54 protein-coding genes and 3 pseudogenes (2 of these 57 only partly in view) are annotated in these 56,642 nt (G+C 60.1%); 33 read left to right on the top strand and 24 right to left on the bottom strand.

What is annotated here, in order from left to right:
• From B3I26_RS00770 to B3I26_RS00735, 8 genes are all read right to left on the bottom strand, one after another.
• A protein-coding gene (locus B3I26_RS00770; protein ID WP_296254265.1) for an IclR family transcriptional regulator crosses the window boundary here: on the bottom strand, positions 1-789 show its 5' portion. 33 nt of this gene lie to the left of the window's left edge; the window shows 789 of its 822 coding nt (coding positions 1-789); its start codon is at positions 787-789; the stop codon falls past the left edge of the window.
• The gene (locus B3I26_RS00765) at positions 786-1,661 is read right to left on the bottom strand and encodes an alpha/beta fold hydrolase (RefSeq protein WP_296254264.1); all 876 of its coding nucleotides are present in this window, start codon (positions 1,659-1,661) and stop codon (positions 786-788) included. The genes B3I26_RS00770 and B3I26_RS00765 overlap by 4 nt, the downstream gene beginning before the upstream one ends.
• A gap of 4 nt (positions 1,662-1,665) precedes the next feature.
• Positions 1,666-2,202 (bottom strand): cupin domain-containing protein, encoded by a 537-nt coding sequence (locus B3I26_RS00760; protein WP_296254263.1) that lies wholly within the window; start codon positions 2,200-2,202, stop codon positions 1,666-1,668.
• Between the two features lie 31 nt (positions 2,203-2,233).
• Positions 2,234-2,998, bottom strand: a complete 765-nt coding sequence (locus tag B3I26_RS00755) for an SDR family oxidoreductase (RefSeq protein WP_296254262.1) — start codon at positions 2,996-2,998, stop codon at positions 2,234-2,236.
• Positions 2,998-3,774 carry an ABC transporter permease gene (locus tag B3I26_RS00750; protein WP_296254261.1) on the bottom strand — a complete coding sequence of 259 codons (777 nt, stop codon included), beginning with the start codon at positions 3,772-3,774 and terminating at the stop codon, positions 2,998-3,000. The genes B3I26_RS00755 and B3I26_RS00750 overlap by 1 nt, the downstream gene beginning before the upstream one ends.
• 56 nt (positions 3,775-3,830) lie before the next feature.
• Positions 3,831-4,820 carry an ABC transporter substrate-binding protein gene (locus B3I26_RS00745; protein ID WP_409522008.1) on the bottom strand — a complete coding sequence of 330 codons (990 nt, stop codon included), beginning with the start codon at positions 4,818-4,820 and terminating at the stop codon, positions 3,831-3,833.
• A 40-nt stretch (positions 4,821-4,860) separates the two neighbouring features.
• Positions 4,861-5,709, bottom strand: coding sequence for an ABC transporter ATP-binding protein (locus B3I26_RS00740; RefSeq protein ID WP_296254260.1), 849 nt, complete (start codon positions 5,707-5,709; stop codon positions 4,861-4,863).
• 379 nt (positions 5,710-6,088) lie between these two features.
• Positions 6,089-7,228, bottom strand: a complete 1,140-nt coding sequence (locus B3I26_RS00735) for an FAD-dependent monooxygenase (RefSeq protein WP_296254259.1) — start codon at positions 7,226-7,228, stop codon at positions 6,089-6,091.
• 220 nt (positions 7,229-7,448) lie between these two features.
• Between B3I26_RS00735 and B3I26_RS00730 the strand changes: the two genes are divergently transcribed.
• The 17 genes from B3I26_RS00730 to B3I26_RS00655 all read left to right on the top strand — a co-directional run bounded on the left by B3I26_RS00730 (position 7,449) and on the right by B3I26_RS00655 (position 22,117).
• Positions 7,449-8,135 carry a TetR/AcrR family transcriptional regulator gene (locus B3I26_RS00730; protein ID WP_296254258.1) on the top strand — a complete coding sequence of 229 codons (687 nt, stop codon included), beginning with the start codon at positions 7,449-7,451 and terminating at the stop codon, positions 8,133-8,135.
• A 449-nt stretch (positions 8,136-8,584) separates the two neighbouring features.
• A complete protein-coding gene (locus B3I26_RS00725; RefSeq protein WP_296254257.1) occupies positions 8,585-9,313 on the top strand; it encodes a GntR family transcriptional regulator in 729 nt (242 codons plus the stop codon).
• Positions 9,310-10,071, top strand: coding sequence for an ABC transporter ATP-binding protein (locus B3I26_RS00720; protein ID WP_296254256.1), 762 nt, complete (start codon positions 9,310-9,312; stop codon positions 10,069-10,071). The genes B3I26_RS00725 and B3I26_RS00720 overlap by 4 nt, the downstream gene beginning before the upstream one ends.
• A gap of 1 nt (position 10,072) precedes the next feature.
• Positions 10,073-10,843, top strand: a complete 771-nt coding sequence (locus tag B3I26_RS00715; protein ID WP_296254255.1) for an ABC transporter permease — start codon at positions 10,073-10,075, stop codon at positions 10,841-10,843.
• Between the two features lie 19 nt (positions 10,844-10,862).
• Positions 10,863-11,846, top strand: coding sequence for an ABC transporter substrate-binding protein (locus B3I26_RS00710; protein WP_296254254.1), 984 nt, complete (start codon positions 10,863-10,865; stop codon positions 11,844-11,846).
• A gap of 17 nt (positions 11,847-11,863) precedes the next feature.
• Positions 11,864-12,880 carry a zinc-binding dehydrogenase gene (locus B3I26_RS29075; protein WP_296254253.1) on the top strand — a complete coding sequence of 339 codons (1,017 nt, stop codon included), beginning with the start codon at positions 11,864-11,866 and terminating at the stop codon, positions 12,878-12,880.
• Between the two features lie 86 nt (positions 12,881-12,966).
• Positions 12,967-13,389 carry a PaaI family thioesterase gene (locus tag B3I26_RS00700; RefSeq protein ID WP_296254252.1) on the top strand — a complete coding sequence of 141 codons (423 nt, stop codon included), beginning with the start codon at positions 12,967-12,969 and terminating at the stop codon, positions 13,387-13,389.
• 2 nt (positions 13,390-13,391) lie between these two features.
• Positions 13,392-14,180: a VOC family protein gene (locus tag B3I26_RS00695; RefSeq protein WP_296254251.1), complete on the top strand. Its 789-nt coding sequence runs from the start codon at positions 13,392-13,394 to the stop codon at positions 14,178-14,180.
• Positions 14,177-15,694, top strand: a complete 1,518-nt coding sequence (locus B3I26_RS00690) for a class I adenylate-forming enzyme family protein (RefSeq protein ID WP_296254250.1) — start codon at positions 14,177-14,179, stop codon at positions 15,692-15,694. Before B3I26_RS00695 ends, B3I26_RS00690 begins: the two co-directional genes overlap by 4 nt.
• Positions 15,695-15,740: 46 nt before the next feature.
• Complete coding sequence (locus B3I26_RS00685) at positions 15,741-16,802, top strand: ABC transporter substrate-binding protein (RefSeq protein WP_296254249.1); 1,062 nt, start codon at positions 15,741-15,743, stop codon at positions 16,800-16,802.
• Positions 16,799-18,106, top strand: a complete 1,308-nt coding sequence (locus B3I26_RS00680; protein WP_296254248.1) for an acyl-CoA thioester hydrolase/BAAT C-terminal domain-containing protein — start codon at positions 16,799-16,801, stop codon at positions 18,104-18,106. Before B3I26_RS00685 ends, B3I26_RS00680 begins: the two co-directional genes overlap by 4 nt.
• Positions 18,103-18,861: an ABC transporter ATP-binding protein gene (locus B3I26_RS00675; RefSeq protein ID WP_296254247.1), complete on the top strand. Its 759-nt coding sequence runs from the start codon at positions 18,103-18,105 to the stop codon at positions 18,859-18,861. Before B3I26_RS00680 ends, B3I26_RS00675 begins: the two co-directional genes overlap by 4 nt.
• Complete coding sequence (locus B3I26_RS00670; RefSeq protein ID WP_296254246.1) at positions 18,854-19,630, top strand: ABC transporter permease; 777 nt, start codon at positions 18,854-18,856, stop codon at positions 19,628-19,630. The genes B3I26_RS00675 and B3I26_RS00670 overlap by 8 nt, the downstream gene beginning before the upstream one ends.
• Before the next feature lie 69 nt (positions 19,631-19,699).
• Positions 19,700-20,056: a gamma-glutamyltransferase gene (locus tag B3I26_RS28715; protein WP_409522014.1), complete on the top strand. Its 357-nt coding sequence runs from the start codon at positions 19,700-19,702 to the stop codon at positions 20,054-20,056.
• 427 nt (positions 20,057-20,483) lie between these two features.
• Entirely contained in the window at positions 20,484-20,726 is a 243-nt protein-coding gene (locus B3I26_RS00665; protein WP_296254245.1) for a colicin E3/pyocin S6 family cytotoxin, read from the top strand.
• Positions 20,723-20,965 (top strand): pyocin S6 family toxin immunity protein, encoded by a 243-nt coding sequence (locus B3I26_RS00660; RefSeq protein ID WP_409522013.1) that lies wholly within the window; start codon positions 20,723-20,725, stop codon positions 20,963-20,965. Before B3I26_RS00665 ends, B3I26_RS00660 begins: the two co-directional genes overlap by 4 nt.
• Before the next feature lie 510 nt (positions 20,966-21,475).
• Positions 21,476-22,117 (top strand): gamma-glutamyltransferase, encoded by a 642-nt coding sequence (locus B3I26_RS00655; RefSeq protein WP_409522012.1) that lies wholly within the window; start codon positions 21,476-21,478, stop codon positions 22,115-22,117.
• A gap of 92 nt (positions 22,118-22,209) precedes the next feature.
• Here B3I26_RS00655 and B3I26_RS00650 read toward each other — a convergent pair whose 3' ends face one another.
• Positions 22,210-23,616 carry a PLP-dependent aminotransferase family protein gene (locus tag B3I26_RS00650; RefSeq protein ID WP_296254243.1) on the bottom strand — a complete coding sequence of 469 codons (1,407 nt, stop codon included), beginning with the start codon at positions 23,614-23,616 and terminating at the stop codon, positions 22,210-22,212.
• A gap of 132 nt (positions 23,617-23,748) precedes the next feature.
• Here B3I26_RS00650 and B3I26_RS00645 point away from each other — a divergent pair, with 132 nt between their 5' ends.
• Positions 23,749-24,180, top strand: a complete 432-nt coding sequence (locus B3I26_RS00645) for a carboxymuconolactone decarboxylase family protein (protein ID WP_296254242.1) — start codon at positions 23,749-23,751, stop codon at positions 24,178-24,180.
• A 37-nt stretch (positions 24,181-24,217) separates the two neighbouring features.
• Here B3I26_RS00645 and B3I26_RS00640 read toward each other — a convergent pair whose 3' ends face one another.
• The 4 genes from B3I26_RS00640 to B3I26_RS00625 form a co-directional block, all read right to left on the bottom strand.
• On the bottom strand, positions 24,218-24,472 hold the full coding sequence (locus B3I26_RS00640; protein WP_296254241.1) for a hypothetical protein: 255 nt from the start codon (positions 24,470-24,472) through the stop codon (positions 24,218-24,220).
• 29 nt (positions 24,473-24,501) lie between these two features.
• Positions 24,502-26,958, bottom strand: a complete 2,457-nt coding sequence (locus B3I26_RS00635; RefSeq protein WP_296254240.1) for a response regulator — start codon at positions 26,956-26,958, stop codon at positions 24,502-24,504.
• A gap of 319 nt (positions 26,959-27,277) precedes the next feature.
• The gene (locus B3I26_RS00630) at positions 27,278-27,814 is read right to left on the bottom strand and encodes a hypothetical protein (RefSeq protein WP_296254239.1); all 537 of its coding nucleotides are present in this window, start codon (positions 27,812-27,814) and stop codon (positions 27,278-27,280) included.
• A gap of 37 nt (positions 27,815-27,851) precedes the next feature.
• Positions 27,852-28,508 carry a TetR/AcrR family transcriptional regulator gene (locus B3I26_RS00625; RefSeq protein ID WP_296254238.1) on the bottom strand — a complete coding sequence of 219 codons (657 nt, stop codon included), beginning with the start codon at positions 28,506-28,508 and terminating at the stop codon, positions 27,852-27,854.
• Positions 28,509-28,752: 244 nt separating this feature from the next.
• On the opposite strand from B3I26_RS00625, the gene B3I26_RS00620 reads away from it, so the two are divergent.
• The 7 genes from B3I26_RS00620 (at position 28,753) to B3I26_RS00590 (ending at position 39,258) form a co-directional block, all read left to right on the top strand.
• Entirely contained in the window at positions 28,753-30,372 is a 1,620-nt protein-coding gene (locus tag B3I26_RS00620) for a GMC family oxidoreductase (protein WP_296254237.1), read from the top strand.
• The gene (locus tag B3I26_RS00615) at positions 30,369-31,856 is read left to right on the top strand and encodes an aldehyde dehydrogenase family protein (RefSeq protein ID WP_296254236.1); all 1,488 of its coding nucleotides are present in this window, start codon (positions 30,369-30,371) and stop codon (positions 31,854-31,856) included. The genes B3I26_RS00620 and B3I26_RS00615 overlap by 4 nt, the downstream gene beginning before the upstream one ends.
• Before the next feature lie 49 nt (positions 31,857-31,905).
• A complete protein-coding gene (locus B3I26_RS00610; RefSeq protein ID WP_296254235.1) occupies positions 31,906-33,561 on the top strand; it encodes a DUF1302 domain-containing protein in 1,656 nt (551 codons plus the stop codon).
• 106 nt (positions 33,562-33,667) lie between these two features.
• Positions 33,668-34,987: a DUF1329 domain-containing protein gene (locus B3I26_RS00605; RefSeq protein WP_409522011.1), complete on the top strand. Its 1,320-nt coding sequence runs from the start codon at positions 33,668-33,670 to the stop codon at positions 34,985-34,987.
• A gap of 301 nt (positions 34,988-35,288) precedes the next feature.
• The gene (locus B3I26_RS00600; protein WP_296254234.1) at positions 35,289-35,816 is read left to right on the top strand and encodes a sigma-70 family RNA polymerase sigma factor; all 528 of its coding nucleotides are present in this window, start codon (positions 35,289-35,291) and stop codon (positions 35,814-35,816) included.
• Positions 35,813-36,754, top strand: coding sequence for a DUF4880 domain-containing protein (locus B3I26_RS00595; protein ID WP_296254233.1), 942 nt, complete (start codon positions 35,813-35,815; stop codon positions 36,752-36,754). The genes B3I26_RS00600 and B3I26_RS00595 overlap by 4 nt, the downstream gene beginning before the upstream one ends.
• A gap of 116 nt (positions 36,755-36,870) precedes the next feature.
• Complete coding sequence (locus B3I26_RS00590; RefSeq protein ID WP_296254232.1) at positions 36,871-39,258, top strand: TonB-dependent siderophore receptor; 2,388 nt, start codon at positions 36,871-36,873, stop codon at positions 39,256-39,258.
• A gap of 292 nt (positions 39,259-39,550) precedes the next feature.
• Here the strand turns inward: B3I26_RS00590 and B3I26_RS00585 are convergent, their stop codons facing one another.
• Complete coding sequence (locus B3I26_RS00585) at positions 39,551-40,717, bottom strand: MFS transporter (protein ID WP_296254231.1); 1,167 nt, start codon at positions 40,715-40,717, stop codon at positions 39,551-39,553.
• A 344-nt stretch (positions 40,718-41,061) separates the two neighbouring features.
• Here B3I26_RS00585 and B3I26_RS00575 point away from each other — a divergent pair, with 344 nt between their 5' ends.
• The 3 genes and pseudogenes from B3I26_RS00575 to B3I26_RS00565 form a co-directional block, all read left to right on the top strand.
• Positions 41,062-41,973, top strand: a complete 912-nt coding sequence (locus tag B3I26_RS00575; RefSeq protein WP_296254230.1) for a LysR family transcriptional regulator — start codon at positions 41,062-41,064, stop codon at positions 41,971-41,973.
• Positions 41,974-42,068: 95 nt separating this feature from the next.
• Positions 42,069-42,809, top strand: coding sequence for an NAD-dependent epimerase/dehydratase family protein (locus B3I26_RS00570; RefSeq protein ID WP_296254229.1), 741 nt, complete (start codon positions 42,069-42,071; stop codon positions 42,807-42,809).
• Between the two features lie 114 nt (positions 42,810-42,923).
• Positions 42,924-43,139: pseudogene (locus B3I26_RS00565) on the top strand (MFS transporter); the annotation flags it as partial.
• A 340-nt stretch (positions 43,140-43,479) separates the two neighbouring features.
• Here the strand turns inward: B3I26_RS00565 and B3I26_RS00560 are convergent.
• A pseudogene (locus tag B3I26_RS00560) lies at positions 43,480-44,401 on the bottom strand (DMT family transporter); the annotation flags it as partial.
• A 74-nt stretch (positions 44,402-44,475) separates the two neighbouring features.
• Between B3I26_RS00560 and B3I26_RS00555 the strand changes: the two are divergent.
• Both B3I26_RS00555 and B3I26_RS00550 read left to right on the top strand, forming a co-directional pair.
• Positions 44,476-44,731, top strand: a pseudogene (locus B3I26_RS00555) (LysR family transcriptional regulator); the annotation flags it as partial.
• 404 nt (positions 44,732-45,135) lie between these two features.
• Positions 45,136-45,372 carry a hypothetical protein gene (locus B3I26_RS00550; protein WP_296254228.1) on the top strand — a complete coding sequence of 79 codons (237 nt, stop codon included), beginning with the start codon at positions 45,136-45,138 and terminating at the stop codon, positions 45,370-45,372.
• Here the strand turns inward: B3I26_RS00550 and B3I26_RS00545 are convergent.
• The 5 genes from B3I26_RS00545 to B3I26_RS00525 form a co-directional block, all read right to left on the bottom strand.
• Positions 45,356-46,429 carry a polyamine ABC transporter substrate-binding protein gene (locus B3I26_RS00545; RefSeq protein ID WP_296254227.1) on the bottom strand — a complete coding sequence of 358 codons (1,074 nt, stop codon included), beginning with the start codon at positions 46,427-46,429 and terminating at the stop codon, positions 45,356-45,358. The genes B3I26_RS00550 and B3I26_RS00545 overlap by 17 nt on opposite strands.
• A 58-nt stretch (positions 46,430-46,487) precedes the next feature.
• Positions 46,488-46,829: a cupin domain-containing protein gene (locus tag B3I26_RS00540; RefSeq protein ID WP_296254226.1), complete on the bottom strand. Its 342-nt coding sequence runs from the start codon at positions 46,827-46,829 to the stop codon at positions 46,488-46,490.
• Positions 46,826-48,250, bottom strand: a complete 1,425-nt coding sequence (locus tag B3I26_RS00535) for an NAD(P)/FAD-dependent oxidoreductase (RefSeq protein WP_296254225.1) — start codon at positions 48,248-48,250, stop codon at positions 46,826-46,828. Before B3I26_RS00535 ends, B3I26_RS00540 begins: the two co-directional genes overlap by 4 nt.
• Before the next feature lie 57 nt (positions 48,251-48,307).
• Positions 48,308-49,108, bottom strand: a complete 801-nt coding sequence (locus B3I26_RS00530) for a helix-turn-helix domain-containing protein (protein ID WP_296254224.1) — start codon at positions 49,106-49,108, stop codon at positions 48,308-48,310.
• A 145-nt stretch (positions 49,109-49,253) separates the two neighbouring features.
• Positions 49,254-49,691 carry a GNAT family N-acetyltransferase gene (locus B3I26_RS00525; protein ID WP_296254223.1) on the bottom strand — a complete coding sequence of 146 codons (438 nt, stop codon included), beginning with the start codon at positions 49,689-49,691 and terminating at the stop codon, positions 49,254-49,256.
• Positions 49,692-50,012: 321 nt separating this feature from the next.
• Here B3I26_RS00525 and B3I26_RS00520 point away from each other — a divergent pair, with 321 nt between their 5' ends.
• Complete coding sequence (locus B3I26_RS00520; RefSeq protein WP_296254222.1) at positions 50,013-50,693, top strand: lipopolysaccharide kinase InaA family protein; 681 nt, start codon at positions 50,013-50,015, stop codon at positions 50,691-50,693.
• Between the two features lie 124 nt (positions 50,694-50,817).
• Here B3I26_RS00520 and B3I26_RS00515 read toward each other — a convergent pair whose 3' ends face one another.
• The 3 genes from B3I26_RS00515 to B3I26_RS00505 form a co-directional block, all read right to left on the bottom strand.
• Positions 50,818-51,588, bottom strand: coding sequence for an OBAP family protein (locus B3I26_RS00515; RefSeq protein WP_296254221.1), 771 nt, complete (start codon positions 51,586-51,588; stop codon positions 50,818-50,820).
• Positions 51,589-51,680: 92 nt separating this feature from the next.
• Positions 51,681-52,514: a sugar phosphate isomerase/epimerase family protein gene (locus B3I26_RS00510; protein WP_296254220.1), complete on the bottom strand. Its 834-nt coding sequence runs from the start codon at positions 52,512-52,514 to the stop codon at positions 51,681-51,683.
• 227 nt (positions 52,515-52,741) lie between these two features.
• On the bottom strand, positions 52,742-53,875 hold the full coding sequence (locus tag B3I26_RS00505; protein WP_296254349.1) for a sensor histidine kinase: 1,134 nt from the start codon (positions 53,873-53,875) through the stop codon (positions 52,742-52,744).
• A gap of 626 nt (positions 53,876-54,501) precedes the next feature.
• Between B3I26_RS00505 and B3I26_RS00500 the strand changes: the two genes are divergently transcribed.
• Entirely contained in the window at positions 54,502-54,948 is a 447-nt protein-coding gene (locus B3I26_RS00500; protein WP_296254219.1) for a hypothetical protein, read from the top strand.
• Here B3I26_RS00500 and B3I26_RS00495 read toward each other — a convergent pair whose 3' ends face one another.
• Positions 54,949-55,854 (bottom strand): polyprenyl synthetase family protein, encoded by a 906-nt coding sequence (locus B3I26_RS00495; RefSeq protein ID WP_296254218.1) that lies wholly within the window; start codon positions 55,852-55,854, stop codon positions 54,949-54,951.
• A gap of 209 nt (positions 55,855-56,063) precedes the next feature.
• Here B3I26_RS00495 and fni point away from each other — a divergent pair, with 209 nt between their 5' ends.
• Positions 56,064-56,642, top strand: the 5' portion of a protein-coding gene (gene fni, locus B3I26_RS00490; protein ID WP_296254217.1) for a type 2 isopentenyl-diphosphate Delta-isomerase. It continues 477 nt past the right edge of the window; only the first 579 of its 1,056 coding nucleotides appear in the window; its start codon is at positions 56,064-56,066; its stop codon lies beyond the right edge, outside the window.

Genomic DNA, 56,642 nt, shown 5'->3' with positions numbered 1-56,642 from the left:
ATGGTTGGGGGTGTAGTTGAGTAGCCGAGATAGCTCGTCAGCGCTGCGCCGAACCTGGCCAAGCAGCTCCTGGAAATTGACGTGAGCGATTTGCGTAGTCGGGATGGTGACACCCAGTGCCGCAGCGACACGGCCGCTGTGATCGCGGACCGGGGCCGCGACGGTCGAAATCGCTGACTCGAAAAAGCCTTCGCTACTGACGAAGCCGCGTTCGCGGTCGTGCTGTACCAGGTCGAACAGCTCCAGCACCGTCTTTGGCGTGCAGTGCGAATGCTGTTTCAGGTGATCCTCCGGATACAGCTCGCGCAGCTCACTCAATGACAGGTCTTCAAGCAGAATGCGGCCCAACACTGTTGCATGGGCCGGCAAGCGCGTGCCGACGTTGACCGCGCTTGAAAACACCGATGGCGGCGATACCTTGGCGACGTAAACAATCGAGCGACCGTCCCGCACCACCAGGTTGCTTGGGTAGTTGAGTTTGTCGCACAGGCGTGCCAGCAGCGGCTGGCCGAGTTCAGTCAGTTCCAGCGATGCCAGGTACTCGAAGCCCAAGCGCAGCACCGACATGCCCAGGCGGTATTCGTTGCCGGTGCGAGTCACGAAGCCCATCGTTTCCAGAGTGGTCAGCAGGCGAAAGATAGTGGAGCGTGGCAGTTCTAACCGACGCGCCAGTTCCGGGGCCGTCAGGGTGCGGTTCTGGCGACTGAACTCGCACAGCAGCAAAAGACCGCGCTCCAGTCCCGGCACGATGTACTTGTCCTGCGAATCTCTGGTTTCAGAGTCATTCATTCAACAGCACCTGTCAGTGATTGCTTGAGGGCGAAGGCCAGGCGGCCCGCTACCAGATGGGGGTGTTCTATGGGGCTTGCGTGCCCGGCGTCAGGGATCAAGGTAAAGCTTGCGCCCAGCGCCTTGGCCAAGGTCCGGCAGGCTTCGGGGGCGGTAATGCCATCGGCCTCGCCGCAGTGCACTTCGCAGGGCACCGTGAACGGTGAATGGCGCAGCACGTCATCGCCACATAACAGCTCGATGGCCTGTCGATAGCCATGGGGGATCAATCGCGACATGTTCCAGCGCACCCACTCCAGTGCCTTGACTGAAGGACGCGGTGAGAGCATGGCGCTGCTGCGCTGGGCAGCCATTTGCGCAATGCCCAGTTGTTCCAGGCTGCGCAGGCGTTTGTTGCGCACCTGCTGGCGCTGGACCTCGCGCGCCGGGTCGCCGTAGCCGCGTGCCGGGCTGATGAGTACCAGGCGGCTTACACGCTGCGGATGCAGGCGGGCAAACGCGCAGGCGGTGATAGCCCCCAGGGAATGGCCGACCAATAAGCATTTTTCAATGCCTAGCGCGTCGAGGGTCAGCAGCAGGCGCGCCGCGTAATCTTCAGCCTTGGGTGCCTGCGGCGACAGCGGCGTCGAGTCGCCATAACCGGGGGCATCCCAAGCCACTACACGGGCGTGCTGACTCAGCTGCATTGCCACTTCCAGCCACGATCCGGCACCCGAGCCGATGCCATGCAACAACACGATGGCTGGACCGCTGCCGACTTGGCGAATCGCCTGTCGGGTCTGGTTGAAGATCAGTGAGCGTTGTCCGAAGCGCTGTTCGAGCAAAGCTTCAAGTTCAGCTGTCGCGGCGATGGTGTGAGTGGCTGGGAACATGAACTTATCCGCGCTTGATCGAAGCCAGGGGATGCTCTGGCGGGTAGGTCGGGGTGACTGGTTTTTTCGCCCCGAGCATCACGCACATCAAGGCGTCTTCGTCACCGACGTTGATCTCTTCGCGGTACACACCGGGTGGCACCGAAATCACGTCACGGTCAGTGAGGAGGGTTTCGTAGCGCTCGCCGTCCTTCTCGATGACGACCTTGAGCGTGCCGCGCAATACGAAGAACACTTCTTCGACGTCGGTATGCAGGTGCGGTGGGCCCTCGTGACCGGCCGGAATCACCATGGTGCTGAAGGTGAAGTTCTCCGACGGAATGGTGTTCATGTCAGTGCTTACGCCAGTCCCACCGGTGCCGATGTAGCGCATCTGTGCACGACGAAACCTGGGGTCGTAGTCGGCCTGGAACTTCAGGGCGTTCCAGTCGTACTTGCGCGTCTGGTAGCGGGCAATGCGGGTCTGCATCCAGTCTTCGAGGCTGGCGCCTTCCGGGCGCTCCCAGGTTTTCGGCGCGTCGGTTGTGGAAAGGTCGGTCATGGCAATCTCCATTTTCAGGGGCATTGATCAATCAGGGCATGACAAACCCGCCGTTGACCGGCAGGGTTTGTCCAGTAATGAAACGGGCCAGGTTCGACAGGGCGAAGAGCACGGCGCCGCTGACGTCTTCAGGCAGCTGTGGGCGTTGAATGGCACGTTGTTCGGTGTACTGGCGATGGCGGGCTTCGGGTACGTAGGCGGTGGCCTCGACCAGCACCAGTCCTGGCGCGATGGCGTTGACGGTGATGTTGTCGGTTCCCAGTTCCCGCGCCAGGCTGCGGGTCATGGCGATGATCGCGCCCTTGCTGGCCACATAGGCCATCAGGTTCGGCGCGCCCCACAAGGGTGTGTCCGATGCCAGGTTGACGACCGCACCGCGGCCGCTCAAACGCAGCGCCGGCAGGCAGGCGGTGGTCATCAACCAGGTGCCGCGTACGTTGACCTGCATGACCTGATCCCAGGTCTCGATACTCAATTGCTCGCAGGTCTTGCCGCCGGAGTTGGTCACCGAAGCGTTATTCACCAACCCATCCAGCCCGCCGAGCTGTTCGGTGGCCTGGGCGGCACAGGCAGTTATCGACGCAGGGTCAGCGAGGTCCACGGTCAGTCCGCAGACATCCAGGCCCAGCGCTTGCAGATCGGCAGCGGCCTGCTGTACACGGTCGGCAAGAATGTCGGCGATAACCACACGTCCACCGGCCTCGGCGATTGCCTGTGCGAAGGCGTAGCCCAGGCCGCGGGCGCCACCGGTGACCAGCACGCGACGGCCTCGCAGCAGTTCAGTCGTGGTGTTCATCAGTGGGTACTCAGCATGGCTTTCGGCATGTAATGCAGGACGCGTTTTTCTGCCCAGACCACCGTGCCGTAGGCCAGCACGCCGATGACGGTGAGCATGACGATGGCGACGAATACGCCGCTCGTGTTGCCTTGGCCTTCAGCGTCTACCAGCAGAAAGCCCAGGCCCTGATTGCCGCCGACCAGCTCGCCGACGGTGACGCCGATCACGGCCAGCGTGGAAGCGATGCGCAGCCCGGAGAACAGCGCTGCCATGGCAGAGGGGAATTCCACCAGACGGAAGATCTGCCAGCGACCTGCGTTCATGGTGCGCACCAGGTTGATCATGTCCGGGTCGACGGTACGAATTGCCGAGAGCACGTTGATCATCACCGGGAAGAACACGATCAGCACGGCAATCAGGATCTTGGGGTACACGGTGTAACCGAGCCACATCACGAACAGCGGAGCGAAGGCTACCTTCGGCGCAATCTGCAGCGCCAGAATGTAGGGAGAGAGCATCGATTCAGCCTTGGGCGACAAGCCCAGGGAGGTGCCGATGAGAATGCCCAGCAGAGCGCCGAGGGCAAAGCCGACGACAATCTCCACAGCGGTAATGAGTGTGTGTCCCAGCAGGCCGCTGGTACGCCACATTAGAATGCCTTCCTCGGCCACGCGGCTGAGCCTGGGCATGACGAACTCAGGCATGTTCAGCAGGCCGGGGCCCCACTGCCAAAGTGCAAGAAACACGATCAGCAGGACAACGCTGCCGAACATCGAGCTGTTGAGACTTTTCATCACGGTCGTACCTTTTTATTTCACACCGTTTTTCGCATCGCCTTCACACCGCGTGGTTATTCGGTGGCGGTGGCCTGGGTGTCGATGAACTGATTGGTGTAGAGGTCTTCGAGCCTGGATTCCTTGTTTACGATGCCTTCGCTGACGTAGAAGCGACGCACCTTGTCCAGTCGCTGCGGATCGATGCGGCCAGGCACGGCCTGATTGGCGTAGACATGCTCGACATAGAGCTTGAAGGTCTTCTCCAATTGCTCCTCTTTACCGGCGTAAGCGGGCACCGCTTTGGCAAAGGTGAGCGCGGCGGCGTGAGGATCATTGATGATGTCGCGCATGCCTCGCACGGTGGCCTGGACGATGCCGCCGATGATGTCGGGGTGGTTGGCGATCGCGTCGTCGGAAGCCATGATCGATTGCGCCATGCTTTCGAAGATTTGGTCCTGCGGGATCAGCCTGACGTTCACGCCGGCTTCCTGGGAGTCGGTAACCCAGTCAGGCACACCTGCCATCGCCGAGGCCTTTGCGGCAGAAAACAATTGCCATACGCCTGCCGGGCCGGCGGCCTGGACATTGACGTCGGCCTTGGTCATGCCCGCTTTGTGCAGCGAGGCAAGCAGGGCGTAATAAGTGGTGTCCGAATAGGACATCACGGTCAGGGTCTTGCCCTTGAGGTCCTTGATGGAATTGATGTTCTCTTGCGCGTTGGTGGCGATCATGGTGATGCCGCCGGCGCCGAGCACGGCAACGTTGCGTACGGGAATGCCGTTGGGACGAACCACGATTGGCGTGTCACCGATGGCGCCGCCGATCATCGCGTTGCCTGCACCTATCTGCTTGGCCACGTCGACACCGCCCTTGGCTGCGATGAAAGTGACGTTCAAGTCCTGGCTGCTGTAGTAGCCCTGTTGCTTGGCGATGATCCACGGGGCAAAGGCTGGCGAGTTGGGTGGGGCAGGCAGCAGATAGGTCACGTCAGTGGCAGCCCGGGCGGTGTATGCCAGGCTCAGGCCCATGGCAACCGAAAGCGTCATGACAGCAGTTTTGAACATGGTGACTCCTGATTACGTTGGGGGGCTGTAGAGGGCAGGTTCAATGCAGCTCGGTGTCTTCGCCCACTTTGAGCAACTCCATCAGCCGACCGGCCAATGGGCCTATTTCAGGCAGCTTGCGGCGCTCCAGAGGATTTTCGCGGTAAGGCAGATCGACGACGATTTCTTCAACGATGGTGCCCGGGCGGGCGCTCATCACCAGCAGGCGGTCGGACATGGCGATGGCTTCGACCAGGTCATGGGTGATGAACAAGGCGGTCTTCTTTTCTTCAAACAGCATGCGTGCCATGTCTTGCTGCAAGACCATCTTGGTCTGGGCGTCGAGGGCGGAGAACGGTTCATCCAGGAACAAGACCTGCGGGTCCATGGCCAGGGTTCGGGCCAGCGCTGCGCGCTGGCGCATACCACCGGACAACTGGAAGGGGTAGTGATCAGCGAAGCCCTGAAGGTGGCAACGGTCGAGCAGGTCTTGCGCGATAACCTTGCGCGGCGCTGCAGCCATGCCCTGAATTTCCAGGCCCAGTTCGACGTTCTGGCGAATGCTGCGCCAAGGCATCAGCAGGTCTTTCTGCAGCATGAACGCGACGCGCTTGACCGGACCATTGACGGCCTCACCGCCGACCAGCACTTCACCCTCGCTGGGGCGATAAAGTCCTGAGCCCATGTTGAGAATGGTGCTCTTGCCGCAGCCTGACGGGCCGATGATGGAGACCACTTCACCACGGCGGATAGTGAAGTCCACATTACGAATGGCAAACGGCGCTTGAGCCTTGCCTTTAATAGGGAAGCACTTACCGACATTACGAAACTCGATCTCGGTCGGTTGGTGGAGTCGGCGTGCGACTTCTTTCCGTTCGGGGGCGATTGCAAGTAACTCTTTCACAGCCATTAGGAAGGGTCTCTGGTCTGTTTTACTGGTGATACAGTGTTTATTGCATGAACAATGCCAGAGATAAAACAGGCTTGAATGAGTTTAAAAAGCCTTTTAAATCATCACCTTGATAAGGATAATGAATTTCAGAGCGTTTCATATATAAAACATAGATTTTTTGGTGATACGTCTCTGCACATTTATCGTGCGTTGTTACTGTATTCGCGAGAATAAAGTGCTTTTTTGAAACGCCGTTTTATATATAAAACAACTTTCGGCTGATAAGTCGATAACAGAAAGGGGTGTTTTCGCGAGTACGATTAACTCGCGAAAGCACTTGCCTTGAGGAACTTTTTTTATTAGAGCGCTGTAATGAATAGTCAGTGATTGTGTTCCATCACGCCGATTGCAAAGGTACGGTCCAGGCGTCATAGCCATAGACCCAATCGGCGTTGCCACCGGCCTTGAGCCATTGGTTACCCCGTGAGCCCAACTGGATCTGGCTGGCGCGTTCCACACGCACCTGTTGATAGCTGGCCAGCGCCGGTCCCACGCCCGTCAACGCCTTAACTGTGCTCATAGCCCGGGCCAATACCACGGCATCCTCAATGGCCTGACCAGCGCCTTGTGCCATGAACGGCATCATGGGATGGCAGGCATCGCCCAGCAGCACCATGTGATTTTCGGTCCAGTAGGGCAGTGGATCACGCTCATACAGCGCAGTTTTCAGGACCTCATCGCAGGCATCGAGCAGGGCGCGGGCGTCGGGATGGAAGCCGGCGTAGCTTTCGCGCAGCTCGGTAACACTGCCTGGCGTCGTCCAGCTTTCTTCAAGCCAGCTGTCTTGCGCAGTGGTGGCGAAGATGAAAATGTCCTTACCGCGGTTCAGCGGGAAGGTCACGATCTGGCTCTGTGGCGTGGGGCCCCACCATTTAGTGAATGCCTGGATGTTCGGCACGTGTGCAACGCGGGTGACCGGTACCACAGCGCGGAACGCCACCACGCCGGTGAAGCGCGGTTGTTCCTGGCCAAACAGCGCATTGCGTACCACGGAGTGAATGCCATCCGCTCCGATCAGTACATCCATACTCGCCTGGGTGCCGTCGGCGAAGTCCAGAACCGTGGCTTCACCTTGCCGGCGTGCCATCTCGGCGCGTTTGCCGAACTGCACGTGCTCCAGCGCAAACGCTTCGGCCAGTGCGCTTAGCAGGTCGGCGCGGTGAATGGTCAACTGCGGCGCGCCATATTGGCGCTCGGCAGCATCGGCCATCTCAAGGCGGGAGGTTTCCTCGCCGGTATCCCACATTCGGCTGATGCGGTGGGTTGGGCGCGCGGCGAAGCGACGGATACCTTCACCCACTCCGAGGCCATCGAGTGCTCTAACCGCATTAGGGGTCAGGTTGATATCGGCACCCACGCGCATAAAGGCCTTGGCCTGTTCGAATACGGTGACCTGATGACCTGCGCGTTGTAGAGCAATTGCGGCGCAAAGGCCACCAATGCCCGCCCCCAGGATGCCTATGGAAAGTTTTTTCATGAATCGGCTCGCTATTTCGTGAATGAGGCGACGTTCATGCAGGGTGGATGCCATTAATTCCTTTTTAAAGGAAATAAATATTTATCTTTCAAATCAGAGGGTTGTCGTTTTTTACAGGTGAAACAGGTTTCCCGGGACGCGCCGTGACTCCATGGGTATCAGGACGGTACACCTGTGATACTTTTCGCCACTCAAAGAGCATGATCAAGGCGGGCGAGTCATGGTGCAGACCAGTAAGAAACGCGAAGCCGGGCGGCCGCGGGAAACCCAAGGAGTCGGGAGGGAGGGGTTGATTGCCGCGACCCTCACGCTGTTGCAGTACACGCCACCGGAAACCGTAACCTTATTGCAGATTGCCACCTCGGTGGGTGTCGACCCGGCATTGGTGCGTTACTACTTCGGTAACAAGGACGGTCTGCTTCGCGCTGCGACACTGAGTTTAATGGACCGGGTTCAACAGGCTTCCGAGCAACACGTCGACGAGCCGTCGCTGGCGGCGATGCTGGGCAGTCGGGTGCGACTTATCATCGACACCGGTCGCCAGAACCCGCACTTTCTGACGCTGGTCATGCGCGAAATCTATGCGGCGGGCGAGCGCGGCGAACGTGATGAGCCCACGTGGGACATCCTTAACCTGACGGCCCGTCGTGGCGCCGCACTGAGTGAAGTCATGCTGCAGGCGCGGCCGGCGCAAGCACAGGCAATCGGCATGGATGCACGCTTTCTGCATGTTGCCTTGCTCGGCGCCTGTACGTTCTTCGCCACTGCGCAACCGCTGTTCAAGGCGCTGTTCGATCAGGAACATGACGAGGACGCGTTGGCTGCGCGTTACAGTGATTTCCTGACCGACCTGCTGCTTCGCGGCATGGGCGTGAACAGTCAGGTTGATGGTGCCGCGCGGATCTAACTGCCGCCACCTGCACTGAACGCTGCGGATCGCATTCTGTAGCAATCCGAGCTTCAATCGGACTCGTTACGCATCGGTTTGCAGACGGATCCTCAGAACGGCAGGCAGTTGACCCTGCGGTAGAGCACGCAGGAATGCAGCGTGCTATCGGGCAGCAAACAGCTGCCACGGCCTTCCCGGCGTACGACATGTTCAAGCACGCTCGCAATCTGGTTCATCACCTCGCGCATCGTGCATCGCATCTTTGCCGCAGGCTCTGTCGAGCGATTCAGGCACTTGGCCTGTTATCGCTAAATGAATTCTGAGCGGCCCACGTTATGCGCTGTTTGCATATGCATATCGGAAACAAATCGTTCGAAAACGTCTTCGTTTGCTCTAGCTTAGCGGCCTTCGGTAAGCGTCACAGAAAGCCTCTGTGAGCTGCCCACGACTTTCCAGTGAGGCCAGTCATGTCGTTGTCCCCTGCCGTATCGGGCGCCGTTTTTGACACTGCCAGCCAAGGCGACTCGGCGTATGCGCGCATTCGTCGGGACATCCTCTCGTGCCGTCTGATGCCGGGCGTGAACATCACCGAACCCGGACTGATGGCGCGCTATGAAATCGGCAAGAGCAGTTGCCGAATCGCTCTGACCCGGCTCTGCCACGAATACCTGGTGACGTCGCGCCCGCGCAAGGGATACCAGGTTGCCGCAATTACCGTTAAAGACGTGGAAGAGGTGTTCACCCTGCGTGTGCAACTGGAGCCTTTGGCTGCGCGGCTGGCGGTGGGGCGTGTCGATATCGAGCGTTTGAAAACGCTTGAAGCGGCATGCAGGGTCAAGCACCTGGTGCCGCTGCCAGATCAGATCGACGTGTTCATGGACGCCAACAAGGCGTTCCATCTTGAGATTGCGCAAGCCACCGGCAACGAGCGGCTGTTGCGCACCTTGTCCAGTTTAATGGATGAAATGAGCCGCCTCGTGGCCCTGGGGTTCAACGTCCAGGGTACGAAACCGGAGATCAAGCACGACCACAACGCCATGATCGCCGCGTTCGAGGAGGGTGACGCCAAGCGTGTCGAGTTGATTGCCCGTCGCCATATCGAAACGTTTCAGGCCATGACCCTGGAAAAGGTCTACGCCAGTCTCAGTGAAGCAGGGGCCTCGTTGCCCATGCTGGCGGCGAGGTTCTCGCGATGAATGCGGCGCTGCAGCTCACGCCTGATCAGGCTGCTATCAGCCTTACCAGCCTGGGCAAGCATTTTGACGCGCTTGAAGTGCTGCGCGATATCTCCCTGGAGGTGGCGCACGGCGAGATTGTCGCGCTGCTGGGCACTTCGGGCTGCGGCAAAAGTACGCTGCTCAATATCGTTTCCGGACTTCTGAAGGCGGATCGCGGCAGCTTCGCCATCAATGGCCAGCCCGCCGAGCGATTTCATGATTGGCAGCGCATTGCCTACATGTTTCAGGAAGACCGATTGCTGCCATGGCGCAGCGTGCAGGCCAACGTAGCGTTTGGACTCGAGGCGTCTTCGCTGGGCAAACCTGAGCGTGCCCAGCGCGTGGAGCAGATGCTGCAGCTGGTAGGCCTGGCCGATTTTGCCGATGCCTGGCCACACCAGCTTTCCGGTGGCATGCGCAGTCGCGTGGCGTTGGCTCGCAGCCTGGTGGTGCAGCCGCACATCCTGCTGATGGACGAGCCGTTTTCCAAGCTCGATCCGCACACCCGCAGCCAGATGCATGACCAGCTGCTGCGCTTGCAGGCGCTGAGGGCGATGACGGTGGTGTTCGTGACCCATGACGTCGAAGAGGCCGTGGTGCTGGCTGACCGGGTGATCGTGCTGGAGCCGCGTCCCGGACGCATCCGTGCGATCAAACCCTTGAGTCTGCCGCGGCCCCGCATTCCGACCGATCCGGCGGTCACCGAACACGTTCGCCAACTGCGTCTGGAGGTGTGAGATGCAGAACGCCAAACGCTACTCCAGCCTTGCGTTGCAGCGCTTGGCACTGGTCGCTGTGTTCGCGCTGCTGTGGTGGTACGCAGCGGGTAGGGTGCCTTCCTTTGTGTTGCCCGGCCCGCAAAAAGTCCTGACCGCGCTCAACGGCCTGCTGCGCAGTGACACGTTTATGCACGACGTGGGCGCCACCATGGAGCGGGTGTTTGGCGGGTTTGTGCTGGCAGTCGCGGTCGGCACGCCGTTGGGACTGGCGTTGGGTACCAGCCGGGTACTGGCGCGATTCTTCGAGCCGCTGCTGGCCGTGTTCAACACCGTTTCATCGGCGATATGGGCGATTTTCGCCATCATCTGGTTCGGCATTTCCGATGCCACCACCGTGTTCGTGGTGTTCATGACCGCCATGCCGCTGATCCTGACCAACGTCTGGCAAGGCGCGCAGACCGTGGAGCGGCAGTACGTCGAACTGGCGCGTTCGTTCCGAATGTCGCGCCTGCAGATCCTGCTGAAAATCTCGCTGCCGAGCATCCTGCCGTATTTCTTCTCTGGCGCCCGCCTGGCGTTTGGCTTCGGCTGGCGAGTGTCGCTGGTGGCCGAAACCCTGGGCGCGTCGGACGGTATCGGCTATCGCTTGCGCCAGGCCGCCGATCTGGTGCAGAGCGATCAGGTGTTCGCCTGGACGGTGCTGCTGGTGGCGCTGATGTTGTTGCTCGAAGCCGGTGTGCTCAAACCCCTCGAACGCTGGCTGTTCCGCTGGAAAACCTACAGTCGTTAACCCATAAGGTTCTGTCCCCATGCGTAAATTGATCGTTGTCGCTGCCTTGGCTGCGACCGCTGTGTTGTCCTTCGCCGCCCACGCGGCGGACAAGGTTCGAATCGGCTATTGGACCAGCGGCGTCAGCCTGGGCTATGGCTCGGTACTGGAAGCCGGGGATTTTCTCGCCAAGCGCGGGATCGAGGCCGAGTTCGTCCACTTTCCGGACGTTAACGCGCCCATCCGTGCTCTGGCCTCGGGTTCTATAGACCTGGCGTTTGGCGCACCGCTGGCCGGGGTATTCAGCTCGGCGGCTGAAGGCGTGCCAATCAGGATCTTCGCTGCCACTCAACCTGCCGATGTGCAGTTTGTGGTGCCGGCCGATTCGCCAATCAACTCGATCGAGGCACTCAAAGGCAAGAAGATCGGCATGTCGCCAGCCGGGTCCTCGGTGGCGGTGATCGCCAGCGCTGTGCTGGAGGGTAACCACGGCATCAAGGCCAATGACTTCTCTCTGATCGGCGGCAACGAAGCGCGCCTGGCCCAGTTTCTCGCGCAGAAGCAGGTGGACGGCGCGGCGCTGCGCTCGGTGACCCTCGCGCAACTGGGTGACGAACTCAAACTCAAGCGCCTGGGCAGTTTTGCGGAGCAATGGAAGATCCTGACCCATTCCGACGCGGTGCCTTACATCGGCGTAGGGGCGGTCAGCGCTCAACTGGTGGACGCCCATCCGCAGACCGTGGCGCGGGTGATTGCTGCACTGCGCGACACCCTGGCCTGGGGCGACGCTCACCCCGATGACGTGGTCGCGATCCTGAAGAAAAGCGCCAACCTCCCGGAAAACGACGCGCGCGCGTATGTCGCGCAGTGGAACGCCATGAACCGCCTGGCGTTCGAGCCACAGGACATCGACACCTTGCGCCGCGAGCACCAGGTGTTTGCCGCCGGCGGCCTGATCAAGGGCGAACTCAAGCCCGACCTGTTCGCCACAGAACCCTACGCCCAATCCAAGAACCTCAAGTAATCACGGAGACAACGACTGTGAGCAAAACAATGAAAGCCCTGGTACTCGACGAGCACGGCGACCTTGACCGGTTGCATGTCGTCACTGACAAGCCGGTCCCGGCAGTCAGCACCGGGCACGTGCTGATTCGCGTGGGCGCCTCATCCTTCAATTATCACGACGTGTTCACCGTCAAAGGCATGCCCGGCATCAAGGTACCGCTGCCCGTGGTGATCGGTCTGGACCTGGCCGGCACCATCAGCGACATCGGTGCAGGCGTCCAAGGTTGGCAAGTGGGGGATCGCGTGCTGATCAATCCGCTCAAGCCTGACGTCGGTTTGATGGGCGAGATGGTCGACGGCGGCATGGCCGAATACGCACTCGTCGACGCGCGCCAACTGATTCGCCTGCCAGCGGCGGTGAGCTTCGAGCAGGCAGCCGCCCTACCGGTCGCCTACGGGACTGCGCATCGGATGCTGATCACCCACAACACGGTCAAGCCCGGTGATCGCGTGCTGATCCTTGGCGCCAGCGGTGGAGTGGGCACTGCCAGCGTGATTCTTGCCAAGCTGCTGGGCGCAGAGGTGATCGCCTGTGCGGGCAGTGATGAAAAAGCTCAACGCCTCAAGGCCCTGGGTGCCGATCACGTCATCAATTACCGCGACACCGACTTTTCCAAATGGGCGATCGCTCAGTACGGCAAGCCTCAGCGGCGCAACCACGATGGCGGTGTCGATGTGGTGATCAACTTCACCGGCGGCGACACCTGGCTGCCGTCGCTCAAGTGCATCAAGCGCGGCGGCACCTTGCTCGTTTGCGGCGCTACGGCCGGTCACGATCCCAAGGAAGATTTGCGTTACGTCTGGAGCTTCGAGCTGAACATCAAAGGCTCCAACAGCTTTTATGAGGACAACCTGGTCGGCCTGCTTGACCTGATTGCCGAGGGCAAGATCGACCCGATCATTGACCGCGTGGTGCCGCTGGAGCAGGCCGCCGAAGGGCTGGCGCTGATCCGCGACCGCGAGGTGCTGGGCAAGGTGGTTGTCACCCCTTGATCGGCTGATCACTCCTCAACGACCTGCGACGGCAGCCCCCAATTCGCTGCCGCGCAGGACCTCATTGCTACCAGGGATCCACACTCATGACCGACACCACACTGCCAACCTCCAGCGACATTCAGGCCCGTTTGCTTAAGGGCCCGTACCATCAATGGCTCGGCCTGCGCGTACTTGAAGTAAGCGAGGGCGCCATCGAACTCAGCGCCGCCTGGCGTGAAGAATGGGTGGTCAATGTCGAAGGCGGTTATACCCACGGCGGTATTCTCGCGGCACTGGTGGACCTGACGGCCGACTGGGCCCTGGTCTCTAGGACCGGCAAGGGCGTGCCGACGATCGACCTGCGCGTGGACTATCATCGCCCGGCAAAAGGTGATCTGCGCGCCAGCGGCAAGGTGATCAAGTTCGGCAAGCAATTCTCGGTCGCCGAAGCCCAGGTGTTCGACACCGACGGCAATCTGGTCGCCAGCGGCCGTGGCGTGTACGCAACGCCTGTCGCAAAGGCCTGACCATGAGCGCCGCACTGGACCATCTGGTCATCAACACGCGCTTCGACACGGACGCCGCTGCGGCGCTGTTCAGTCAGTTGGGCTTCACCCTGACGCAGCGTGGGTATCATTCCCTGGGCTCGATCAACCACTTGATGATGTTTGCCGAGGGCTATCTGGAATTGATCGGCCTGCCCCTTGGCACCGACACGCTGCGCCAGGAAGTGCTTGAAAGCCCGCAGGGGATCGACGGCCTGGTGATCGCCACCCAGGACCCGAAAGCCACCTATGCGCAGTTGGTGCGCCAAGGCTTTCTCGTGCAGCCGGTGCAGTATTTTTCACGACCGGTGGAGATTGACGGCGCATCCCGTGACGCACGTTTCGGCACGGTGCGCCTGGCACCCGAGCAGTTCGCCGCCGGCCGCGTTTACTTCTGTCATCACCAAACCCCCGAGCTGGTCTGGCGGCCCGAATGGTTGGGCCATGCCAATGGCGTCACCGCCGTCGCCGGGCTGACGGTGCTCAGCGAGAACCCCGATCAGACCCGCCAGCAATACGTAAGGCTGGGCGCCTTCGATGAGCGCTTCGTGCTGGACATTGTCGACGTGCAGGCGCTCGCCCAACGCTTCGGTGAGCTGTCCAATCAGGTGACGCAACGCCCCGAACGCTTTGCCGCGATCACCTTGCGCGGTGCCGATCTGGCGGTCCTGGCGCAGCGTGCGGCGCGCTTGAATCTGGCGCATCAGGTACAAAGCGCGCGAGTGGTGGTGGCCATTCCCGCATTCGAAACGCTGCTTGAGTTCATCCCATGACCCACGCTATTCGCAATCTGGGCGACGTCATCGGCGCCCACAGTCCGGGCGACCACCTGGCGTTCATCGGCCTGGATGCCCAGCTGCGGGAATCGCTTTACCGCTTCGATCAACTGGATGCGCTGGCCAATGCCGTCGCCCGAGGATTGCGTGCCCGCGGTTACGCTCAAGGACAGCGGATCGCCCTGCTGGCCGCCAATTCGGTGGAGTTCATCGCCGTGGTGCTCGGCATCATGCGCGCGGGTTTGGTGGCAGTGCCGGTCAACCATCGTTTTCCCAAGGCGTTGATCCAATACGTGGTCGCCGACAGCGGGGCGCGGCTGTTGTTTTGCGACCAGGCGCATGCCTCGCTGGCGCCTGCCGATGTGCCGCAAGTGTCATTGGCGCGCAGCGATGCAGGATTGGACCGATTCATCGATCCTGGCGCGTTCGCTTCGTTCCAGCCGCAGGCCGATGAGCCGGCGATGATCCTCTACACCTCCGGTTCCACCGGTAAACCCAAGGGCGTGGTGCTGAGCCACGCAGCCCATTTATGGGTGGTGCGCACGCGCATGCAGGCGACGCCGCTGGCACAGGAACGCGCGTTGATCGCAGCGCCGCTTTACCACATGAATGCCTTGGCACTGGCGCTGTTGACCCTGGCCAGCGGCGCCACCGCGGTGCTGTTGCCGCAGTTCACCGCCAGTGGCTATATCGATGCGATCGAGCGATACCGCTGCACCTGGCTGACCGCGGTGCCGCCGATGATCGCCATGATGCTGCGTGAACCCGCACGGCTGGCGCACGCCGATCTGAGTTCGGTTCGTGTTGTCCGCATGGGCTCGGCCCCCGTGAGCGCGAGCCTTCTGGCGCAGATTCATCAACTGCTGCCCAACGCCCGTGTCATCAATGCCTACGGCACGACCGAGGGCGGCCCCGTGGTCTTCGGCCCGCACCCGCAGGGCTTGGCGAACCCGCCGCTGTCGGTGGGTTACGCGCACCCTCAAGTGCGACTGCGCCTGCGCGATGAAAGCGGCAACCTCAGCGAGGAAGGTGTCCTGGAACTTAACAGCCTGGGGCTGATGTCCGGCTACCACAACCGTGCGGACTTGCGCACCCCGTTTACCGACGACGGCTTTTACATCACCGGTGACGTGTTTCGCCGCGACAGCAATGGTTTCTACACCTTTGTCGGTCGTCGCGATGACATGTTCGTCAGTGGTGGCGAGAACATTTACCCCGGCGAAATCGAAAAGCTGCTGGAGCGCCATCCCGCCGTGCAGCAGGCCTGCGCAGTGCCCGTCGCCGATGACATTAAAGGCTTCAAGCCCATGGCGTTCGTGGTGTTGCGCAAAGGCGCCGAGGCCAGCGAAGCACAGATAAAGGCCTTCACCCTTGAACACGCTGCGGCGTATCAGCACCCACGGCGGGTCTGGTTCGTCGATGCGCTGCCACTGGCGACTACCCACAAGATCGACCGGCAGGCCCTGCTGTTGGAGGCCGGCCAGCGGCTGCAGGCCACTGCGGCGCAATAGACCAATTTGTCCATCCCGATCACTCATTAAGGCCAAGGAACTCACGATGCGCTTCACCTATCTGCTGCCGCTCACACTGGCATACGCTGCCTCTGCCCACGCCTTGGATGAGGTGACCGTCGCGCTGGCGATTCCGCCCGCCGTGCACGATGGCGCGCCCTACGCGGCAGCCCAAGAGCTGGGGCTGTTCAAGGAGCAGGGGCTTGCAGTCAATGTAGTGGTCTTTCAAGGCGCCGGTGCCTTGCTGCCACAGGTCGCCAGCAAGCGTGTGACATTCGGCTTCCCTGTAGCAGAGCCGATCATCTCCAGTTACTTCAATGGCAAGAACCCTCTGCCGGTGCGCTATTTCTACAACGGTGTGCCCAGCCAGACCCTGGAGTACGCCGTGCTGGCAGACTCACCGATCAAGACCCTGGCCGACCTGAAAGGCAAGAAGATCGGGGTCGGCGCGCTGACATGGGGAACGCTGCCCAACAGCCGAGCCGCGCTCAAGGTTGCGGGGCTCACGCCTGGGGAGAATGTCGAATTCGTTGCGGTCGGCGCGCTGGGTGCCGGCTTTCAGGCCCTGCGCAGCCAGCAGGTGGACGCGTTGAACTTCAACAACAGTTGGGACGATATGCTGGAAATGTCAGGCACCGCGATACGGCGCATCGCCTATCCGCCGGTATTCCAGGAAAACCCCGGCAATGGCTTTATCGCCCATGAGGACACGTTCAAGGACAACCCTGACTTGATCCGCCGTTTCGGTCGGGCCTACACCGAAGCGCAATTGGTGTGCGAAGTGAACCCGCGCTTCTGTGTCCAAGCCTTCTGGCGTCAGCATCCTGAAAGCAAGCCCGCCGATGGTCAGGGCAAAGCGCTGGAAGAGGCCCAGACGCTGCTGAGCAGGCGCCTGCAACGGACGTTGTATCGAACCGACGGTAGCCCGCGCAAGCCGGGCGAATACGATCTGCAGGTAATCCGCCAAGCCATCGCCGCCATGGCCGAGACGGGGGAATTTCCCACCGCGCAGGTGCCGGTAGAGCGTATTTTTTCCAATGAGTTCGTGGCGGCGTTCAGCGATTTCGACAAGTCGGCCCTGCGCCAGCGCGCGGAGGCTGCCCAATGACGATACAGCTGGTCATCGACGTGACCGACGCGCTCATCGATCACCCTCGACGCATCACGGCAACCGGATTGGCCGCCGGGGTCGCGACACTCACCACGACACTGGCTCATCCCGACGGCAGTCGCTGGCGCAGCCAGGCGAACTTTCTCGTCGCAGCGCACGGGGTGCTCGACGTTGATAGCCAGACGCCCATAACCGGAGACTGGAGCGAAGCTGAACCGATGGCCTGTGTGTGGGCCTTACGGCAGTTGGACGCACCGACGGCGCCAACGCTGAGTGAGGGGGTCGATCCGTTAACGATTGAGGTACGGATTAAAGACGCCGCGGGTGCGTGTGCCTCTGCTGCGTTCATTCAGCGCTTTCAGGGGCCTGGCGTGATCCGCCGCGAGGTCCGTGACGAGGGCTTGTCCGGCACGCTATTCGTGCCTGCCAGCGCTGGACCGCACCCGGTGGTCATCGTGCTTAACGGCTCGGGCGGTGGCACGCCGGAACAGCGGGCGGCGCTGTATGCGGCGCACGGCTACGTCGGGTTTGCGCTGGCCTATTTCAAGGCGTCGGGACGGCCGGATTACATCTCGGACACCCCTTTGGAATACTTCGAGTCGGCATTGGAGTGGGTCCGCCGTACGCTGGTGCCCAAACATGAGTTTATTGCCGTCGCCGGGCTCTCTCGTGGCGGCGAACTGGCGCTTTTGCTGGGGGCGACGTTTCCCGAGCGCGTATCGGCGGTCATCGGCTACGTCCCTAGTGCGGTGGTCCATGGCACGTTGCGCGCAGGCCGCCCGGAGCAGGCGCGCGATGCGGATGCCTGGACCTGGCGCGGACAGCCGCTGCGCAATGTCTGGCGCGACAACCCTTGTGCCGACTGGCGCGCCTTCGACCAGCCGCCTGCGCCCGGTGCGCCGATTCGCCAGGCCCCAGCCTTCAGTGCTGTTGAACAGGCGCCAGACTTTGTCGCTGCAGCGCGCATTCCGGTGGAGCGTATTGCCGGGCCGGTCCTGTTGATCTCAGGCACCGATGACGGATTCTGGCCCTCGACCGAGTACAGCACGCGCATCGCTGACCAGTTGCAAGCTGCTGAGCACCCATGGCCGGTTAAGCACCTACGTCACGAAGGAGCGGGGCACGCGATCGGTTTCCCTTACGTGCCGACCACGGTCATCGCCAAGCTGCACCCGGTCGCCGGCGTGGTTATCAGCGGCGGCGGCAGTGCGCAGGCCAACGCAAAAGCCAATCGCCTGAGCTGGGCGGGGGGACTGGACTTTCTTGCCGCCGCACTGGATGCCAAGGGACGTGATTCATGAGTGCCGCATTGGCATTGCGTGGGGTTGGCCTGACCTACACCACCCGCCGCGGCGAGATCGAGGCGTTGGCAGACATCGACCTGAGTATTGCGCCCGGTGAGTTCGTGGCGCTGTTGGGACCATCAGGCTGTGGCAAGTCCACTGTGCTCAAGTTGGCCGCAGGCTTGCTGGCGGCGTCTCGCGGGCGTATCCAGTTGGCCGGGGAGGCCGTCGCTGGTCCCAGCCGACACACCGGCGTGGTGTTTCAGAAACCCAATCTGCTGCCGTGGAAAACCGTGCTGGACAACGTGTTGCTGCCAGCACGTACCTTGGGCCTCGCCAGGCAGCCTGCGGTGCAGCGGGCGACGCAGTTGCTCGAACTGGTGGGCCTTGCGGCGTTCGCCAACGACTACCCATTCGAGCTGTCGGGTGGCATGCAGCAGCGCGTCGGGATTGCCCGCATGCTGTTGCACGACCCGGATCTGCTGTTGATGGACGAGCCCTTCGCTGCGCTCGATGCGCTGTCCCGGGAATCCCTGACGCTGGAACTGCAACGCATCTGGAGCCAGCAGCGCAAGTCGGTGTTGTTCATCACCCACAGTATTCAGGAGGCGGTGTTCCTCGCCGACCGGGTATTGGTGATGTCCCCGCGCCCGGGGCGGATCATCGACGAACTGCTCGTTGCGTTGCCTCGGCCGCGTACCCTGGACACATTGGCCGACAGTCAATTCACGGCACTTTGCCAACACCTGCGCAGGCATTTCACCCATGAGTAGAGCTCCCTCACTGTTGTATCCGCTTGTCAGCCTGGCGGTGCTGATCGGGGTCTGGGCAGTGGCGGTCAGTGCGTTCGCCATACCGGACTATGTGCTGCCGCCGCCATCGGCGGTGTACGAGGCGCTGGCCGCAGGCTTTGCCAACGGCAGCCTGTGGCCGCATATCGGCGCGACGGTGGGCGAGATGCTCAGCGGTTATGTCATCGGTTGCCTGTTGGCGATCTCGCTGGGTGCATTGCTGGCCGAATCACGGACGTTCGAACACTTCGTTTACCCGCTGCTCATCGGCCTGCAAGCGACGCCCAAGGTGGCCCTCGGCCCGATCATTCTGGTCTGGTTCGGTTTCGGCCTGGCTTCGAAGATCGTCCTCGTCGCCCTGGTCTGCTTCTTTCCATTGTTCGTCAATACAGTCAACGGCATACGCCGGACCGACCCCGAGTTGCTGGATGCCTGCCGTGCATTTTCAGCGTCGCGCCTGTATTTGCTCGTTCACGTAAAGCTACCCGCGGCGGCGGGCGAAATCTTCGCCGGTTTGCAGATAGGCGTTTCATTGGCGCTGATCGGCGCGGTGGTCGGCGAGTTCCTGTCGGCGCAGCGAGGCTTGGGTTACATGATCGCTTCAAGCTCGGTGAGCATGAGCTTGTCCAGCATGTTCGCTGGGGTCGTCTTGCTGGCGTTGATCGGCCTGTGCGGCGCGCAATCGGTGCGCTGGCTGCAGCGGCGGGTGATCTTCTGGGAGCCCGGCGCGGCTCGACCATCCAAGCGGTAACGGCGAAATTCATGTCGTTCAATTGGCAAATCCCTACCCCCCACGCGCATTCCGTTGTTTGCGCGCAACGTGGTTTCAACCTCCCACCCAATCGCAGCCCCGGCCGGGGTACGCATCCTGCTGGCGGGTGGCACTGCGATCGCGGCCGCCGCGACGCTCGTGGTCGAGCCCGTGTCGTGCGGGCTGGGCAGCAATGCCTTCGCAATGGTCTGGGACGGTCGGCAGCGGCACGGGCTCAATGCCTCGAGACACGCGCCAAGCGCCTGGGATCTTGAGCACTTTCGTAAACGCTACGGCGAAGACGGTCGTGGTCACGCGGTGCGCCCGGTGCGTGGCTGGGACGCTGTGACCATCCCCGGTGCGGTGCGGTGCGGTGCGGTGCGGTGCGGGCCGCGTTGCATCAGCGTTTCGGTAAGTAGGGGATAACTCAAGGAAGTGAAAATAGCATGAATGCCACGGAACACTTGGGTTTTAGGCTGCTTTGGAAGGTCACTGACCAGTCAAAAAAACCTTCAGCATCGTGGACTGGCAGAACGTGCCAGTCATCAAGGCGGAGCCTCGCGGCGAACAATTGGTCGGATCTTGGCGACGGTATAGAAATCATTTGGACACCGGCCGCTGATCCCAATGGGATCCTGGGCATTCCGGCGCTGGAGGGTGTGACGCTCAAGCCTGCGGTTTGGGTGTACCCACCTGGCCCTAAAACAGAGCAGATCCTGATAATCCTGCGTATCCGCCGGATTACCAGGACGCGATTATTTGGTTTCCAAGCCAACCCCAAATTGCGCCGATTTACCTGTCTATCAATATCAGAGGTGGTGGCGATCATAGTTATCACTCACCACCAATAGGTTTGTCGGCTTTCCCTGATGCCTTTCCTGTTAAGTCCAAAAGCAGTGTTCAGGGCGGCGGAGGTAAACGTAGCCGCTGGAAAGATAAAAAAGGTCGGATATACGAGTGGGATAGCCAGCACGGCGCGGTTGAAATATACGATTCTCATGGAAAACACCTTGGTAAGTTCAACCCAGAACTGGCGAACAAACCAAAAGAGCAAAGCCCGGCAGAACCACACCAAAATAGAATTGGAGATGAATAATATTTTTATGGATTAGTGGTTTTTTAAAAGACGATGATGAAGATGACTCGTTGAAATACGACCTCAATGTTAAGCCTGAGTATGAAACTGCTGTAATTGGGATTCTTGGTTGGAAAAGTTTGGAAGATAGCCCAGACGGGGAATGGTTACTAACCGACGAGCAAGCGCAAGAGATAGCTGTTGCAATAAATGAGCAATTTCCGATGGATCTAGATCTTTTTATCGGTGTACGGGCATAGCTTGGACGAATGCTGAAACTCTCATTGGTAGTGCAGATGGGGCAGATGGGGCAGATGCAGGATAAGGAGAGCGCACCAAAACTGATGAATGTCGGAAACGGCATTGGCTTGTCATCAGGATCGCCTCTTTTGATGATTCGCGGCTTGTCATTCTTCATCTGCTTGCATCTCGTTTCAGTGGGTTAGTTAAAAAACCTTACGCGCTTTGCTTGTACCCCCCGTGTTTCACCAAGGCGGAAAAACGCGCCCTGGTGAAACACGGGGCAGAGAAAAAGCAATCGAACGGAGAGGGGTCAAGGGGTCGTGGGATGCCGCAGACGGTAACGGGCGAGGATATGCCGCGAAAGCCCTATGATGCCTCGCGGCGAGCAGTCCCGAAGGGCCGTTGGAGACGCTCTTGATTTGGCTGTTTTTGAGGTGTTTTCGAGGCTGGATTTGCGGCGGAAAATGGGCTCGAAAACGGGCCGATTTCCTTTACTTGATACGTGACGCCGGAGCAAATGCTCGAACCTGCTTATCTGGCCAGCCGAGCAACGGCTGATCGACCCCGCTAACGCCCGCCATCCTGAGTTCGGCATGCCCCGATCCGGCGGCACGGTTTACCTCACCGCTGCCGATGAGAGCGGCATGCTGGTCTCGTTCATCCAGTCCAATTACATGGGCTGCGGCTCCGGGATCGTAGTGCCCGGCTATGGCATCAGCCTGCAGAATCGAGGCGCGGGCTTCTCCAGTGATCCCGCCTCGGCCAACGTTGTCGCCCCTGGTAAGAAGCCATTCCATACCATCATTCCTGCGTTCCTGACCAAAGACGGCGTTGCGCAAATGAGCTTTGGGGTCATGGGCGGCGCTATGCAGCCTCAGGGGCACGTGAAAACGTTGGTGCGGATGCTCGATTATCAGCAGCAGCCCCAGGCAGCGTGCGATGCGCCGCGATGGAAGGTGAACCAGGATTTTTCGGTGGATCTCGAATCGATCATGAATGCCGATGCAGTAGAAGGGCTGGGCGCTAACGGACATCGCCTTAAATCCGTGGAAGACCCCTACATGGATTTCGGTTCCGGTCAGTTCATCTGCCGGCTGTCCGACGATGCTGATCATGGCTACGTAGCGGCCCGCGACAGTCGCAGGGATGGTCACGCGGCCGGTTTTTAACGCGTTATCGTGTACCGGTGTCGCGAGGAGCGTGCGACACGCATGACCCCGGCTTCGGCACTGCTCTGGTCCGCCTGCAGCTCCTTATTGAGCTATAGGAGCTGAGCCAATTGAAGTGCCACGGTCGACGCCTGTCCGGCACTGGCGATATTCGTGAACCCGAGAACCAGGCCCTGTCTCGGATTGGCTTGCACGTACCACGTTGACAGCGGTTCGACGGCAATGCCAACCGCCCTGGCACGCCTGGCGAACTCGACGTCATCACCTTCGCCAAGCGCCGCCACCAGATGCATGCCGCCTGCTTGAAGATCGATGTGCAGGCGGTCGCCAAGGCGTTGGTGCAATGCATCGATCAGCCACTGACGACGTTGCGCGTACAGGCTTCGCATTTTCTTTAAATGCCGAGCGAAGTGACCCTCGTCAAGAAAGGTGGCGATGGTCGCCTGAAGCAGGTGTGGGCAGTGATTATGCAGCCGATCCGCTTGACGGGCGAATGTCTGGCTCTGTTCGGCGGGCACCACCAGATAGGCCAGGCGCAAGCCCGGGAACAGTACCTTGCTGAAAGTCCCGGCATACAGCACGCGGCCTTGCTGATCAAGGCTCTTGAGGGCGGGCAACGGCTTGCCCTGGTAGCGGTACTCACTGTCGTAGTCGTCCTCAATGATCCAGCTGCCCTGGCGGTTGGCCCAGTCCAGCAGCGCCAACCTGCGCGGCAGCGACAGCGATACGCCCAGCGGGCTCTGATGGGTCGGCGTGACCACGGCAAAACTAGCCTGCGGGGCGCGGGCGATGCCTTGTTCGACGTCCAGCCCCTGATCATCCACGGGCACCGGTATCAACTGTGCGCCCGCTTCCATCAGGGCGTTTCGGGCCATGAAAAAACCAGGCTCTTCCAGCCAGCATGTGTCGCCTCGGCGCATCAAGGTATGGCTAATCAGATCAAGGCAAGCGCGATAGCCGGCGCACACGAAAACCTGATCCGGATGGCAACTGATCCCCCTTGAAATCCCCAGGTAGGCCGCGATGGCCGTGCGCAAGGGGGCATAGCCTCGCGAGTCCGGGTAAATGAGCCCTTCGACGCCAGCCTGCCGCAGTTCCCGGCCCGCCAAACGTGTCCAGAGTTTGCGCGGAAAGGCGTCGAGCGCGGGAAGACCGATCTGCAATGCCAGCGGCGGCGTCCCGCAATGGCAAGCGTGGTACATCGTTGAGGCAATGGGAGCGCGGAGCTGGGGCAGGGGCGTGCAATCGGACAGCAGTTGCGCTGTGACAAACGTGCCGGCTGCCCCGCGAGCGATCAGGTAGCCCTCGCCAATCAGTAACTGATAGGCCGCATCGACAGTGCCGCGCGCCAGGTTCAGCTCTGCGGCTAATGCGCGAACTGCAGGCACCCGAGCGCCGGGACGCAGGCGGCCTTGCGCGATGGCGTCACGAAACCTCTGATAGAGCTGGCGATAGATCGGCGCTGGCAGCTCGCGCTCCAACTTGAAGGGAACAATCATGGCCTGGTCATTTGTCGGTTTTTTGGCCCTACAGCTTAGGCCATCACGGCTTTAAAGTGCGCCCTACCGTTATTGGAGGCGGTGTTCCACCTCCCCGCGCCCGTTCACTTTCCTGTACACGGAACCCTCGCCATGAGCCAACTCAGACTGCCCTTCCATTCACTGTCGCCTGCCGCTTACCAAGGCCTGGTCGCCACCAATGCGGCCCTGGCCAAGAGCCCGCTAGGCTTGTCGCTGCTTGAACTGGTGTATTTGCGCATCTCGCAGATCAACGGCTGCGCGTTCTGTCTTGGCAAGCATTCGCAGACACTGCGCGAATGTGAGGTCGCGCAGGAAAAGCTTGATTGCCTCGCCGGCTGGCGAGTGAGTGAACTGTTCAGCGAGCGCGAGCGTGCGGCCCTGGCATGGGTCGAGACACTCACCGACATCAGCCAGATGGGCGCGCCCGACGCGTTATTTGATCCGTTGAAAACGTACTTTTCCGATGCCGAGATATCCGACCTGACGCTGGCGGCGGCCTTGATGAATGCCTTCAATCGGTTGGCGGTGGGCATGAAACTGTAGGAGTCGATGCGGGGTAGTTAGAGCGATGCGCGCGTCTTTACGCAAGACCCTCCTCGCGCAACGCTTTCTGAACCGCAGGACGGACCCTGACCCGGTCATACCAGGCCCGCAGGTTATGCAGGTTGTCGAAGTGGATGTCGGCCTTGTAATAACGGGTCAGCCAAGGCGCTTGGCCCTGCTCGATGGGCCCAAGCGCTTCAACGCGCTTAGGCGTGACATTGGCGGTAACGGGTGCCCGGATGACCGTGCAGGGCTTGAGGCAGAGCGCGCTGATTCGGCAGCAGCTAGCCACGCTCCCACGCGCGTGGCATCGGCGGTGATCTAGGCCCCGGCGTTTGCGGATTGCAGTCTGACGGCGTGCGCCTCGTTGATGGCGGCACCCAGGCTATCCAGGCTGTAGGGCTTGCGCAGAAACACCGTTTCGCTCACCGCAGTTGCGGTATCGCCACCCGATGCGAAGACGACGCCCAGGCGGGGATATTCAGCACGTGCCAACGCGGCGAGCTTCTCGCCCGACATTCCACCCAGGCCGATATCGGTAATCAGGACATCGACCTCCGCTTTCAACGCCATGAGCGCACGCTCCGCGCTCTCGGCGGCGATGACCTGATGGCCGATACTTTCCAGCAATTCGACGGTCACTCCCCGGATGATTTCGTCGTCTTCGACAAACAGCACCTTAAGCGCCTTGGGTGAGTCTTGGTTACGAACCTGCTCCAGATCCTGCGACGCTTGCTCCTGCTGCTTTTGGTTGGCCAAGACGTGCCGGATTCTGCGAGCAAGGGCTTCTCGGGTGTATGGCTTGCCCAGCAGCTCAACGCCGCGATCAAGCTTGCCGCCGTGCACAATCGCGTTTTCGGTGTAGCCGGAAGTGAATAACACCGCGATATTCGGCAGGCTCGCGCGCGCCTGCCTGGCCAGCTCAGGGCTTTTCAGCGCCCCCGGCATGATCACGTCCGTAAACAGCAGGTCGATTGGAATGCCGCTCTGCACGATAGGCAGCGCGCTGGTCGCATCATTGGCTTTCAACACCTGATAGCCAAGCTCCTTGAGCGTCTCGACGACGGTTTCCTGAACGTTCTGATCATCCTCGACCACCAGGATTGTCTCAGTGCCGCCCATGACCGCCCGCGTGTCCATGACTTCGATCACTTCTTCGGCATCCAGTGAGCGCGGGAGATAGATCTTGACGGTCGTCCCGTGGCCTATTTCGCTGTAGATTTTTACATGCCCCCCCGATTGCTTGACGAAGCCAAAAATCATCGACAACCCCAATCCCGTACCTTTGCCTGCGGGCTTGGTGGTGAAGAAGGGCTCGAACGCCTGGCTTATGACGGCAGGGGGCATGCCACAGCCCGTGTCACTGACCGCAAGCATGACGTAATCACCGGGTATCACTTCGTCATGCAGGTCTGCGTAAGCCTGGTCGAGCACCTTGTTGGCTACTTCGATGGTCAGCCTTCCAACGCCGTCCATGGCATCTCGCGCGTTGATGCAGAGATTAAGCAACGCGTTCTCGACCTGCGCCGGGTCGACGAAGGTATTCCACAGATCGCTTGCGAAGGAGACCTCGATGTCAAACTCCTCCCCAAGCGTTCGTCTGAGCATGTCGTCCATGCCGGCAATGGCCGCGTCGATCTTGACCACACGAGGTTCCAGGGTCTGCTTGCGGCTGAAGGCCAATAGGTAACTGGAAAGTTTGGCGCCTCTGGTGACACCGGACAACGCATTGTCCAGCCTGCGCATCGCCTTTTCGTTGCCAACTACCTCGGTGCTGAGCAGTTGCAGGTTCCCGGCGATAACCTGAAGCAGGTTGTTGAAGTCGTGGGCGACGCCCCCGGTCAGGCGCCCGATCGCTTCCATCTTCTGGGCCTGCTGCAACGCCTGCTCGGTTTTTTTCAGTGCTGCCTCGGCTTCACGATCGGCCGTTATATCCCTGGCGATCAAGAGCATGGTGTGGTCGTGAAAACTGCCCCTGAGCGCCAGCGTTACATGCTCGCCGCCTTTGGTCAGCACCCGCGCCTCAACGCGCAACGATCCGCTGCCCTGTACGGCCTGCGTCCATTGATCATCGAAATCTGCGCGATCATCTTCAAACACCAGATCATGTAGCTTGGTGCCCGAAAGATCGTCCTCGCTCCATCCCAGCTGAGCCGCGCAGGCGGGGTTGACGGACTGCACTGAGGTCGTCGCATCCGTGATGATCATGCAGTCCACCGACATCATCCACATGCGATCCCGGTCCGCAGTCCGCTCGCGTACTTCGTTCTCCAGCGCCGAGGCAAAATCGTGCAGCCGTTTTTGCGTCAGGACTTTCCCGGTAGTCTCGATGACGGTATCCAGCAGTCCGATCACCTGACCCTTTTCGTCGCAAACGGGGCTATAGCAAAACGTGAAGTAGGCAGTTTCAAGCGAGCCATTGCGGCTGATCTCTAACTCAAAGTCTTCAATGAACGTTGATTCACCGCCGAAGGCTTTGTCCGCGATCGGGCCGATGGAGTCCCACGCCTCGCTCCACACGTCGGAAAACGAGCGACCCAGCGCCAGCATTTTGGAGCCGAGCATGGGCACGAATGCGTCGTTGTACACCATGATCAGTTCCGGCCCCAACGCCAGGCACGCCGGAAAGCGTGAGGTGAGCACCATATTCACCGCCACGCACTGTGCGGCCCCCCATTGGTCGATGGGACCCAGGCTCGTTGTACCCCAGGCAAAGCCTCGAACCTGATCGGCTAACCGGCCTGATACTGCAATGGAATTGGTGGTGTTGGAAGGCATCGAATTCAACCTGGGTCTGCGATGAAGCTGACTGAATAGGGGGGGATGGCCAGTTTAGCGAGTTAGGTGCAGAAATAATCTTGCTTGGCTATCGACCTGCCACCGAAAAAAATGAGGACCAGATGTCGGCGCAAAGAATAACGCTCACCTGATTTCTTGCTGTCAGGCAGGCGCTGATAATCGGTGAACATCACGCAGGTCTATTGGACTCAAGCCAGAGTGAAGTTTGCAAGCTGTCGCGGTCTGCGTTTATGAGCTGAGCCTTGGTGGCGGGCGATCCATGAAAGGCTGTTCTTCGAGCCGCGCGTTATCCCTGGACTTAACCGCCGATCGTCCGGTCGCGGTTCAATCCACGCCAAGCAACCGGCGCAAGCAAAAATACAACGATAAGGAATGCCACCTGGGAAAGGTAAAACCGCTCCAGCCACTGTTGCTTGAGCGCAACGTAGAAGGTGTTATGGGCTACGTCGATCAAAATGATCGCTGCCGTCAAGGCGATACCGACTTTGGGCTTGATGAATAGCAGCAAGGCGGCAACCGGGTCAAAGAGTGTAAGCGCCCCCCAGAAGATACGGCTTACCAAGCGAGCGTCGCGCCCGTATCCGTAGTCCCATAGAAATCCATGTAACGCATCTGCGTGAATGTGATTGGCCGTGGCGGCAAAAAGGCAACAGGCGAACAGCAGCCTGATAGCGAACGATAGTCTGGGCATAGCGGCGTCTGTGGGCATGATGACGCCGAGCATCATAGCGAAATCGATCGACGCTATCAGTGCCGCCGACTGTATCGCAGTGACGGCCGGCAGCTTATCGTCATGGCTGTCTGTCCAGCGTATCGAAGTGCAGTTGAACGGCAACGCAGATCCAGCGACAGAACTTCCTGGCGTTGATCATTCAGCTTGTCTTTGCCGCGCCGGATGAGATGGTGTCTGCTGCACCGCCGGGCCACACCCCCTCGCTCATCAGGCCATTGAACGCGTCGCTGACCCTTGCGGGGCTGTAACAATAGTTCTGGCGCACCCACCATACCCAGATCGCGAGCAGGCCGCCGACCAGGCTGCGCACGGCAATCTCGCCTCGCAGTTCATCCGCCTCATAGGCCCCATATCGCTTCAAGTGTCCACGAACCTGAATGATCAGCAGGTTTTCCAAGTGAGCGAGGACGATTTCCCGAGAGGCGCCGCCCATCAACGAGGTGGTCAGCGCTGCATGTGTCCGGGTGGCGGCGAATAACCATCCGCACACGTCCAGCACCATTCGCGGTTGGCCGTGGCTCATGCCGGGCTTGACCACCGGTTCGCCCATGACGCCATAGCCTGCTACCAGCAGGTCCTCCTTGTCCCGAAAGTGCGCGTAGAACGTCGACCGCGCGACGCCCGAGCGGTCCAGCAAGTCTTGAATGGTGATTTCCCGGTAGTCCTTTTCCAGTGCCAGCTGGTACATCGTGGTCAGCATCAGATCCCGCGTACGTTGCGCGCGTCGGGTATGTCGGTCAGCGCTGGGGTCGAAGGATTCAGGCCATTGGTTCTGCGAGGATCTGTATTGATTCATGGAGGAATCTCTACGTCAGAGGCGCGGTTGGTTTTTAGAGTTATTGGACACATTCTTGAGAAATGTCTTTTTCGCACGGGTTGCAGACTGGCACAGGCGTCTGGGTCGAGCAAGAAGAGGGGCTAGACCCTGTGCAACAAATTGCCAGCGCCGGTTGCCGAACAGATCCGCCTATCTGTCCGTTGTGCCCTGTGCAGTGCAGTTCTACAGTCCTCGCACACCTCGCAACGCAGAATAATAAAAAATGCTCAAAACCTATGACTACATCATCGTTGGTGCGGGCTCGGCTGGCTGCGTGATGGCGAACCGGCTGTCCCAGGACCCCAGTGTCTCGGTGTTATTGATCGAAAGCGGACCGGACCATTCAAGCCCGCTAATCGCCATGCCGCGCGGTATTGGCAAGCTCCTCACGGCGGGCAACTCCCATGTGTGGGACTACCAAGCCTCGCGTGGCGAGGGGATGGCCGACGAACTCTGGCTCAAGGGCAGGGCCATCGGTGGCTCCAGCTCGGTCAACGGCATGGTCTATGTACGGGGGGCGCCGGCCGATTACGATGCATGGGAAGCGCAAGGCTGCGAGGGTTGGGGTTGGAAGGACATCGGTCGGCAATTCGTCGCGCTGGAGGACCATCAACTGGGCAGCGCGCCGTGGCGCGGCAAGGGAGGCCCGCTGAAGGTCAGCATTCATCCGGCCAACGATGAGCTGTGTGACGCAGTCATTGCGGCGGCCGGGCAGGCGGGCACCGCACCAGTGGCCGACACCAACGATGTCGATGCGGTGAGTCAAGGCGGTTTTGGTTACCAGCCGCAGACGACCTGGGGCGGTCAACGCTTCAGCGCGGCCAAGGCGTTTCTCGACCCCGTGCGTGACCGCCCCAACCTGGCGGTTATGACGGCCAGTACGGTGCAGCGCATCGAATTCGCAGGTGACCGCGCGGTGGCCATTGAAGTGCGCAATGCCGCGGGCCTGCGCAGCATTGCCATAAAGCGCGAGGTGCTGCTGTGCGCCGGCGCCATCGAAACGCCAAAGCTCTTGCAGCTGTCAGGTGTCGGACCGTCCGAATTGCTCTCCGGACTCGGAATCAACGTCGTCCGCGACTCGGCCAATGTCGGACGGAATCTGCGCGAGCACCTGTATATCGCGATGCAGTATCGAGTAACGCGTGGAAGTTTTAACCACTGCTTTGCCGGGTTCGGGCTGATCCGGTCGCTGTTCAACTACTGGGTGCGCAAGAAAGGCCCGATGACCCATGCCGCTCATGAGGCCGGCGGCTTCGTCAAAACCCGTGCAGGCCTGGAGCGGCCCGATGCGCAAATCGGTGTCAGCCTGTATTCGATGCTCGGTGACGGCAACCGGGTGATGATCGATAAGGCGCCTGGCTTGACCCTCGGCGGTTACTTTTTGCGGCCTGAAAGCCAGGGCGAAATACGCATCCAGTCGGCAGATCCGGCGGTTGCGCCGCTGATCAATGCCAATTACCTAAGCGCCGAAACCGATCGCGTGGCCGGCGTCGCCCTGGTGCGCTGGCTTCGGAAATTGGCCGCGCAGCCCGCGCTCAAGCCGTTCATCGTCGCTGAGCTCACCCCGGGTGTGGAGGCGCAGACCGACGAGCAAATCCTTCGCGCCCTGCGTCACTACGGGCAGACCGCCTTTCACGTCAGCGGTACGTGCCGCATGGGCGCTGATGCTGACTCGGTGGTCGATCTGCAACTCAAGGTGCGCGGCGTCAAGGGGGTGCGGGTCGTCGACACCTCGGTCATGCCCACCCTGGTCTCCGGCAACACCAACGCCCCGGCCATGGCGATTGCCATGCGCGCAGCGGAAATCATTACCGGTCGCCTCGAAGGAGCAGCGCATTTATGAGCATTCCATTCACTCAGCTCGACAAACTGTATATCAATGGCCAGTGGGTTGCCGTCCAGCACACCGAAGCCGTACTCAACCCTGCAACCGAGGCGGTAATCGGCCATGCGCCGCTGGGCGATCACAGCAGTGCCGACGCTGCCATCGATGCCGCACGGCAAGCGTTCGATCGAGGGCCGTGGCCGCAACTGTCGGTTTTCGAACGGGCCGGCTATTTGCGCCGCCTGCACGCCGAACTGGTCGCCGAGCGTGAAGCCATCGCAGGCTTGATCGTTGCCGAGGTCGGCTGCTCACAAGGCGTCACTTACGGGATGCAGGTGGATATGCCGTTAGGCCATGTGCTGACGGCCATCGACCAGTCGTTGAGCGAGCAGCCGCGGCAGATCGCTACTCAGACAACCGTCAACCCCTTCAATCCCGGCGGCCCTCTGTTACTGGGCAGCGGCAGCATCGAGCGGGAACCGATTGGCGTCGTGGCGGGTATTACCGGGTACAACTTCCCGTTCCTGCTCAATCTGGCGAAGATCTTTCCGGCACTGCTCGCGGGCAATACCCTGGTGCTCAAACCCTCACCGTTCACCCCGTATTCGGCACTGCTGTTCGGGCAACTGGCCGAGCGCATCGGCCTGCCTGCCGGGGTGCTGAATATCGTCACCGGCGGGCCGGATGTCGGTGCCATGCTCAGCACTGATCCGCGGGTGGACATGGTTTCATTCACCGGCTCCGAAGCGGTCGGCATCAGCATCATGACCCAGGCGTCTGCCACGCTCAAACGCGTGCATCTGGAGTTGGGCGGTAAATCCGCGCTGATCGTGCGCGCCGACGCGGACATCCAGACCGCCGCCATGGCCGCGGTCGGTGGCCTGACCGTGAACGCCGGACAGGGCTGCGCATTGCTGACCCGCTTCGTCGTGCACGAGTCGATTCGCTGCGCGTTCATCCAGACCGCCCAAGCGATTGCCAGCCAGATCAAGATCGGCGACCCCAGCGACCCGACGGTGATGATGGGCCCGCTGATACGTGAATCGCAGCGGGCCAAGGTTCAGGGCTTCATCGATCGAGGGCGTGACAGCGGGGCCACGCTGGTCTGCGGTGGCGGCCGTCCGGCGCACCTGTCCCAGGGTTATTTCAGCGAAGTCACGCTGTTTGACAATGTGCGCAACGACATGGAAATCGCTCAGGAAGAAATCTTTGGCCCGGTGGGCGTGACCATCGGTTTTGACAGCGACGAAGAGGCGCTGGCCATTGCCAACGATTCGCGCTTCGGCCTCAACGGTGGGATCTACACCGCTGACGTTGCGACGGGACTGGACATGGCGCGGCGCATCCGTGCCGGCAGCGTGTACCTCAATGGCGGCGGCGGGCAGATGCCCTACGCCCCGATCGGCGGCTACAAGCGTTCGGGGATCGGCCGCGAATTCGGACCCGACTGGCTCAAAGAGTTCACCCAGGAAAAATCCATCATCTACCCCATCGGACGCTAAGCAGAGCGAGCCGACAGAGCCATCAATAATAAAAATAAAAGGTAAAACGATGAAAAACATGACCAGATTTGACCGCAGGGTGATGACCCATAGCGCTATCACGCTGCTGATGCTGGGGGGCGCAGGATCGGTGCGCGCCGACTCCATCGACCTGGCTAACCCCGATTATCAGCTGCGCTGGGATAACACGGTGCGTTACACGCTGGGCGTGCGCGCCGAGGGGCAGGACAAGCGGATCATGAACAATCCGAGCTACGACGAATCCGACGGCAAGTTCGACAAAGGTGACGTGGTGACCAACCGCGTGGATGTGCTCAGCGAGGTGGATTTCTCTTACCTCAACGACTGGGGCGCACGCGTCAGCGGCGCAGGCTGGTACGACCAGGCGTACCACGATCATGACGTCGAGCCGAGCAATCCCGCTTACGGCACCAGCTACAAGAACGACCACTACAGCTCTCAGGTCAGCCGGTACGTCAACGGTCCGTCGGCGGAGTTGCTTGATGCGTTCGTCTGGAAGAATTTCTCCCTGAATGGCGCGCTGGTCAACGTCAAGGTCGGCCGGCAAACCAACTACTGGGGTGAAGGGCTGCTATTCGCAGCGCATGCCATTTCCTACTCTCAGGCGCCGACCGACGGCGTGAAGGCGGTCACCAGCCCCGGCATCGAGATCAAGGAAGTGTTTCTGCCGGTTGGGCAGATATCCGCCAGGGCCCAGGTCACTGACTCGCTGACGCTGGCGGCGCAGTATTTCTATGAATGGGACAACACCCGCTTGCCCTATGGCGGAACCTATTTCGCGCCTGCCGACCCGTTTTTCGAAGGCACGGATCGGCTGCCGCTAGGGGAAGGGCAATACCTCAATCATGCTTCGTCGAAGTTCGGTCGCGACGGCGCCAACTGGGGCGTGATGGCGAAGCTGAACGTCGAGTCTTTGGAGTCCAACTTTGGCGCTTACTACCGCCAGTTCGACGATTACCAGCCATGGCTGGCGCCAGAGCTGCGCCTGGCGCAGGGCGACTACCGGCTGGTCTATCCGCGTAGCGTAAAACTGGCCGGTTTGAGTTTCTCCAGGGTGATCGATTCGGTCGCCGTGGGCAGCGATCTTTCATACCGCATGAATGGCGCGCTGAATGCCACAGGCGTTGATCCGACCGACGATGAGGGGCCGCGCGGCGACAGCCTGCACTTCATCCTCAATGGTGTTTACATGATGCCGCGCAGCTTTCTCGCAGAGAACGCAACGGTAGTGGGCGAATTCGCGTATAGCCATCTGGAGCGTATCACTGAGCACAAGGAGCTCTACAACGGCGAAGGGCACCCCGGCTGCGTTGATCAACGTACTGGCGTGGCTGGCGCCGGTGGCGTCTCGGACGGTTGCTCGACGCGGGATTACTACGGCGTCGCGCTCAATTTCACGCCCAGCTATCTGTCGGTGTTTCCGTCATGGGATCTGGACGTCCCGGTCACCCTCAATTATGGGCTGCATGGCAACGCTGCCGTGGCCGGTGGGGGTAATGAGGGGGCCTTGGCATGGTCCGCCGGGCTGAAAGCGACCTATGCACAACGCTATGAATTCGGCCTGCGTTACGCCGACACCACCGCGCAATCGAAAACCCTGGCGGGTAACACCGTTGGGGGCAATGGCGGTGTCGGCGGCACGGATCGCGGCTGGCTCGCCTTCACCTTCAAAACCTCTTTCTAGACGATTCGCAACACTTCACCTGACCAACAATAACCTTTCAGGAGAAACGCCTGTGCGCCATTCACTCTCAACGTTGTTAATCGGTCTCGCATTCGTAGGCTATACACTGCCGGGCAGCGCCGCCGTGACTGCCCAGGAAGCTGCCGCGCTGGGTAAGGATCTAACGCTTTTCGGTGCCATTCAGGCGGGTAATGCCGACGGCTCGATTCCGCCTTATGACGGCGGACTGCGCAAACCGCCTGCAGGCTTTGTTGCAGACAGTGGCTTCTGGGTCGACCCTTTCAAGGAGGAAAAGCCGCTGCTGCGCATCGACGGCAAGAACGTCGACAAATACGCCGACAAGCTGAGCGAGGGGCAAAAGACGCTGCTCAAGAAATACCCGGACTATTACCTGGACATCTACCCAAGCCATCGCACCACGGCCTATCCCAAAGAAGTTCTCGATGCCACGGTACGCAATGCCAGTGGATGCTCGACGCGCAACAATGGACTGGCTGTCGATCCGGTCTGCCGGGGCGGGCTACCGTTTCCGATCCCGAAAAACGGCAACGAAGTGATGTGGAACCAGCAGTTGCGCTACAAGATCGGCCCCGGTTATTCAACGACGTCGTCGTCCAACAGCTGGGTCATCGATGCCAACGGGTCGGTCACCAAGACGGCCGAGCAACGCACCTTCGAAGAGCAGCCTTTCTATCAGGTCAAGCAGGCCGACCGAGATCCGGAGATGTATGCCCGCGTGTACGCCCTGGATAAATACCCGGCGCGCAGTGCAGGCCAGCTGATTGTGCTGGACGATTACCTGGACCCCATCGCCAAGCCTCGCCGTGCCTGGAGTTACACACCCGGTCAGCGCCGCATCAAACTGGCACCGGAGTTCGGCTACGACACGCCAGTGTCCAACCAGGGCGGAGTCAACCTGTTCGACGAGTTGCAGATGTTCTCCGGCGCCCAGGATCGCTTCGACTACAAGCTGGTAGGCCGCAAGGAAATGTACCTGCCCTATAACGCCTACAAGTTTTACTTCGACTGCAAGCAGGAAGACCAATTTCTGCCGCATCACGCCAACCCGGCCTGCGAGCGCTGGGAGCTGCACCGGGTCTGGGTGGTGGAAGCCACTCTTAAGCCGGGCATGCGCCACGTGTACAGCAAACGCACCTACTACCTGGACGAAGACACCTTCGGCATCGGCTTGTATGACGCCTGGGATGCCAGCGGCGCGCTGTACCGCTCGCTGTTTCTCAGCGGCGTGCAGCTCTACGACAAGGACCTGCCGTACAACGTGAAGAACGTCAGCTATGACTTCAACAAGGGCATGTGGGCATTGGTCAATGACGGGTTGAAGGGCGGCTACAAATTTTTCAGCACCCCCCGGACCGAGCTGGAGATGAATGCCGAAGCGATCGTCTCCAAAGAAACCCAGCGTTGAATCCCGACTGAGCGGCAGTGTCTCGACCGGCCATGGTGCACACATGGCCGGTTCCGGGTGGCGGGCAGGTTGTTGAACACCGTTTTTTTGATCAAGGCTTCGGGCCTTCTTTGCAGGCAGCGGACTCAACGAACGTCGTCATGAGCGATGCAATCTGCTGTTGAATCCTCCGACAAAAACGAGCGCAAAGTGCCGCAAGCTCCAAATCAGGCCCCTCATTTCAAAGCTGACCACTGACCCGCATTGCGAGAGGCGCTACTATTTGTAAGAATTGAGAACCATTTTCATTAGTGATCTAGCAATGGCAGCCCGTTCTGGTTTCGCCCTCGTCAATTTGAATGCCCGCCAGGACCTGCTCCATCAGCTGTTCGGCGATCATCATGGGTGGCTGCTTGATCGGTTGCGGGCGCGACTGGGCTGTCCCAGCGATGCAGCCGACATGGCATCGGAAACCTTTGTCCAGGTGGTGGCACTGGACGATCCGCATTCGATCCGTGAGCCACGTGCGTTGCTGACGACTATTGCCAAGCGGTTGATGTACGCCAGTTGGCGCCGACGCGATCTGGAGCGCGCCTACCGGGACGCGCTGGCCAACGAGCCTCAGCAGTACGCGCCGTCGGCGGAGCAGCAGGCGCTGGCTATAGAGGCGTTGATTGAGATCGACCGCCTGCTCGAAGGCCTGTCCTCCCGGGCTCGTGCGGCGTTCCTATACAGCCAGCTCGACGGGCTGACCTACGCCGAAATCGCCCGCGAACTGGGCGTATCTGCGCCACGGGTTCATCAGTACGTTGTCCAGGGGCTACGTGCCTGTTTCGAGGCGCGACCATGAAAGCTGCATTGCCCGTCCCGGTACGGCAGGCGATCGACTGGATGGCCTGCCACCGCTCCGGTGCTTTCGACGCCCACCAGCAGCGCTCTTTCGAACAGTGGCTGGCGGCGGATCGGCAGCATCAGGAGGCCTGGGAACAGCTGCAGCAACGATTGCAGACGACGTTTGCCGGTGTCGACGGTGTATGCGGCCGGATGCTGGCCAAGGATCGTCCAATACGGCGTCGCGCTTTCCTGCGCGGGGCACTGGGTGTGGGCGGATTGGCCGCAAGCAGCTACTGCCTGACCCGTCCGGGCTGGCAATTGGCAGGGCTACGTGCCGATCTGAGCACAGGCACCGCGCAGCGTGAACACGTTGTCTTACCTGATGGTTCGTCCTTGACCCTTAACGCGCAAAGTGCAGTGAATCTGCGTTTCGAGGGGCGCAAGCGCGACGTTCAATTGCTCGATGGCGGTGCCATTGCGCACGTGCGGGCCAGCGAGCGGGAGGCCCTGCGCCTGTGTTCCCGCCTGGGGATCGCGAGCATGGCAGAGGGCCGCTGCATGATGATGCTGTTGCCGCATGAAACGCGGGTCTGGGCCTTGCACAAACGCCTGCAGGTGATCCACGTCAATGGTTCGGGGGCGACGCTGGCAGAGGGGCAGGGTGCGCGGCTGACCGCAAGCGGCATCGAGCCGATTGGCACGTCCGCCAACAGTGCGTCAGCCTGGTCGCAGGGCATGCTGGAAGCACACAACCAGACGCTGGCGACGGTCATCGAGGCGTTGCGACCTTATCACCGAGGCGTGCTGACCCTCAGCCCTGAAGCTGCGCAACTGAAAATCTCCGGGATATTCAGCCTCGATCGAAGTGACCAGGCTTTGGCTGCAATGGCCGATATCCTCCCGCTGCGCGTCGAGCATTTTCTGCGGCTGTGGACCCGTGTGACCCTGGGCTGAGTCCGCCAGAAAAATAGTTCAGCCGGCCCTTAATATTTCGTTGGCTCATCGCACAAGGAAGACAGTGCTGTGCCATTTGCAGCTGTTCTGTCCTGACACCGGAGAGTCATTCATTCATGCGTCCCCAGCACCTTTGCCCGTTGGCCATTGCTGTCAGCGTTGTCGTTGCGCCTGTAAACATCACTTTCGCTGACGAGCCGACCAGCGCCGCAGCGCGGCAGATGTACGCCTTGCCTGCCGGTCCTCTGGAGGCGACCCTGATCGCGATCGGTCAGCGCAGTGGCCGTCAGGTGGTATTCCTGCCGGATGACGTCAAAGGGCGGCAGGCCCATGTGGTTTCCGGCCAGTTGAATGCAGAGCAGGCCGTCGAGCAGGCATTGCAAGGCAGCGGCTTGTCGCTATTGATCAGTGGCAGCGGAGCACTGAGCGTGCAGCCCCAGACCGGTGCGCTGACATTGGGTGTGTCGAACATCGATGCAGTGTCTGATCAGGAGTCGGCTTACGGTCCGGTCTATGGCTATGTGGCCAAACACGCGGCCAGTGCGACCAAGACTGACACGCCCCTGATCGAAACGCCGCAGTCGATTTCCGTGGTGACTCGCGCCGAGATGGACGATCGCAAGAGTGACACGCTGGCCGATGCGCTGGGCTATACCCCCGGATTCGTCAGCCAACCCAATGGCTTCAGCCGAGTGGCGGACGACTACACCTTGCGCGGTTTCAACGTTGGCTCCGGGACCGGCGGCATGCTGCTCGACGGCATGAAATTGCAGTCCAGCGTCTACGACGGCGGTGTCGAGCCGTTTGGTCTGGAGCGCGCCGAAGTGCTCAAGGGCGCGTCTTCGGTGCTGTACGGGCAGTTGTCGCCGGGCGGGTTGATCAACGCCGTGAGCAAGCGGCCCACCGACACGCCCTTGCACCGGGTCAGCGCCGAGTACGGCAGCCATGATCGCAAGCAGTACACGTTCGACCTGAGCGGTCCGCTGGACGAGCAGGGTGAATTCTCCTATCGCCTCGATGGCCTGTGGCGCGACGCCGACACTCAGGTGGATCATATCCGTGACGACAAACGCTACATCGCACCCTCGTTCACCTGGAAACCGAACGACGACACGTCGCTTACCGTGCTCGCCAGTCACACCGAAGCGCTGACCGGCCTGACTCCGCCGCTGACGTACGCCATGACCACCTACAGCCCGAATCCGGGTCGCAAGATCGGACGCGAGGATTTTGTTGGCCAGCCCGGATACGATCACTTCAACAGCCGTATCGACACCCTAGGTTATGTTTTCGAGCATAGTTTCAGTGACACGCTCAAGGTTCGCCACGCCCTGCGCTATTACCAGTCCAACGTGTCATGGGATTATCTGCTGCCGTTGAGCATTTCGGGCAACACGCTAAGTCGCCGTTACAGCGAACGCGAAGAACGCTCCACCGGCTGGACCAGCGACAACAATGTTGAATGGAAGATCGACGCAGGCCGCTGGCGTCACACACTGCTGGCGGGCGTGGACTACTACCACAAGACCTACGACACCCATCGCCACATCAGTGCGACGGTGGCGCAACTGGCACCGAGCCTGAATCTGTCTACCTTTGCCTACACCGGCGTCGGGACCAACACGGCACCGGAGTCCGGTTGGGAGATCCACAGCCGTCAGGTGGGTCTGTACCTGCAAGACCAGATCACCTTTGACGACCATTGGGTATTTCTGTTGGGTGGTCGTCAGGATTGGGCGCAAAGCCGTAATTACTCCTTCGTCAATAGCGACCGTACGCCGCGCAATGATCAGAAACCTACCGGCCGCATCGCGCTGCTTTATCTGTTCGATAACGGCGTGGCGCCCTATGTCAGCTACAGCCAGTCGTTCCAGCCTGCCGATGTGGCCAACCCCGGTGTAGCGGGGACGTTCGATCCGATCGAAGGCGAGCAGTACGAAGTGGGTATTCGTTACCAGCCGCCCGGCAGCAACACGATGCTTAGTGCGGCGGTCTACGAGCTGACCCAGACCAACGCGATCACCTACGACGCCCTGACGGCGCAGTATGAGCAATACGGCAAGAGCCGCTCCAAGGGACTGGAACTGGAGGCCAAGACCGACTTGACCGACAACATGAGCATGACGGCCGGCTACACCTACACCGATGCGCATGTGCTGGAAGACAACGTCGCCACCAACGTTGGCAAACGCCTGGAGGGGGTGCCATACCACAACGCCTCGCTCTGGACCGACTATCGTCTGGCTGCGTTCGGTCTGCCGCAGGTCAAGGTCGGCGTGGGCGCGCTGTACACCGGCACCACCCGTACCACGCCGACCGTCACCGATCGCAAGATTCCTGCGTACACCCGCTTCGATGCACGGGTCAGCTACGACATTGACGAGCATTGGCAACTGGCCGCGAAGGCGCAGAATCTGACCAATGAGTCTTACCTGTCGTGCACCACCTCATGCCGTTACGGCGATGAGCGCAGTGTCATCGGCTCTGTGAGCTACCAGTGGTAAGGCCCGGCGAAACTACGCCGTCCGACCACCGTTAGCGCTCGCGCCAATACGAGTGTGTGCGACGTCTCGGTGTCGGCGAGTTCCTGAGGGGCGCTGCGAAATGAAGGAGAAGCCGCCCCCCATGGCGGAGCATCTGCCGAGAAGAGACTGGCTCCTCCTGTGGCGCTTCCGAGCGCTTCTAGCCGTTGGGTGCCTGTCATGCCACTCCACTTCCGGCAAAAAGCGTTCAGGTGCGCATTGCTCACAAGGTCCGCCGCTGCCTGCCACCCCATCAGCGCATTCAAATTGCCTGCTATTTCAGCCCCTGCACCGCGGGAAATCCGTGCAGCTTGGCCGACCACGTCACCCTCAGTGTGGCCGCCAACAGCACAAGCAATGCAGGAGGGAAGGCTTCTACGCCGAATCGGTGGAGTAGCAAGCCGCCCACAATGCCCCCGCCAGCGATGGCGGTGTTCCAGGCAGTCACGAGCATGGATTGTGCGACATCCGATGCGTCGCCAGCCGCTTGGGCCAATGCCGTTTGAAACAGCGTTGCGGCGCCGCCAAAGGCCAGTCCCCACGCGCCTATCGCTATGAAAACGGCAACGGGTTCACTGGCCGCGATACCCAACACCAGCGCTGAAATCCCGAACAATGCGGAACTTGCCAGGGTCAGCGCCCGCAGGTGCTGGTCGATTAGCAGCCCGACGATCCAGATGCCCAGCAACGAGGTGATGCCGAAGATCAGCAGGGCCATATCCGTCTGCGACCCCAGGCCCGCCATTTGCAGAAACGGGGCGATGTAGGTGTACAGAATGTTGTGCGCGAGGACGTACGCCAGTACCACGAAGAGCACGGGGCGAATGCCGGGCAGTGTGAATACATGGCCCAGGAACAGGCGTTTTTCCTCAGTCTTGCCGGCGAAGTCCGGCACGTTGAAGCGCACCCAGGCCATCAGCAGCATGGCCTGCAGGCTAATGATGCCAAAGCACATGCGCCATCCCAGGATGTTGCCCAGAAAGGTTCCGGCCGGGACGCCCAACGAGAGCGCCAGTGGGGTGCCCACCATTGCAATCGCAATGGCGCGGCCCTTGCTGCGTTCGGGCACCAGGCGCGCGGCATAACCCGCCAATAACGCCCACAACAGCCCGGCCGCAACGCCGGCCAGAAAACGCGCCGCGAGGGTCAACGTGAAGCTGGTTGAAAACGTCGTGACCGTGTTGGCTATGGCAAAACCGGCAATGGCCGCGAGTAGCAAGGGACGGCGGCGAAATCCTTGGGTGGCCACCGTTAACGGCATGGCGGCCAGGAGCGATCCAATGGCGTAAGCGGTCACGGTTTGTCCGATCCACGCCTCGGAGACGGCCAGCCCCTGCGACATTTGGGGCAGCAGGCCCGCCGGCAGTGCCTCGGTAAGAATCGTGATGAAGGCGGCCATTGCCAGTGCCAGCAAGGGTCCATAAGGCATGTGATCGCGCATTTTTGAATTCATTGGCCTAACCCCGCGACGCCGTATGCCGCGTCTCGGAGGTCTGCGGCGAGCCGTCCCGACACGCCCTCGTACAACGTGTTAGTGGAAGCGATGACACTCAGTTCCTGCTGTCGCTTCGCCCACCGCGAAGGGGGCGCCTGGTGCACCGACGCCCCGGTGTGCGCAGACAGCTGAGATGAAAGCGTGCCGGTGGATAAAGCGAGTGGAGGGAGGGCCATGCGCGGTTCCTTCTGAAGTTCACGACCTCGCCACCATAGAAACTCCGGGATTAAAGAAAAACTGGGGTAGAGTTCGCTTTTATGCGGAGCAGAATGTCCGCAATGGAGGGCGGCGTGGAGAGCTTGAACGGCTTCGTGGTGTTTGTGCAGGTTGCTGAGAATCGCAGTTTCGTGGCGGCGGGCCGATTTCTCGGGGTATCGGCGTCGGCCATCGGCAAGAGCGTGGCGCGCCTGGAAGAGAAGCTCGGTGTTCGACTGTTTCACCGCAGCACGCGTAGCGTCACCCTGACTGCCGAAGGGATGCTGTTTTTGGAGCGCAGTCGTCGGATTCTGGCTGAAATCGAGGCCGCGCAACTGGAGCTGTCGCACGCCAGCGTCGCGCCCCGTGGACGCCTTAGGGTCAGCCTGCCCTTGGTCAGTTCGCTGGTACACCCGGTGCTCGGCGACTTTATGCGCCAGTACCCGGCCATCGAATTGGACCTGGACTTCAGCGACCGCCTGGTCGATGTGATCGAGGAAGGTTTCGACGTCGTGGTCAGAACCGGCGCGCCAACGGACTCGCGTTTATCGGCGCGTAAGCTCGGTTCTTTCCCCTCACTGTTGGTCGCCTCGCCGGATTACCTCGCAGCGCGCGGCACGCCAAAAGTACCGGCCGATCTGCTGCAACACAGCTGTCTGCACTACCGTTTTTCCCATAGCGGCAAGCTGGAGACATGGACCTTGCGCCGTGCCGCCGATGAGCCGGAGTTAGCCTTGCCTACTTCGATGATCTGCAACACCATCGAAACCCGTTTGTGCTTTGCCTTGCAGGGGCTGGGCATCGCCTATCTGCCTGAGTTCTCGGTCAGGCAGGCGCTCGCTGAGGGGCAACTGTTGACCGTTTTGCCAGATCACACGCAGCGCCATGGCGAGTTCCATTTGCTCTGGCCTGCCAGCAAACACCCTTCTCCCAAGGTGCGGGTATTCGTCGACTTTCTCTGCGCCCGGGTATTTGCGGAGAGAAATCAGACCGATTTTGGTTGCTGAGTTGAACGTCCGCTATAAGGCGATGGCCGCTATTCATCTGTTGATCGCAAAAGCTAAAAATCCAAGATCGAACCTAACGGTAAGGGGACATGCACATGAGCACGCGAAAAATCCTAGTCACAGGTGCTGCCGGTCGTATTGGCACTGCTTTTTGGACAGCGCAAGCCGATAGATTGGATTTGCGTCTCGCTGATGTAGATGCACAGAGGCTTCCAAAAACCGCACAACGTTTCTCACTTGATATCAGGGATCAGTCTAGCTGCCTTGAGGCCTGCGAAGGAATCGACACAGTGATTCATCTAGCGGCAAACCCGAGTCCGGACGCTGACTTCATGACTTCTCTGCTACCTGTAAATATTATTGGCACTTACAACATGCTGGTCGCCGCGAAGGCGCAAGGTTGCAGGCGGTTCATATTTGCGAGCAGCGCCCAGGCTATTGAGGGTTATCCAAAAGACGTCCAGGTGCATGAATATATGGCCCCTAGGCCAGGAAACTTTTATGGGGTCAGCAAAGCGTTTGGGGAGGCTCTTGCATCGATGTATGCAAACGATGGCCAGATGACAACCATCGCAGTCCGTATTGCCAACGTAGCCAAGTTTCAACATGGAGAGACGCACAGCCACCGAGATGTAGCTGCGTTTATCAGCGATAGGGATGTCGTAGCGTTACTGAGAAGTTGCGTGGATGCCGAGCTGAGCGGGTTTCATGTGATCCATGGCGTATCAGACAATAGATACAAACGCCTTTCCATTGACAAGACCCGAAAAATCGTGGGTTACGCACCCACTGACGACGGATTTGAGATTTTAGAAGGACATGCTTTACCTGAGTGATGGGCCGTCAGGCTATAAGCGTCCAGCCAAGTTACCTCCCGAATGTCATATTAAAGCAATGTGCGTACGGCTAGACGTAGGCTGTGACGCATTACCAGATGCAAGGAGTCCTGCGTGCATAAGGATTACCTTGCATTTTTAATCTCGCTTTTTCTATCAAGGCTGACGGATCAGATCCTGTTGTTTATCGTGCCGTTGGTGGTTGCAGACCACCAACAGCGCTTCATGGGCAGGGCTCGTTTTTCGTCGAATCGCTGCGACAAGTACCCGCCTGTCAGGATCCTGCACATCAGCCAGGTCTACCGGGCCTTGCTCTGTGTGCTGGCGATAGCATGGTGCCGACCGGTCACTGCATGTGTCTGCGTACGGAATGGGCCTAGGCTCTGTACGAAAAGTGGCTGCGCTCGGTGATGCTGCGTTAAAAACAGGCTCAGAATGCTCATTTACAACACGTAGACTCCGCTTCCTCGCCTGTTTTGCCTTGCCTGACCTTCGCTCGCCGACTTTTCGTACAGAACCTAGGAACGAATGTTGGAAATGCTGTTGATCGGAATACTTGCTTAAGTCAGCGATCCCTCGCCATTGGGAGGTGCTGGCGGGCAACACCTCGACCGCCGATTGAACCGCTAGAGGGAGCCGTCGAAACTGAATTGCATGACGCCTCGAAGGCTTTCCGGGCATCGGCGCGCATCACGAGCCAGATGCCTATGGCGGCAATCGCCATCCCGGCCCCCATCTGCCAGGACTGCGGTTCATCGAACATGGCCCAGGCCCAGAGCAGGGTAATCGGCGGGCTCAGGTATAGCACGCGGGTAGCGCGGGTTTCTGTGCTCCGGCGCAGGCAGAGCCAATACAGCCCATAGCCGCCGAGAGTGGACAGGCCTGTCCACAGCACGCTCAAAGCGAAGCCCGTAGTAGGAATCGGTGCCAGACTACCTTGGCTGCCTTCAATGACGGCAAAGGCGAAACTCGATACAAAGCATTGCAGCCAGAGATTGGGCAAAAGGCTCATTGATTGTGAGGTGCTGGTGCGTTTTTGCCACAATGTCGCTACCGCAAGCGACAGCATGCCCGCTACTGGCAAGGCGCAGGCCCACAGCGGTGCTTTGCCCAACCCCAGCGCACCCTGGCTAACCCACATCACGCCCATCAGCCCGACGATCTACCCCATCCAGACCTGACGCACTAACCGCTCACCAAGAAACGCGGCCGCACAGCAGCGCCATACCCAGCGGCAGCAGATCTGCGCACAGCGCAACGAGCCCGGCCGGAACGCCGAGCGTGATCCCTTGCGTCAACCCGGTCAGATACCCTGCCATTGCCAACAATCCGATCCCTGCGTGTCTCAGCAGAATGCGAAAAGAGGTTTCAAGCAGTGGTCTCCAAACGAAGGGCAACAGGAGAAGGGAAACCACTACGCAACGCCAAAATGCCACCAGCAATGCGGGTGCGTAATCAATGGACAAGCGTGCGCCGATGAATCCCGAACTCCAGCTCAGCAACAGGCCGGCTTCAAGCAAGAGCAGTGGCAGGTTCTGATGCCACCGGCGGCGCGCTATTTCTTCATGTTGAATCTGATTAGGCTCGTTCATGCACGCAGCCTGCTGAAGAGGCGTAGTCTAATAAATCAATATATCCTTTAGCAGTTGTTCATCAGGATTGAATCATGTCCGTCATTTTAGACATCGACTTGTTGCGTACCTTTCACGCTGTAGTGCGCATTGGAAATTCCGCGCGGCAGCCGAGCACTTGCATAATCGCCCGGCATCGGTGAGCGTTCAGATTAAGCGTCTTGAGGTGTGGCAGGCGGTCGGCTGCTAAACCGCGATAATCCATCACTTTCCCTCACCGAACTGGGCAGGCGCCTGTTGATCTCGACCGCTGCGTTGTTACGCACGCACGATCAGGCGTTGGCTGATCTCCTGGTGATCTGCGAAATATGACCGACCCCGCTGGGGATATGGCAAGCACTGGCTAGAATAAAACCATGCCGATGCCGAGGTGCCAGCCATGACTCTAGCCCAAGTTCTCCTGTTTCTTCCTGCAGCAGCGATCGTTGCCGTCTCGCCAGGCGCGAACAACCTGCTCGCGTTCGCAAACGGCAGCAGGCGGGGTTTGCTGCCTGCGGTGGTCGCGCCTCCTTCACTGCCCAATTCGTCGTCTTCAGTGCAATCTACATCGCGGTTGAGTTCATCGCCGCCCTAGGCTGGGCCCTCGCTGGCTGCATTATTCGATCTCTACAACCTTCGGCACGGAAGTTGTCGATCGTCAATCGCATCACGGGCGCCATGATGCTCGGGGCAGCGGTATTACTGGCTACAACCAGATGAACTTAGTGTGGGCGGCCAGGCATCGCACACCAGGCGATCATGACGCTGGCAAGCAGTCCAGCGGTCAGGGTCTGCGTACCGATGACCTGCGCCGCAACGGCTACCGGATCAGTTTTCTCAGCCCAACTGCGGTACAGCGCGTTGCCCGTTTACTCCCATGCGGCTATTCGGTCAATGACGCCGATGATTCGGTCGTCCGATGCATCGGCGATTGCCTCATTGGCCGTTCTTGATCCGGCTCCAGACCCGCGTGCGCAGTCGGTCGTTCTCCAGCGGCATAGCCTGCAGCACGAAGAGTTTCTGCATTACGCTTTCGGGCGGGTACACCATCGGGTCATTGAGGATGGCGGGGTCGATCAGAGCCTCGGCAGCGGTGTTGCCGTTGGCGTAGTGCACGTGGTTACTGATGCCCGCCATCACCTTGGGCTCCAACAGGTAGTTGAGGAACTCATAGGCGGCGGCTTCATCTGGTGCATCGGCTGGCATGGCGACCATGTCGAACCACATCGGTGAGCCTTCCTTGGGGATGGCATAAGCGATCTGCTGGCCGTTTCCGGCTTCGGTGGCTCGTGCCGCCGCCTGCATGACGTCGCCCGAGAACCCGACGACCAGGCATACGTCGCCGTTGGCCAGGTCGCTGGTGTATTTGGAGTTGTGGAAATAGCTCACATACGGGCGCACTTTTAGCAAGAGGGCCTGAGCCTTCTCATAGTCGGCCTTGTCCTTGCTGTGATGCGGCAGCCCCAGGTAGTTCAGGGCGATGGGCAGGATCTCGGGCCCGTTATCGAGCATGGCCACACCGCATTGGGCGAGTTTTTTCATGTTTTCCGGCTTGAACACGATGTCCCACGAATCGATGGGCACATCGCCCAGCACCGCCTTGACCTTGGCCACGTTGTAACCAATGCCGGTGCTGCCCCACAGGTAGGGAAAACCGTAGCGGTTACCAGGGTCGTTGGCCTCCAGGGCTTTCATCAGTGTCGGGTTGAGGTTTTGCCAGTTGGTAAGTTTGCTGCGGTCCAGCGGTTTAAGCGCGCCAGCCGTGATCTGCCGAGCCATGAAATGGTTGGAGGGAAACACGACGTCATACCCCGAATGCCCGGCCATCAGTTTGGCGTCGAGCACTTCGTTGCTGTCGTACAGGTCATATTGAGTTGGGTGCCCGGTGCGGCTGGTGAAGTTTTGCAGGGTATCCGGGGCGATGTAGCTGCTCCAGTTGTAGATCCTGACGGTGTCTGCCGCATGGGCGGTGGACGCGATGAACAATAACGGAACGATCGACTTCAACATGCGAGACCTCAACCTTTCTTTTAGGCGTTATAAGTGAAGGCAGCCTGGAAAATCCAGCTTAGAAAATCAGCACATAGCTTTTGCGAACGGTTTCTTGTACATCCCAGATTCCGGTGGTGTTCGCGGGGAACATCACAGCGTCTCCGGCCTGGATATGAAGGGGCTCACCGCCATCGGGGGTGAAGGTGCAGCGGCCCTGGATGAAATGGCAGAACTCCTGCTGCACGATCTGACGCCGCCAGCGGCCGGGTGTGCATTCCCATACGCCCGCCTCGACGCCGTCGTCGCGCGTGATGCTGGCGGTAGCGACCTGTGAAAGCCGCTCGCCCAGCGGTGCACCGACAGCGCCTGGCTCACCGAGTGATAAACGGGCGGTGTCGCGCCAATGATCGATCTTCATGCAAACGGCTCCTTGGTCTTCATCAGACGTTCCATGCATCCGGCCAGACCTTCAGCCATCTTGCGGCGCCAGCGCGGCGCATGGGGGTTGGCCAATACCCGATCTTCGTGAACGAAGCTCTGGATAATGGCGTTGTAGCCAAGCCAGCGCAGAGGCTCTGGCTCCCAGCGCGGCAGCGATGCCAATGCACGGTCGCCGAACACCCAGGGCTGGCGGGTCAGTTCGTTGTCCTGGCCTAAAATCAGCGCCGCCACGGTGCGCCCACCCAGGTTACTGGCGCCAACGCCTTCGCCGCCGTAGCCGCCGGCCAGCGCGATCTGCTGACGGAGGTCGGCAAGCATGTGCGGGTGAAAGCGCCGTGCGACACCCAGATTGCCGCCCCAGGCATGGGTCAGGCGCACGTTGCGCAGAATTGGAAACAGTTCGCTAAACAGGCGCTGACGCAATTCGCGTTCGGCGTGACTGAGTTTGAAGTCACTGCGCAGGTGGCCGCCGAAGCGATAGCCGCCGCGGGCGCCAAACACCAGGCGGTCGTCGCCACTGCGCTGACCGTAAGTCACTTGTCGGCTGTTTTCACTGAACGCCTGACCACGGTTCAAGCCGATTTCGGCCCATACATCGGCCGGCAGCGGCTCAGTGGCAACGATCAGGCTCTGTGCGGCCAGTTGATGTTTGTTCAGCGCAGGCAGCACGCTGGCGTAGCCCTCGACCGCAGGCACCACCCAGTCAGCCTTTATCCGGCCGTGTTCGGTACGGACCTGGCCTGGCTTCCAGTCGATTACCGCGCTTTGCTCGAAAATATGCACACCCATGCGCTCGACGACTTCAGCCAATCCCCGCACCAGCCGTGCTGGCTGGAGGGTCGCGCAGTGAGGTGAATAAAGCGCGCCGTAGGATCGGGCCACGTTTAACTGTTCGCGTAGAGCCGCCGGACTGAGCCAGCGGTAGTCGTCTTCGCCCAGGCCTTGCTCACGGGCGGCTGCGAGTTGCTCGCGCAGGCGTCGCTCCTGCTCGGGGTAGCGCGCCGCGCAGTACAACACTCCGCCTTTGCGCAGGTTGCAATCGATGTCCTCGGCGTGGCACACCCTCGCCACTTCGTCAGGGATTGCATGCAGCAGTTGATACCCTGCATGGCGCTGCGCGGCCGGCAAAGGGCCGAGAAGCCGGTCTTCGCCCAACAGATTACCCATCAGCCAGCCGCCATTGCGACCGGAGGCGCCGAAGCCGGCAATCTGCGACTCGACGATGGCAATCTTCAACTGTGGCGCTTGCTGTTTAAGGTAGTAAGCCGTCCATAGGCCGCTGTAACCCGCGCCAATAATGACCACATCGGCATGCAGATCCTGATGCAGCGCTGGCCGCGGCGTCAGTGTCTCGTCGAGTTGCTCCATCCACAAACTTACACCCCGCCAGCCAGCCATCACTCACTCCGTCGGTTGATTGCCGGCAGAGATTAATGCGCTGCGAAGGGTGCTGTGTTATCTGCGGGCACGCGCGTAATGGGCTTTGAGCCATGCCTTGGGGGTACAGCCGGTGTGGCTGCGAAAGGCCTTGTAGAACGCAGATGTGGAATTAAACCCCGCACTCACCGCAAGGGTGTCGATGGGCGCGTTTTCACCGTGACTGGCGAGTCGCTCAAGCAGGTAGCTCAGGCGCGCCTGAGTCACGTAGCGATAGAAGCTTTGGCCCAATACCTGATTGAGCAGGTAAGAGAGTTGATTGCGACTGTAACCGGTGGCGCTGGCGATGCGCGCAAGATTCAGATCCGGGTCGAGGAATGGCTGCTGGCGGGTGAAATAATCGGCCAGGTCCCGTGCCATGAAACTTAACTGACGCGCCGACAGCCCCAGCTTGCTGATGGCCGGGGCCTGACGACCGGCCTGCAGCGCGCCCTCGCGCACCAGCGATGCGTATTCGTTGACGCGCAGAATCAGGCCGTCGCACACCGTGATGGCTTCGCTGCTGCGAAACACGACCCGCTCGCCACTGCCCTTAAGCGCGGTCTGGTACTGGATAAACGCCGTGCAACCGTCGACGCGGATGCGGTCGTTGTGCTCAAGATACTCATCGGGCTGGCGTGGCAACGTGCCGCTGATGTAAGCGCGCAGCTCAGCCAGGCCCATGCTGCGGTTCTGGAAGAAATCGTTGTACTGCACCTGCGGGTGATAGATCGCCAGAATGGCTTCCAGGTCGCGATGCTTCCAGGCCAGGTGGTAGCGAAGCACTACGTCGAGGGTGTGCGGTGTCTGTTCGGCGGTATCGGATGGGACGATGGGCATGGGCGGGCGGGCCTGGCAACTGGGCAGAGCCAGTCTAGCCGTTGAACGGGCTTGCGCAACAACGCCGCTGATAGGCACTGGCCGGTGTCTCGACACTTCGCCATGAGCTGCTTATCGACGGGACCTCGGGACGCGTTGTGCGTGATCATCGATGATTCACTGTGCTGAGCGGCTTGAGCAGCGTATGACGACTCCAGGGGCCGCAGTATTCAACAAGACATGCCACCCGCTGATAGCCACAGCGCACATACCAGTCGGCGACCGCGTCATCCAGGCTTTCTATGAGCGTTTGCGTGCAGCCGCGCTCCAGGGCTAATGCCTCAAGTCTGTGCAACGCCTCGGCCCCCAACCCCATTCCACGCCACTGTGCGTCTACCCACAGATAGCTGATAAAAAGACGGCGAAACTCGGCTCGACCCATTGCGCCGGCGATTGACGTCCCATCGTCCATTAGCGCGCAGGCTACAGGTTGTCCATCGCCGCCCCGTACAAACGACAATGCCCGACCATGGCCAGTGACGCCATCCGAGATGGCCTGAAGATGCGCCACAGAGATGCTGCCGTTTGTTTGCCACTCCCTCATTTGTCTCTCCTCGTGCCCGTTGACAGAAAATCCAAGCAAAACAGAGGCCGATAAGGAAGGGTAAATGATCAGGTCTGGTCGCCGCGCCTGCAGTTGGGTAACCCGTGGACATGCAGATGAATCCTAAACGGTCGAATTCGAATATGATGCCCACGCCAGGAGCCGGCCCATGTTACTGGCGAGGTCGATGGCGCCTGCGGTAAAGAGCGACCCGTGGGTCGCGCCAGGCTTGTTTGTGTACCAGCCCGTTTGCGCTCGCTATACGGCTACCGGCTTGATCCTTGCTTTTAACATCCGTTTAAACACAATTCGAGATATAAGATGAAACGCGTGGCCGATGATGATTTTGATCGCTGGTGGAACACTAATGGACCCTGGGTCGAGGAGCCGAACGTCCGCCGTAAGGGCATGAGCGGGGTGCAAAAGGTCACGCACAACGGAGCGACTGTTTATGTGAAACGCCAGACCGGGCATACGTTCCGCAGCCTTCGCTATCCACTTGGCCGACCCACAGTCATGCGCGAGGGCGCGGCCCTTTCACGGCTCGATCAGCTAGGCGTATTGGCACCCAAACCTCTCTTCTTCGGTGCACGCAAAGTCAATGGCACCTGGCAGGGGTTATTGGTCACTCATGAGTTGGCGGAGTATCACGACCTGGATACCTGGTATGACGATCGGGCGCAGGCGAACCTTTCCGAGAACGATCATCTGCTGATTCTGGAAAATCTCGCCGGATTGCTGTCGAAAATGCATCGCGCGCGCCAACAGCACGGGTGTATGCGATCAAAGCATATTTTCATTAACGCCAAGGATTCGGGCCAAGGTGCTGAATACAGCCTGGCGTTGCTGGATCTCGAAAAATCCCGCGCGAGAACGACGGCTTCACGCGCAGCCCGGCACGACATTGCGCAACTTCGTCGGCATTCGGGGTGGAGCGACGCGCACTGGGATTTTTTCGTGGAGCGGTATGAGAACAAACTGGGGCATCGCGTCGTCAGTTAGTCATCTGCCTGTGGAATCAGGGCCAGGCAGCACGCATTGATGTTCAGCCTCTCAACGCTGCTGCTCTGGATAACGCTGAAGATCAGCAGCGCATTGCTTGCCTCAGCCAGCACGTGGCAGAAAGCTAGTGGCTCCGGCTGCCCGTGGGGTCTTTTATCTGAAATGAATTTCCATGGGTCCAGGCATCGGCGCCGGCATCCACAGCCGGTGCAGGAATATCCGTTCGGGCTTGTTTCTTTTCAGTGCTATCGACGCCAAATCGCGCATCGCGTTTCTGAACCAAAGCGGGATCGATCTGGCCGTCGGCGGTGAACCCCATCATCAGTTGAGGCACCCCCAGCGGCAGGTCCTTGTCCAGGTCGGTATGCCAGGTGTGCCAGGTCTTCCCGTAGGTGTGCACGAGCTTTTCCATCAGGGCATGCTCGGCGGGGGCCGGGATGCCTGGGGCAATCAGCTGGCCTGACTTCACTTCATGCACATGGCTGTGCCATAGCGCCTTCTCAGCAGGCGGCAGTTTGGCGAACAGCTGCTCGCTGATGATGTACTCGACCCCCATCAGCTTCGCATCCTTGACGTTGCCGTCGTAGATAACGCACTGGATAACCTCCTCATTCAAGATCGAGCAGTAGTGGTGAGCCTCCATTTGCGAATGGATGTGGCCGTTGTAGAAGTGGAAGCCGTCCAGGTAGGCGTTTAACGCATCGATAGGCGGGCGTGATTGAAGCATATCGGCACCGGCTTCAAGGGCCTTGGTCGAGGGCGTCTCGGATGCCCCTGGAGCGTTTACCTGGGATGCGCTGTTGTTATCCGCACACGCGGTGATAGCCAATGTCGCTATCAGTGCATACGGCAGTTTTCTGGCTGCGCTGTGGTTGGATGGGGGCCTGCTGTCCATGCTTAACTCCTTGTTATGCCTATTGTGAATGCGCGTGAGGTCGAGGGCAGTCTGGTTTCGTCGCTTGTTGGGCGGATGAGTGCCACGCTCGGCTAGGAATGGAGCTTGTCGTACTGGCGAGTGCTGCGCTCGACGGCGGCCGTGATCGATGCCTTGCTTTGCCACAAGGAATCCGAGACGTCTTCTGAAAATATTTCCAGGACCACATCACCGCTGTACCCGGTCTTTGCAATGGCCTGAAACAGTGCGGGGAAGGGTATTTGACCGTCGCCCAGGGCCAGTCGGTCGTGCAGGGAGCGAGGTCGGCGCCAGTCGGCCACCTGCACGATGAACGGCTGCGGCCCCCGGGCAATGCTGCTGAGCAACGCCTGATCCTGCCAGCTGTTGTAGAGATCCAGGCACAGCCCGAACGCTTCAGCGCCTACCGCCGCCGCCATTTCCTGTGCCTGCGAGTAGGTGCACAGAATCGAGTTCCGGTTCATCAACGACGGCGCCAAGGCTTCGAGCGCGATGAGCATCCCATGTTGATCGGCGTGCGCCGCGAGCGTCTGGTAGTGCCCTACGCACTCGTCCCATACACGGGCTTCGTTGCCGCCGTCGGCGCCGGTGTTGGTGACCAACGGCAGCCCTGGGAAAAAATCGGCAAACAGTTCGACCGACTTCACCAGCTTGGCCAATCGCTGCTGTGGATCAGTCGGGTCGGGCATTGAGGCAGAAGGGAAGATGGTGAGGTTTCGCGGTTGTATCGAGGTGACGCGAACGCCGCTGTCGCGGATCAGCGCCAACTGATCACGCGCTTGCGACGGATCCTGGGACAGTTTCTTTTCCGCTATCTCCAGTGCGCAGCCCAAGCGACGACACAGCACCAGATCCTCGGCCAGGGTCAGGGGTGTGGTGGTGATTTGACTGATCGAAAGTTTCTGCATGGGCATTCCCGTCTGAACTGAAAGCTTTCAAGCGACGCAATGGACAAGCAAGAAAGGCGTGGTTTCGAGAACGTTAGGAACCCGCAATCAGGGTTGGTTCATCGGATTTGCTGGCTCGTAGCGCCAGGTCTGCCAGAGCGGCGCATGAATGACGAGCGAGCGGGTGCCATGTTTGCACGAGCGTTAGTTGAACACCGATCGTGATCTGGAAGCTGACATGCAGGCTATCAAGCAGACACCCGGACCAACGGGATATTCACCAGGAAACTGGTGCCGGATTCGGTATCCGAGGCTACCTCTATGCGGCCTCCGTGCGCGGCCACCACCTGCGCGACGATGAACAGCCCCAGTCCCAGACTCGCATAAGGCCCATAATCCGCCGTCGATTGCGGGGAGTAACGCCCCATCGGGTTGAAGATAAAGGGTAAAACCTCCGGGGAGATGGTGCTGCCGCTGTTGTGAACGCTAAACAACAGCGCACCGTTGGAAGTGCTCAGCGTCACGGTGATCGGCAAATTCCCGGCGCCGTGCTGCACCGCATTGGTGATCAGGTTGGAGAAAACCTGCTCCAGCCGAGCGACGTCGAACTGGCCCTGGAGGGCATGAACCGACGTGAGGACAATGTTGGCTTCCGGATAAACCGTGCGGGACTCTTCGACAATCCTGGCGCAGACCGGTGCTATATCCACCAACGACTGCTTGATCGGGATACCAGGCCCCAGTTGAGAGCGGGTGAAGTCCAGAAGGTCAGCGACGATCTGACTGGCGCGCTTTACGCTGGCGTAAATGCGTGACGAAATCTTCGTCGCTCGCGCGCCAAGCTCATCGGTGCGCAACAGTACATCTGCCCCAAGGAGAATCGCGCTCAGCGGCGTGCGCAGGTCATGGCCCAGGATGCCCAGGAAGATATTGCGTGATGCCTGGACAGCTTTGGTATAGCTGGAGATTGACTCAGCCAGCGCCTGATCGATGGCTTCATTGAACCGGATCATGTCCTCGACTTCAAAGGCGACGCCGGATTTCACCTGTTTCATCCAGTGACTGATGACGCTTGCCCGTAACGCCCTGAACTCGGAGACCACCTGATCGATCGAGAACCCCGCCATCAGTCGCGTCACGGCATGAGAAGTCGCCGCAGAACTTTCCCCGGAAGCGCCGTGACCTTGAGATTTTTCGACTTGTTGTTTGGGGCTTTGCTCAGTGGTGAGGTCGGCGGCAATGGTGCGAAGCATCAGTTCGGCATGGTCGCGCAGCGCCTCTGGATCGAGGGGTTTGCCCTCGGTCTGCATCGTGCGCGCGAAGTCTTCCCATTCCTGCACGATGGGTTCGATATTGTTGATCAGAAAGTCGCAGAGACGCATAGCCATTCAATCCCGATGGATGAAGCGCGCCCAGCGCAGCACTCCGATCAGGTGAGTAAAACATTAATACGCCTCTGGCAGTGAATTAGCTGGCGCTGGGCATCGGTTTCGGCAGATGCGCTTCACTATTCAGTGCCCGTGGCCTACTACCGATTCAGGCACATACAGCCGACGGCCCATGGGCGGATCGGGAGGGCGGGTAGCGGATACAGGGGTAGGCAAGGGGGGGCGAGATCGGGAACATGCAAGGTGCGACCGATCTCGGTGTTGCCATGGATCAGAAAATGAACTTGAACAACGCAATGACCACGATCAGGCCAATCAGGAAGATGATACCGATGGTACTGCCTAGAAACTTCAACATAACTGTCACTCACATCAATGGGCTTGATTGCTAGACCTTTCGCATCACAGCTTGGTTCGGTTAATTTGAACGGGACGCCGAAAAGTCGGTTGAGCGAACAGCACGATGCACCTTTCCAAGCCAAGGACCATAAGCCCACCACATCAAGCCCAGACCACACAGCGGCAAGGCAGGTGAGCTAAACAGTCGTGGCTGGCTTAAGCTAGTGCCTCTGCCAATAACTCATGAGCAAGGCTTAACCATGCATCGACTGCTTGTTTTGATGACTCTACTTTTCAGCGTGCACGCCGGCGCCGACGAGGCCGTCGTGCCGGTGGTGAAATGGACGCTGCTGGATCAGAACGATAAGGCGTACACCCTGGATGACAACGCCCAGGTGCTGCTGATTGCTCGCAGCATGGCGGCGGCCAAATTGGTCAATGCGGCTGTCGAGGATGCCTCGGCAGGGTATCTGGAAAGTCGTCGCATGGTTTACGTCGCCGATATCGAGATGATGCCGTCGCTGATCAAGGTGGTGGCGGTTCCTGCGATGCGCTCGGCGAAATACAGAATCCTGCTGGACCGCGATGGCAGGGTAGCGAAGCAATACAACGGCGACAGAGACTCGGTTCAGTGGCTGACCTTGAAAAACGGCACTGTGGTGCAGGAACAGCGCTTCACTGACGGCGCGAAACTCAAGCAGGCCGTCGCCGAACACGCGCAACCCTGATCACGCAGTCAGGGCCGCTTTTGTGAAGACCATCTTCATGTATCCCGCAATCAACGGCGAATCACCGAAGACCTGACGAAGGCTGAGTTCCGCGTTGCAAAGATGTACATGCAATTGCTCTTTGACCCTGTCTTGGCCATACAGCGAAACAAACGTGGATTTGCCAGCGTCCTTGCCTTGATCCTTGTCACTGTCAGGCCAACAGTCGCGCAGATCGTCGTACATCTGGAACGCCTGTCCCAGTTCCATGGCAAAGGCCTGCAGCGTCGGCCTGACATTCTCTTCGCGATTGCTGATCAACCAGGCCATGTCCACGATGGCGCCGAAGAGGACACCGGTTTTGAGGTTGTTGGTCATGGCGATTTCTTCAGGGCCGCGAGACTGCTGCCCGTCACGCAGATCCTGGTACTGACCGCGCACCAGCCCCTGCATGCCGACCGCATTGGCGGCCAGTTCGACAAGTTGAGTCCTGACGGCGGGTGATAAATCGCTGATCGAGGCGATGACGCCGAAGGCGCGGCTCAGCAGCGCCACGGCGGTGAGAATCGCTACGTCCTCGCCGAACTTCAAATGCACCGTAGGCCGACCGCGTCTGAGCGACGCATTATCCATGCACGGCATGTCATCAAGCACCAACGATGCCGCGTGGATCAGTTCCACGGCGCAGCCCAGGTCCAGTCCACAAGAACCGTTGTGTCCCAACCCTTCGGCAGCCAGTATCAGCAAAATCGGACGCATGCGTTTGCCTGGCGCCAGTGTGGATTCCCGCATCGCCAGAGCGACCAGATCCCGCTCGTTGCCATTGTCGGGCAGCAACTCATCCAGCCGCTTCTCGATGGACGCGCGTACCTGCGAGAGACGCTCGGTGAAACCGTGATCGAGGGTGGCACCTGAGTCCATGGTCATCGGGGTTATTACCTCTGTAGTGGCACGTGAGCGTTTGGCCCGTATCCTTTGCACTCTAGACGCCACAAATGCGGAACGACTGCGCGTAACGGCTGCCTCAGTTTGAAGCAATCTTGTACAAAACTTGTGTAAATTGCCATTTTTGTACAAGTTTGCTCTGCAAGATGACCACGCCGGGTGGGAAATGATTCCAGCAATCTGGGGCTTGTATGAGTGAAAGCGATCTGAGTCGACGCAAGGACGATCACCTGAACATCGTGCTGGACCGGCGCGCCGGCGCTCATGGCGTGGGTACCGGGTTCGATGCGCTGCAATTGGAGCACTGTGCACTGCCGGAATTGGATCTGGAGGCCGTTGACCTAAGCAGTTCTCTGGCAGGCAAATCGCTGCGGGCACCACTGCTGATCAGCTCCATGACAGGCGGCGCGGACCGGTCTGTCGCCATCAACCGCCATTTGGCCGAGGCCGCGCAGGCACTGGGCATTGCGATGGGCGTCGGGTCCCAGCGCGTGGGGCTTAGGAGCGGCAATGATCAGGGCCTGACCCGCGAGTTGCGCCGCCTGGCGCCGGATATCCCGCTGCTGGGCAATATCGGTGCTGCTCAGCTGTTGGAGCACGATGGTCTGGATCTCGCGCGCCGGTCGGTAGACACCTTGCAGGCCGATGCGCTGATCATTCATCTCAACCCGCTGCAGGAGGCGGTTCAGGCAGAGGGCGACAGAAACTGGCGTGGCGTTCTGGAAGCTATTCGCCTTACCGTCGAAACCGTCGGCGTCCCCGTGATCGTC

Source organism: Pseudomonas sp. UBA5706 (genome assembly GCF_002419965.1).
Classification (GTDB): Bacteria; Pseudomonadota; Gammaproteobacteria; order Pseudomonadales; family Pseudomonadaceae; genus Aquipseudomonas.
The sequence above is the reverse complement of the archived record's forward strand: the minus strand, read 5'-3'. Positions and strand labels throughout refer to the sequence as shown.

Excerpts from the sequence above, each read along its gene's own strand:
- B3I26_RS00765 (WP_296254264.1), bottom strand. The coding sequence starts at position 1,661 with ATGTTCCCAGCCACTCACACCATCGCCGCGACAGCTGAACTTGAAGCT.
- B3I26_RS00760 (WP_296254263.1), bottom strand. The coding sequence starts at position 2,202 with ATGACCGACCTTTCCACAACCGACGCGCCGAAAACCTGGGAGCGCCCG.
- B3I26_RS00755 (WP_296254262.1), bottom strand. The coding sequence starts at position 2,998 with ATGAACACCACGACTGAACTGCTGCGAGGCCGTCGCGTGCTGGTCACC.
- B3I26_RS00750 (WP_296254261.1), bottom strand. The coding sequence starts at position 3,774 with ATGAAAAGTCTCAACAGCTCGATGTTCGGCAGCGTTGTCCTGCTGATC.
- B3I26_RS00745 (WP_409522008.1), bottom strand. The coding sequence starts at position 4,820 with ATGTTCAAAACTGCTGTCATGACGCTTTCGGTTGCCATGGGCCTGAGC.
- B3I26_RS00740 (WP_296254260.1), bottom strand. The coding sequence starts at position 5,709 with ATGGCTGTGAAAGAGTTACTTGCAATCGCCCCCGAACGGAAAGAAGTC.
- B3I26_RS00735 (WP_296254259.1), bottom strand. The coding sequence starts at position 7,228 with ATGAAAAAACTTTCCATAGGCATCCTGGGGGCGGGCATTGGTGGCCTT.
- B3I26_RS00730 (WP_296254258.1), top strand. The coding sequence starts at position 7,449 with ATGGTGCAGACCAGTAAGAAACGCGAAGCCGGGCGGCCGCGGGAAACC.
- B3I26_RS00725 (WP_296254257.1), top strand. The coding sequence starts at position 8,585 with ATGTCGTTGTCCCCTGCCGTATCGGGCGCCGTTTTTGACACTGCCAGC.
- B3I26_RS00720 (WP_296254256.1), top strand. The coding sequence starts at position 9,310 with ATGAATGCGGCGCTGCAGCTCACGCCTGATCAGGCTGCTATCAGCCTT.
- B3I26_RS00715 (WP_296254255.1), top strand. The coding sequence starts at position 10,073 with ATGCAGAACGCCAAACGCTACTCCAGCCTTGCGTTGCAGCGCTTGGCA.
- B3I26_RS00710 (WP_296254254.1), top strand. The coding sequence starts at position 10,863 with ATGCGTAAATTGATCGTTGTCGCTGCCTTGGCTGCGACCGCTGTGTTG.
- B3I26_RS00700 (WP_296254252.1), top strand. The coding sequence starts at position 12,967 with ATGACCGACACCACACTGCCAACCTCCAGCGACATTCAGGCCCGTTTG.
- B3I26_RS00695 (WP_296254251.1), top strand. The coding sequence starts at position 13,392 with ATGAGCGCCGCACTGGACCATCTGGTCATCAACACGCGCTTCGACACG.
- B3I26_RS00690 (WP_296254250.1), top strand. The coding sequence starts at position 14,177 with ATGACCCACGCTATTCGCAATCTGGGCGACGTCATCGGCGCCCACAGT.
- B3I26_RS00685 (WP_296254249.1), top strand. The coding sequence starts at position 15,741 with ATGCGCTTCACCTATCTGCTGCCGCTCACACTGGCATACGCTGCCTCT.
- B3I26_RS00680 (WP_296254248.1), top strand. The coding sequence starts at position 16,799 with ATGACGATACAGCTGGTCATCGACGTGACCGACGCGCTCATCGATCAC.
- B3I26_RS00675 (WP_296254247.1), top strand. The coding sequence starts at position 18,103 with ATGAGTGCCGCATTGGCATTGCGTGGGGTTGGCCTGACCTACACCACC.
- B3I26_RS00670 (WP_296254246.1), top strand. The coding sequence starts at position 18,854 with ATGAGTAGAGCTCCCTCACTGTTGTATCCGCTTGTCAGCCTGGCGGTG.
- B3I26_RS00650 (WP_296254243.1), bottom strand. The coding sequence starts at position 23,616 with ATGATTGTTCCCTTCAAGTTGGAGCGCGAGCTGCCAGCGCCGATCTAT.
- B3I26_RS00645 (WP_296254242.1), top strand. The coding sequence starts at position 23,749 with ATGAGCCAACTCAGACTGCCCTTCCATTCACTGTCGCCTGCCGCTTAC.
- B3I26_RS00635 (WP_296254240.1), bottom strand. The coding sequence starts at position 26,958 with ATGCCTTCCAACACCACCAATTCCATTGCAGTATCAGGCCGGTTAGCC.
- B3I26_RS00625 (WP_296254238.1), bottom strand. The coding sequence starts at position 28,508 with ATGAATCAATACAGATCCTCGCAGAACCAATGGCCTGAATCCTTCGAC.
- B3I26_RS00620 (WP_296254237.1), top strand. The coding sequence starts at position 28,753 with ATGCTCAAAACCTATGACTACATCATCGTTGGTGCGGGCTCGGCTGGC.
- B3I26_RS00615 (WP_296254236.1), top strand. The coding sequence starts at position 30,369 with ATGAGCATTCCATTCACTCAGCTCGACAAACTGTATATCAATGGCCAG.
- B3I26_RS00610 (WP_296254235.1), top strand. The coding sequence starts at position 31,906 with ATGAAAAACATGACCAGATTTGACCGCAGGGTGATGACCCATAGCGCT.
- B3I26_RS00600 (WP_296254234.1), top strand. The coding sequence starts at position 35,289 with ATGGCAGCCCGTTCTGGTTTCGCCCTCGTCAATTTGAATGCCCGCCAG.
- B3I26_RS00595 (WP_296254233.1), top strand. The coding sequence starts at position 35,813 with ATGAAAGCTGCATTGCCCGTCCCGGTACGGCAGGCGATCGACTGGATG.
- B3I26_RS00590 (WP_296254232.1), top strand. The coding sequence starts at position 36,871 with ATGCGTCCCCAGCACCTTTGCCCGTTGGCCATTGCTGTCAGCGTTGTC.
- B3I26_RS00585 (WP_296254231.1), bottom strand. The coding sequence starts at position 40,717 with ATGCGCGATCACATGCCTTATGGACCCTTGCTGGCACTGGCAATGGCC.
- B3I26_RS00570 (WP_296254229.1), top strand. The coding sequence starts at position 42,069 with ATGAGCACGCGAAAAATCCTAGTCACAGGTGCTGCCGGTCGTATTGGC.
- B3I26_RS00550 (WP_296254228.1), top strand. The coding sequence starts at position 45,136 with ATGAACTTAGTGTGGGCGGCCAGGCATCGCACACCAGGCGATCATGAC.
- B3I26_RS00545 (WP_296254227.1), bottom strand. The coding sequence starts at position 46,429 with ATGTTGAAGTCGATCGTTCCGTTATTGTTCATCGCGTCCACCGCCCAT.
- B3I26_RS00540 (WP_296254226.1), bottom strand. The coding sequence starts at position 46,829 with ATGAAGATCGATCATTGGCGCGACACCGCCCGTTTATCACTCGGTGAG.
- B3I26_RS00535 (WP_296254225.1), bottom strand. The coding sequence starts at position 48,250 with ATGGCTGGCTGGCGGGGTGTAAGTTTGTGGATGGAGCAACTCGACGAG.
- B3I26_RS00530 (WP_296254224.1), bottom strand. The coding sequence starts at position 49,108 with ATGCCCATCGTCCCATCCGATACCGCCGAACAGACACCGCACACCCTC.
- B3I26_RS00525 (WP_296254223.1), bottom strand. The coding sequence starts at position 49,691 with ATGAGGGAGTGGCAAACAAACGGCAGCATCTCTGTGGCGCATCTTCAG.
- B3I26_RS00520 (WP_296254222.1), top strand. The coding sequence starts at position 50,013 with ATGAAACGCGTGGCCGATGATGATTTTGATCGCTGGTGGAACACTAAT.
- B3I26_RS00515 (WP_296254221.1), bottom strand. The coding sequence starts at position 51,588 with ATGGACAGCAGGCCCCCATCCAACCACAGCGCAGCCAGAAAACTGCCG.
- B3I26_RS00510 (WP_296254220.1), bottom strand. The coding sequence starts at position 52,514 with ATGCAGAAACTTTCGATCAGTCAAATCACCACCACACCCCTGACCCTG.
- B3I26_RS00505 (WP_296254349.1), bottom strand. The coding sequence starts at position 53,875 with ATGCGTCTCTGCGACTTTCTGATCAACAATATCGAACCCATCGTGCAG.
- B3I26_RS00500 (WP_296254219.1), top strand. The coding sequence starts at position 54,502 with ATGACTCTACTTTTCAGCGTGCACGCCGGCGCCGACGAGGCCGTCGTG.
- B3I26_RS00495 (WP_296254218.1), bottom strand. The coding sequence starts at position 55,854 with ATGACCATGGACTCAGGTGCCACCCTCGATCACGGTTTCACCGAGCGT.